This is a genomic window from Pseudomonas sp. PH1b (assembly GCF_000633395.1).
GTDB lineage: Bacteria > Pseudomonadota > Gammaproteobacteria > Pseudomonadales > Pseudomonadaceae > Aquipseudomonas.
In genome coordinates, this window is the sequence record NZ_AYMU01000007.1 from 113,201 (window position 1) to 168,575 (window position 55,375).

Annotated in this window: 61 protein-coding genes (2 of these 61 cut by a window edge); 51 read left to right on the forward strand and 10 right to left on the reverse strand. The window is 62.5% G+C overall.

Annotated features, from left to right (window positions below; translation table 11 throughout):
* From U873_RS0113085 to U873_RS0113140, 12 genes are all read left to right on the forward strand, one after another.
* Positions 1-986, forward strand: the final stretch of a protein-coding gene (locus U873_RS0113085; RefSeq protein WP_025128683.1) for a DNA internalization-related competence protein ComEC/Rec2. The gene continues 1,246 nt to the left of window position 1, outside the view; only the last 986 of its 2,232 coding nucleotides appear in the window; its start codon lies beyond the left edge, outside the window; it ends in the stop codon at positions 984-986.
* A gap of 102 nt (positions 987-1,088) precedes the next feature.
* Positions 1,089-1,724: a MotA/TolQ/ExbB proton channel family protein gene (locus tag U873_RS0113090; RefSeq protein WP_025128684.1), complete on the forward strand. Its 636-nt coding sequence runs from the start codon at positions 1,089-1,091 to the stop codon at positions 1,722-1,724.
* Complete coding sequence (locus tag U873_RS0113095) at positions 1,721-2,149, forward strand: biopolymer transporter ExbD (RefSeq protein WP_025128685.1); 429 nt, start codon at positions 1,721-1,723, stop codon at positions 2,147-2,149. The genes U873_RS0113090 and U873_RS0113095 overlap by 4 nt, the downstream gene beginning before the upstream one ends.
* Positions 2,149-3,159 carry a tetraacyldisaccharide 4'-kinase gene (gene lpxK / locus U873_RS0113100; protein ID WP_025128686.1) on the forward strand — a complete coding sequence of 337 codons (1,011 nt, stop codon included), beginning with the start codon at positions 2,149-2,151 and terminating at the stop codon, positions 3,157-3,159. The genes U873_RS0113095 and lpxK overlap by 1 nt, the downstream gene beginning before the upstream one ends.
* 23 nt (positions 3,160-3,182) lie before the next feature.
* The gene (locus U873_RS0113105; protein ID WP_025128687.1) at positions 3,183-3,368 is read left to right on the forward strand and encodes a Trm112 family protein; all 186 of its coding nucleotides are present in this window, start codon (positions 3,183-3,185) and stop codon (positions 3,366-3,368) included.
* A complete protein-coding gene (gene kdsB / locus U873_RS0113110; protein WP_025128688.1) occupies positions 3,365-4,129 on the forward strand; it encodes a 3-deoxy-manno-octulosonate cytidylyltransferase in 765 nt (254 codons plus the stop codon). Before U873_RS0113105 ends, kdsB begins: the two co-directional genes overlap by 4 nt.
* Positions 4,129-4,593, forward strand: coding sequence for a low molecular weight protein-tyrosine-phosphatase (locus U873_RS0113115; protein ID WP_025128689.1), 465 nt, complete (start codon positions 4,129-4,131; stop codon positions 4,591-4,593). The genes kdsB and U873_RS0113115 overlap by 1 nt, the downstream gene beginning before the upstream one ends.
* Positions 4,590-5,609, forward strand: a complete 1,020-nt coding sequence (gene murB / locus U873_RS0113120) for a UDP-N-acetylmuramate dehydrogenase (RefSeq protein WP_025128690.1) — start codon at positions 4,590-4,592, stop codon at positions 5,607-5,609. The genes U873_RS0113115 and murB overlap by 4 nt, the downstream gene beginning before the upstream one ends.
* Positions 5,610-5,866: 257 nt before the next feature.
* Positions 5,867-6,337: a (2Fe-2S)-binding protein gene (locus tag U873_RS0113125; protein ID WP_025128691.1), complete on the forward strand. Its 471-nt coding sequence runs from the start codon at positions 5,867-5,869 to the stop codon at positions 6,335-6,337.
* Positions 6,334-8,649, forward strand: a complete 2,316-nt coding sequence (locus U873_RS0113130; RefSeq protein WP_025128692.1) for a xanthine dehydrogenase family protein molybdopterin-binding subunit — start codon at positions 6,334-6,336, stop codon at positions 8,647-8,649. Before U873_RS0113125 ends, U873_RS0113130 begins: the two co-directional genes overlap by 4 nt.
* Positions 8,649-9,644, forward strand: coding sequence for an XdhC family protein (locus U873_RS0113135; protein WP_025128693.1), 996 nt, complete (start codon positions 8,649-8,651; stop codon positions 9,642-9,644). Before U873_RS0113130 ends, U873_RS0113135 begins: the two co-directional genes overlap by 1 nt.
* Positions 9,641-10,237, forward strand: coding sequence for an NTP transferase domain-containing protein (locus U873_RS0113140; RefSeq protein ID WP_025128694.1), 597 nt, complete (start codon positions 9,641-9,643; stop codon positions 10,235-10,237). The genes U873_RS0113135 and U873_RS0113140 overlap by 4 nt, the downstream gene beginning before the upstream one ends.
* Positions 10,238-10,302: 65 nt before the next feature.
* On the opposite strand, the gene rne is transcribed toward U873_RS0113140, so the two are convergent.
* A complete protein-coding gene (rne, locus tag U873_RS0113145) occupies positions 10,303-13,524 on the reverse strand; it encodes a ribonuclease E (protein ID WP_025128695.1) in 3,222 nt (1,073 codons plus the stop codon).
* A gap of 733 nt (positions 13,525-14,257) precedes the next feature.
* Between rne and rluC the strand changes: the two genes are divergently transcribed.
* The 3 genes from rluC to sppA are packed head-to-tail and all read left to right on the forward strand — an operon-like array spanning position 14,258 to position 16,877.
* A complete protein-coding gene (gene rluC, locus U873_RS0113150) occupies positions 14,258-15,214 on the forward strand; it encodes a 23S rRNA pseudouridine(955/2504/2580) synthase RluC (protein WP_025128696.1) in 957 nt (318 codons plus the stop codon).
* Entirely contained in the window at positions 15,204-15,866 is a 663-nt protein-coding gene (locus U873_RS0113155) for an HAD-IA family hydrolase (RefSeq protein WP_025128697.1), read from the forward strand. The genes rluC and U873_RS0113155 overlap by 11 nt, the downstream gene beginning before the upstream one ends.
* A gap of 21 nt (positions 15,867-15,887) precedes the next feature.
* Complete coding sequence (gene sppA / locus U873_RS0113160; RefSeq protein ID WP_025128698.1) at positions 15,888-16,877, forward strand: signal peptide peptidase SppA; 990 nt, start codon at positions 15,888-15,890, stop codon at positions 16,875-16,877.
* A gap of 53 nt (positions 16,878-16,930) precedes the next feature.
* Here sppA and U873_RS0113165 read toward each other — a convergent pair whose 3' ends face one another.
* Entirely contained in the window at positions 16,931-17,509 is a 579-nt protein-coding gene (locus U873_RS0113165; protein ID WP_025128699.1) for a nucleoside triphosphate pyrophosphatase, read from the reverse strand.
* Between the two features lie 105 nt (positions 17,510-17,614).
* Here U873_RS0113165 and U873_RS0113170 point away from each other — a divergent pair, with 105 nt between their 5' ends.
* From U873_RS0113170 to U873_RS0113260, 20 genes are all read left to right on the forward strand, one after another.
* Positions 17,615-18,142 carry a YceD family protein gene (locus tag U873_RS0113170; RefSeq protein ID WP_025128700.1) on the forward strand — a complete coding sequence of 176 codons (528 nt, stop codon included), beginning with the start codon at positions 17,615-17,617 and terminating at the stop codon, positions 18,140-18,142.
* Positions 18,143-18,155: 13 nt separating this feature from the next.
* Complete coding sequence (gene rpmF, locus U873_RS35205) at positions 18,156-18,338, forward strand: 50S ribosomal protein L32 (RefSeq protein WP_003179396.1); 183 nt, start codon at positions 18,156-18,158, stop codon at positions 18,336-18,338.
* Between the two features lie 3 nt (positions 18,339-18,341).
* Positions 18,342-19,352 (forward strand): phosphate acyltransferase PlsX, encoded by a 1,011-nt coding sequence (gene plsX, locus U873_RS0113175; RefSeq protein WP_081818658.1) that lies wholly within the window; start codon positions 18,342-18,344, stop codon positions 19,350-19,352.
* A gap of 126 nt (positions 19,353-19,478) precedes the next feature.
* On the forward strand, positions 19,479-20,417 hold the full coding sequence (gene fabD, locus U873_RS0113180; protein ID WP_025128702.1) for an ACP S-malonyltransferase: 939 nt from the start codon (positions 19,479-19,481) through the stop codon (positions 20,415-20,417).
* Between the two features lie 16 nt (positions 20,418-20,433).
* Positions 20,434-21,174: a 3-oxoacyl-ACP reductase FabG gene (gene fabG, locus U873_RS0113185; RefSeq protein WP_011060118.1), complete on the forward strand. Its 741-nt coding sequence runs from the start codon at positions 20,434-20,436 to the stop codon at positions 21,172-21,174.
* A 196-nt stretch (positions 21,175-21,370) separates the two neighbouring features.
* Positions 21,371-21,607: an acyl carrier protein gene (gene acpP, locus U873_RS0113190; protein ID WP_003175607.1), complete on the forward strand. Its 237-nt coding sequence runs from the start codon at positions 21,371-21,373 to the stop codon at positions 21,605-21,607.
* A 110-nt stretch (positions 21,608-21,717) separates the two neighbouring features.
* Positions 21,718-22,962, forward strand: a complete 1,245-nt coding sequence (gene fabF, locus U873_RS0113195; protein WP_025128703.1) for a beta-ketoacyl-ACP synthase II — start codon at positions 21,718-21,720, stop codon at positions 22,960-22,962.
* Positions 22,962-23,777 (forward strand): aminodeoxychorismate lyase, encoded by an 816-nt coding sequence (gene pabC / locus U873_RS0113200; RefSeq protein WP_025128704.1) that lies wholly within the window; start codon positions 22,962-22,964, stop codon positions 23,775-23,777. Before fabF ends, pabC begins: the two co-directional genes overlap by 1 nt.
* Positions 23,778-23,780: 3 nt before the next feature.
* On the forward strand, positions 23,781-24,980 hold the full coding sequence (gene mltG, locus U873_RS0113205; RefSeq protein ID WP_025128705.1) for an endolytic transglycosylase MltG: 1,200 nt from the start codon (positions 23,781-23,783) through the stop codon (positions 24,978-24,980).
* A gap of 19 nt (positions 24,981-24,999) precedes the next feature.
* Positions 25,000-25,632, forward strand: coding sequence for a dTMP kinase (gene tmk, locus U873_RS0113210; protein ID WP_025128706.1), 633 nt, complete (start codon positions 25,000-25,002; stop codon positions 25,630-25,632).
* On the forward strand, positions 25,625-26,611 hold the full coding sequence (locus tag U873_RS0113215; protein WP_025128707.1) for a DNA polymerase III subunit delta': 987 nt from the start codon (positions 25,625-25,627) through the stop codon (positions 26,609-26,611). The genes tmk and U873_RS0113215 overlap by 8 nt, the downstream gene beginning before the upstream one ends.
* A gap of 84 nt (positions 26,612-26,695) precedes the next feature.
* Positions 26,696-27,481, forward strand: coding sequence for a TatD family hydrolase (locus tag U873_RS0113220; RefSeq protein WP_025128708.1), 786 nt, complete (start codon positions 26,696-26,698; stop codon positions 27,479-27,481).
* A gap of 809 nt (positions 27,482-28,290) precedes the next feature.
* Complete coding sequence (locus tag U873_RS0113225; protein ID WP_011060125.1) at positions 28,291-28,929, forward strand: TetR/AcrR family transcriptional regulator; 639 nt, start codon at positions 28,291-28,293, stop codon at positions 28,927-28,929.
* 139 nt (positions 28,930-29,068) lie between these two features.
* Positions 29,069-30,037: a GTP 3',8-cyclase MoaA gene (locus tag U873_RS0113230; RefSeq protein WP_025128709.1), complete on the forward strand. Its 969-nt coding sequence runs from the start codon at positions 29,069-29,071 to the stop codon at positions 30,035-30,037.
* Positions 30,038-30,154: 117 nt separating this feature from the next.
* The gene (locus tag U873_RS0113235; RefSeq protein WP_025128710.1) at positions 30,155-30,757 is read left to right on the forward strand and encodes a DUF4823 domain-containing protein; all 603 of its coding nucleotides are present in this window, start codon (positions 30,155-30,157) and stop codon (positions 30,755-30,757) included.
* A gap of 18 nt (positions 30,758-30,775) precedes the next feature.
* On the forward strand, positions 30,776-31,339 hold the full coding sequence (locus U873_RS0113240; protein ID WP_025128711.1) for a DUF1285 domain-containing protein: 564 nt from the start codon (positions 30,776-30,778) through the stop codon (positions 31,337-31,339).
* A gap of 71 nt (positions 31,340-31,410) precedes the next feature.
* Positions 31,411-32,124: a GntR family transcriptional regulator gene (locus U873_RS0113245; RefSeq protein WP_025128712.1), complete on the forward strand. Its 714-nt coding sequence runs from the start codon at positions 31,411-31,413 to the stop codon at positions 32,122-32,124.
* Positions 32,121-33,128, forward strand: coding sequence for an ADP-ribosylglycohydrolase family protein (locus tag U873_RS0113250; protein WP_025128713.1), 1,008 nt, complete (start codon positions 32,121-32,123; stop codon positions 33,126-33,128). The genes U873_RS0113245 and U873_RS0113250 overlap by 4 nt, the downstream gene beginning before the upstream one ends.
* A 144-nt stretch (positions 33,129-33,272) precedes the next feature.
* A complete protein-coding gene (locus U873_RS0113255) occupies positions 33,273-34,739 on the forward strand; it encodes a cytosine permease (protein WP_025128714.1) in 1,467 nt (488 codons plus the stop codon).
* Positions 34,732-35,652, forward strand: a complete 921-nt coding sequence (locus tag U873_RS0113260) for a PfkB family carbohydrate kinase (protein WP_025128715.1) — start codon at positions 34,732-34,734, stop codon at positions 35,650-35,652. The genes U873_RS0113255 and U873_RS0113260 overlap by 8 nt, the downstream gene beginning before the upstream one ends.
* Before the next feature lie 28 nt (positions 35,653-35,680).
* Here the strand turns inward: U873_RS0113260 and U873_RS0113265 are convergent, their stop codons facing one another.
* The 4 genes from U873_RS0113265 to U873_RS0113280 form a co-directional block, all read right to left on the reverse strand.
* Positions 35,681-36,061, reverse strand: a complete 381-nt coding sequence (locus tag U873_RS0113265; RefSeq protein WP_025128716.1) for a Rho termination factor N-terminal domain-containing protein — start codon at positions 36,059-36,061, stop codon at positions 35,681-35,683.
* A 59-nt stretch (positions 36,062-36,120) separates the two neighbouring features.
* Complete coding sequence (locus U873_RS0113270) at positions 36,121-36,447, reverse strand: hypothetical protein (protein ID WP_025128717.1); 327 nt, start codon at positions 36,445-36,447, stop codon at positions 36,121-36,123.
* 83 nt (positions 36,448-36,530) lie between these two features.
* Positions 36,531-37,748, reverse strand: a complete 1,218-nt coding sequence (locus U873_RS0113275; protein ID WP_025128718.1) for an MFS transporter — start codon at positions 37,746-37,748, stop codon at positions 36,531-36,533.
* Between the two features lie 114 nt (positions 37,749-37,862).
* Positions 37,863-38,504: an HD domain-containing protein gene (locus U873_RS0113280; protein ID WP_025128719.1), complete on the reverse strand. Its 642-nt coding sequence runs from the start codon at positions 38,502-38,504 to the stop codon at positions 37,863-37,865.
* 219 nt (positions 38,505-38,723) lie between these two features.
* Between U873_RS0113280 and U873_RS0113285 the strand changes: the two genes are divergently transcribed.
* Positions 38,724-39,203 (forward strand): GNAT family N-acetyltransferase, encoded by a 480-nt coding sequence (locus U873_RS0113285; protein ID WP_025128720.1) that lies wholly within the window; start codon positions 38,724-38,726, stop codon positions 39,201-39,203.
* Between the two features lie 113 nt (positions 39,204-39,316).
* Here U873_RS0113285 and U873_RS0113290 read toward each other — a convergent pair whose 3' ends face one another.
* On the reverse strand, positions 39,317-40,369 hold the full coding sequence (locus tag U873_RS0113290) for an NAD(P)-dependent alcohol dehydrogenase (protein ID WP_025128721.1): 1,053 nt from the start codon (positions 40,367-40,369) through the stop codon (positions 39,317-39,319).
* 180 nt (positions 40,370-40,549) lie between these two features.
* Between U873_RS0113290 and U873_RS0113295 the strand changes: the two genes are divergently transcribed.
* A complete protein-coding gene (locus U873_RS0113295) occupies positions 40,550-41,440 on the forward strand; it encodes an AraC family transcriptional regulator (RefSeq protein WP_025128722.1) in 891 nt (296 codons plus the stop codon).
* Between the two features lie 169 nt (positions 41,441-41,609).
* On the opposite strand, the gene U873_RS0113300 is transcribed toward U873_RS0113295, so the two are convergent.
* Complete coding sequence (locus U873_RS0113300) at positions 41,610-43,274, reverse strand: electron transfer flavoprotein-ubiquinone oxidoreductase (RefSeq protein ID WP_025128723.1); 1,665 nt, start codon at positions 43,272-43,274, stop codon at positions 41,610-41,612.
* A 99-nt stretch (positions 43,275-43,373) separates the two neighbouring features.
* Between U873_RS0113300 and U873_RS36045 the strand changes: the two genes are divergently transcribed.
* The 12 genes from U873_RS36045 (at position 43,374) to U873_RS0113355 (ending at position 51,823) form a co-directional block, all read left to right on the forward strand.
* Positions 43,374-43,565: a hypothetical protein gene (locus U873_RS36045; protein WP_102863892.1), complete on the forward strand. Its 192-nt coding sequence runs from the start codon at positions 43,374-43,376 to the stop codon at positions 43,563-43,565.
* Between the two features lie 256 nt (positions 43,566-43,821).
* On the forward strand, positions 43,822-44,571 hold the full coding sequence (locus U873_RS0113305) for an electron transfer flavoprotein subunit beta/FixA family protein (protein ID WP_015634720.1): 750 nt from the start codon (positions 43,822-43,824) through the stop codon (positions 44,569-44,571).
* Position 44,572: 1 nt separating this feature from the next.
* Positions 44,573-45,502: an electron transfer flavoprotein subunit alpha/FixB family protein gene (locus U873_RS0113310; RefSeq protein WP_025128724.1), complete on the forward strand. Its 930-nt coding sequence runs from the start codon at positions 44,573-44,575 to the stop codon at positions 45,500-45,502.
* A gap of 81 nt (positions 45,503-45,583) precedes the next feature.
* Positions 45,584-46,408, forward strand: coding sequence for an ABC transporter substrate-binding protein (locus U873_RS0113315; protein ID WP_025128725.1), 825 nt, complete (start codon positions 45,584-45,586; stop codon positions 46,406-46,408).
* A gap of 9 nt (positions 46,409-46,417) precedes the next feature.
* Positions 46,418-46,774, forward strand: coding sequence for a DUF4398 domain-containing protein (locus U873_RS0113320; protein ID WP_025128726.1), 357 nt, complete (start codon positions 46,418-46,420; stop codon positions 46,772-46,774).
* Positions 46,771-47,583 (forward strand): OmpA family protein, encoded by an 813-nt coding sequence (locus U873_RS0113325; RefSeq protein ID WP_025128727.1) that lies wholly within the window; start codon positions 46,771-46,773, stop codon positions 47,581-47,583. Before U873_RS0113320 ends, U873_RS0113325 begins: the two co-directional genes overlap by 4 nt.
* A 205-nt stretch (positions 47,584-47,788) precedes the next feature.
* Positions 47,789-49,228: a PLP-dependent aminotransferase family protein gene (locus U873_RS0113330; RefSeq protein ID WP_025128728.1), complete on the forward strand. Its 1,440-nt coding sequence runs from the start codon at positions 47,789-47,791 to the stop codon at positions 49,226-49,228.
* A gap of 76 nt (positions 49,229-49,304) precedes the next feature.
* On the forward strand, positions 49,305-49,820 hold the full coding sequence (locus U873_RS0113335; RefSeq protein WP_025128729.1) for a hypothetical protein: 516 nt from the start codon (positions 49,305-49,307) through the stop codon (positions 49,818-49,820).
* Between the two features lie 169 nt (positions 49,821-49,989).
* Complete coding sequence (locus U873_RS35210; protein ID WP_081818659.1) at positions 49,990-50,244, forward strand: YkgJ family cysteine cluster protein; 255 nt, start codon at positions 49,990-49,992, stop codon at positions 50,242-50,244.
* Between the two features lie 49 nt (positions 50,245-50,293).
* Entirely contained in the window at positions 50,294-50,902 is a 609-nt protein-coding gene (locus U873_RS0113345) for an START domain-containing protein (protein WP_025128731.1), read from the forward strand.
* 133 nt (positions 50,903-51,035) lie between these two features.
* On the forward strand, positions 51,036-51,269 hold the full coding sequence (locus tag U873_RS0113350; RefSeq protein WP_025128732.1) for a hypothetical protein: 234 nt from the start codon (positions 51,036-51,038) through the stop codon (positions 51,267-51,269).
* A gap of 212 nt (positions 51,270-51,481) precedes the next feature.
* Positions 51,482-51,823, forward strand: coding sequence for a ribonuclease E inhibitor RraB (locus tag U873_RS0113355; RefSeq protein ID WP_025128733.1), 342 nt, complete (start codon positions 51,482-51,484; stop codon positions 51,821-51,823).
* 319 nt (positions 51,824-52,142) lie between these two features.
* Here the strand turns inward: U873_RS0113355 and U873_RS0113360 are convergent, their stop codons facing one another.
* Together U873_RS0113360 and U873_RS0113365 are read right to left on the reverse strand one after the other, a co-directional pair.
* Entirely contained in the window at positions 52,143-52,952 is an 810-nt protein-coding gene (locus U873_RS0113360; protein ID WP_025128734.1) for a cytochrome c, read from the reverse strand.
* On the reverse strand, positions 52,949-53,398 hold the full coding sequence (locus tag U873_RS0113365) for a rhodanese-like domain-containing protein (RefSeq protein WP_025128735.1): 450 nt from the start codon (positions 53,396-53,398) through the stop codon (positions 52,949-52,951). Before U873_RS0113365 ends, U873_RS0113360 begins: the two co-directional genes overlap by 4 nt.
* A gap of 599 nt (positions 53,399-53,997) precedes the next feature.
* On the opposite strand from U873_RS0113365, the gene U873_RS0113375 reads away from it, so the two are divergent.
* Entirely contained in the window at positions 53,998-55,203 is a 1,206-nt protein-coding gene (locus U873_RS0113375; RefSeq protein WP_025128736.1) for an acetyl-CoA C-acetyltransferase, read from the forward strand.
* A 25-nt stretch (positions 55,204-55,228) separates the two neighbouring features.
* A protein-coding gene (locus U873_RS0113380) for a 3-hydroxyacyl-CoA dehydrogenase NAD-binding domain-containing protein (protein ID WP_025128737.1) crosses the window boundary here: on the forward strand, positions 55,229-55,375 show its start. The gene runs 1,998 nt beyond the window's last position; the window shows 147 of its 2,145 coding nt (coding positions 1-147); the start codon lies at positions 55,229-55,231; its stop codon lies off the right edge, out of view.

Sequence of the window (55,375 nt, forward strand, 5' to 3'; positions counted from 1 at the left end):
TGTGGCTGGCCGGCGGGCTGCTGGATGGGCTGTTTCGCCTGCTCGGGCTGATCGCCGGGTTATGGCCGGCCTGGGTGGCGCCGGTGATTCCGCTCTGGGCGTGGTTCCTCAGCACCCTGGGGGCGCTGTTGTTGCTGTTGCCCAACGGGGTGCCGCTGCGAGTGCTGGGGTGGCCGCTGTTACTGCTGGCGGTCTGGCCACCCAAGGATCAGGTGCCCCATGCCGAGGTGGAGGTCTGGCAACTGGACGTGGGCCAGGGGTTGTCATTCATCTTGCGCACCCGTGATCACGCGATGCTGTATGACGCCGGCGCCCGAGTTGCCGATTTCGACCTGGGGGAGCGGGTGGTGCTGCCGACCCTGCACAAGCTCGGCATCAGGCGCCTGGACCTGATGCTGCTCAGCCATGCCGACAACGATCACGCCGGCGGTGCCCTGGCGGTCTGGCAGGGAATGCCGGTGGCCCTGGTGCGCAGTGGCGAACCCGAGGCGTTGCCCGCGGCCCTGCAATCCGCACCTTGCGAGTCCGGGTTGAGTTGGCAATGGAACGGCGTCAACTTCACCCAGTGGCAATGGGCGGCGACCCAGGACGGCAACCAGGCTTCGTGTGTGTTGCAGGTCGAGGCCGGTGGCGAGCGCCTGCTGCTCACCGGCGATATCGACGCCCATGCCGAGCGGGCTTTGCTCGACAGCCCGCTGGCGCTCCACACGCAGTGGCTGCAAGCGCCCCATCACGGCAGTCGCACCTCGTCGTCCATGGCCCTGTTGCAGGGGCTGGCCCCAACAGCGGTGCTGATTTCCCGAGGGCAGGGCAATACCTACGGCCATCCCCATCCGCTGGTGGTAGCACGTTACCAACGGTTGGGAGTGGCGATTTATGACAGTGCCGAGCAGGGCGCGCTGAAACTGCAGCTGGGTGCTTTCGAACCACCGCAAAGCCTGCGGGCGCAGCGGCGTTTCTGGCGCGAGTCGCCAGCAATGCGTTAAATAACCGTGAGTTATTAAAGCCTGGGAACATGCGACATCACGGTCTTCGGTGCGTCCAGCCCCTATGTTAGAGTGGCGCACTTTTTCGAGGGGACTGTCACTGTGTGGGAATTGGTCAAATCCGGCGGCTGGATGATGTTGCCGATCATTCTGAGTTCCATCGCGGCGGTGGGCATCATCGCCGAGCGTTTGTGGACCCTGCGGGCCAGTCGCGTCACCCCGCCCCATCTGCTGGGCCAGGTCTGGCGCTGGATCAAGGACAAGCAGCTGAACAAGGAAAAGCTCAAGGAGCTGCGCGCCGATTCGCCCCTGGGCGAAATTCTCGCCGCGGGCCTGGCCAATTCCAAGCACGGCCGCGAGATCATGAAGGAATGCATCGAAGAGGCCGCGGCCCGGGTCATTCATGAGCTGGAACGCTATCTCAACGCCCTGGGCACCATCGCCGCGATGGCTCCGTTGCTGGGGCTTCTGGGGACGGTACTGGGCATGATCGATATCTTCAGTTCGTTCATGGGCTCGGGCATGACCACCAATGCCGCCGTGCTTGCCGGTGGCATCTCCAAGGCCCTGATCACCACGGCCGCGGGCCTGATGGTGGGGATCCCCTCGGTGTTCTTCCACCGTTTCCTGCAACGCCGGGTCGATGAGCTGGTGGTGGGCATGGAACAGGAGGCGATCAAGCTGGTGGAAGTGATCCAGGGCGACCGTGATGTCGACCTGGCCGAGGGCAAAGCGTGAAATTCCGTCGCAAGCCCCGGGAAACCGTGGACATCAATCTCGCGTCACTGATCGACGTGGTGTTCATCCTGCTGCTGTTTTTCGTCGTGACCACCACCTTCACCCGGGAAACCCAGCTGCGGGTCGATCTGCCGGAAGCCGTCAGCGGCTCGCCGGCCGAAGACCAGCAGGTCAAGCAGCTGGACGTTGCCATCAGCGCCGACGGGGTGTTTTCGGTGAACAACCAGGTGTTGCCCAAGAACGACCTGGCGACCCTGATCGACGCCTTGCAGAAGGAGTCCGGGGGAGATACCAACCTGCCGTTGTCCATCAGTGCCGACGGCAAGACCCAACACCAAGCGGTGATCACTGCCATGGATGCGGCCGGCAAGCTCGGCTTCAGCCACCTGCGCATGACCACCGTCGAGGCGGCGCCGGCACCCTGATGGCACTTTCCGATCGTCTGCTCGCCGCCTGGTACCACGGCCACCCCGCGCTGAAACTGCTGCAGCCCCTGGAGTGGTTGTACCGCCGGGTGGTGGTGGGCAAGCGCCAGCGTTTCCTGGCCGGCGAAGGCGGGATCTACCAGCCTCCGGTGCCCTTGATCGTGGTGGGCAACATTACGGTCGGCGGTACGGGCAAGACTCCATTGATCCTCTGGCTGGTGGAGCACTGCCAGCGCCTCGGCCTGCGGGTCGGTGTGGTCAGCCGTGGCTACGGCGCCAAGCCGCCGCAATTGCCCTGGCGGGTGGGGCCCGAGGATGGCGCCGAAATCGCCGGTGACGAGCCGCTGCTGATTGTCCAGCGCTGTGGCGTGCCGCTGATGATCGATCCGGATCGTAGCCGCGCGGTGCAAGCCTTGCTGGCCAGTGAAGCGCTGGACCTGATTCTCTCCGATGACGGCCTGCAGCATTACCGCCTGGCTCGTGACCTGGAACTGGTGCTGATCGACGCCGCCCGCGGCCTGGGCAATCGCCGCTGCCTGCCGGCCGGCCCCCTGCGCGAGCCGCTGGAGCGCCTGCAAAGTGTCGATGCACTGCTCTACAACGGCGCCGTGGAAGATCGCACCGATGGTTTCGCCTTTCACCTCAAGCCCTCGGCGCTGGTCAATCTGCAAAGCGGCGAGCGCCGGCCGGTGAACCATTTCGCTGCGGGCCAGGCAGTGCACGCAGTGGCCGGTATTGGCAACCCTCAGCGTTTCTTCAACACCCTTGAAACGCTACACTGGCGGCCTGTCCCCCATGCATTTGCCGATCACGCCCAGTACAGTGCGCAAGCCTTGGCCTTCACCCCGCCATTGCCGCTGGTCATGACCGAGAAGGACGCGGTCAAATGCCGCGCCTTCGCAGCGGCCGACTGGTGGTACCTGGCGGTCGATGCGGTGCCATCGCCGGCCTTCATCGCCTGGTTCGATACCCAGTTGATGCGCCTGCTGCCTGATCGTCTGTTGCCTTAATCGCTTTTATCCAGGGAATTCTCATGGACACCAAACTGCTCGACATCCTTGCTTGCCCGATCTGCAAAGGTCCTCTCAAACTCAGTGCCGACAAGACCGAACTGATCAGCAAGGGTGCAGGCCTGGCCTACCCGATTCGCGACGGCATCCCGGTGATGCTGGAGAGCGAGGCGCGCACCCTGACCAGCGAAGAGCGCCTGGATAAATGACCTGCGCCTTTACTGTTGTCATTCCCGCGCGCTTTGCCTCCACCCGCTTGCCGGGCAAGCCGCTGCAACTGATCGCCGGCAAGCCGATGATCCAGTGGGTCTGGGAGCAGGCCTGCAAGAGCAGCGCCGAGCGGGTGGTGGTGGCCACCGATGACCAGCGCATCGTCGACGCCTGCCAGGGCTTTGGCGCCGAAGCGCTGCTGACCCGGGAGGACCACAACTCCGGCACCGACCGGCTGGCGGAAGTGGCTGCCAAGCTGGGCCTGGCCGCGGACGCGATCGTGGTCAACGTGCAAGGCGACGAGCCGTTGATTCCGCCGTCGGTGATCGACCAGGTGGCGGCCAATCTGGCGGCCCATACCGAAGCGCGCATGGCCACCCTGGCCGAGCCGATCGAGGATGCACAGACCCTGTTCAATCCGAACGTGGTCAAGGTGGTCAGCGACCTCAACGGCCTGGCGCTGACCTTCAGCCGTGCCACCTTGCCCTGGGCGCGGGATGCCTTCGCCAAGGACCGCGACCAGTTGCCGGCTGGCGTGCCTTATCGTCGGCACATCGGCATCTATGCCTATCGCGTCGGTTTCCTCCATGACTTTGTCAGCTGGGGGCCGTGCTGGCTGGAAAACACCGAATCCCTGGAGCAACTGCGTGCCCTGTGGCATGGCGTACGGATCCACGTTGCCGACGCCCTGGAAGCGCCGCCCACCGGCGTCGATACCGCCGAAGACCTCGAGCGCGTCCGGCGCCTGTTGGAGGCCTGATGCAGGTTCTGTTCGTTTGCCTGGGCAATATCTGCCGCTCGCCCACTGCCGAAGGCGTATTGCGCAGCAAGCTGCGTGAGGCCGGCCTGGACGACCAGGTGCAGGTGGCGTCCGCTGGCACCAGCGACTGGCATATCGGCAAGGCGCCGGACCAGCGCAGCCAGCGCGCAGCCTTGCAGCGAGGCTACGACCTCTCGGCACAACGGGCGCAGCAGGTCGGCAGCGCTGATTTTGCGCAATATGACCTGATCTTCGCCATGGACCAGAGCAACCTGCGCAACCTCAAGGCCTTGCAACCGGCCCGGGGCAAGGCTGAGCTGGACCTGTTCCTGCGCCGCTATGAGTCGGCGCTGGATGAAGTGCCGGACCCGTATTACGACGGCGAACAGGGCTTCGAGCAGGTGCTGGATCTGATCGAGCAGGCGTGTGACCGGTTGGTGGTCGAATTGAAGGGGCGGTTATGACCCTGCACATTCAATCCCAGGTTTCCCTCAAGCCGTTCAACAGCTTTGGTGTCGAGGTCAAGGCGCAGCTGTTCGCCCAGGCCCATAGCGATGATGAGGTGCGTGAGGCGCTGGCCTATTGCGCCGACCGGCAATTACCGCTGCTGGTGATTGGCGGTGGCAGCAACCTGCTGTTGACGGCGGATATCCAGGCGCTGGTGTTGCGCATGGCCAGCCGTGGCATTCGTCTGCTCAGCGATGACGGGCAGCGCGTGGTGGTGGAAGCCGAGGCCGGGGAAACCTGGCACCCCTTTGTCCAGTGGACCCTGGAGCAGGGGCTCTCGGGCCTGGAAAACCTCAGCCTGATCCCCGGTACCGTCGGCGCCGCGCCGATGCAGAACATCGGTGCCTACGGGGTGGAGATCAAGGACGTGTTCGCCGGCCTGACCGCCCTGGACCGGCAGACCGGCGAGCTGCGGGATTTCGATCTGGCGCAGTGCCAGTTCGCCTACCGCGACAGCCTGTTCAAGCACCAGGCCGGTCGCTGGCTGATCCTGCGGGTGCGCTTTGCCCTGAATCGCGTCGATCACTTGCACCTTGAGTACGGTCCGGTGCGTCAGCGTCTGAGCGAGCAGGGCATCGAGCAGCCGACTGCCAGCGATGTCAGTCGGGCAATCTGCAGCATCCGCAGCGAAAAACTCCCGGATCCGGCAGAGCTCGGCAATGCCGGCAGCTTCTTCAAGAACCCGGTGGTGTCGGCGCTGCTCGCAGCGCAGATCAAGGCGTCGCACCCGGGGGTGGTGGGTTATCCCCTGGCGGACGGGCAAGTGAAGCTGGCCGCTGGCTGGCTGATCGAGCAGGCAGGCTGGAAGGGCTTTCGCGAGGCGGATGCCGGGGTCCATCGCCTGCAATCCCTGGTGCTGGTCAACTACGGTGCCGCCACCGGCTTGCAGTTGCTCGCCCTGGCTCAGCGGATCCAGCGCGATATCTTCGAGCGCTTCGGTGTCGAGCTGGAGATGGAGCCCAATCTCTACTGACCCTGGGCTGCCTTGGCCGCAATCGTTAATGATGAAAAAAAAGCCTTGCCCGGCTGATGTTCGGGCAAGGCTTTTTTGTTAATTACGGCTTAACTTAGCAAGCTAAGAATGCAAGCTTTGCTGTTTTAAAAGGCCCGGTGAAGCCCTGTCTTCATAAGAGAGCCCGATTAGCCTGAGCCGATCTGCGTGCACCGCAGCCGCGGTATTGCGCGGCAGATGGCTCGACCCCCATCACCTCACAGAATGCGGGCGTGCCCATGATTACCCTGAAGCTCAACGGTCAAGATCATCAACTGGACGTCACCGAGGACATGCCGCTGTTGTGGGCGATCCGCGATGTGGCGGGCTACAACGGCACCAAGTTCGGCTGCGGCATGGGCCTGTGCGGCGCCTGTACCATTCACGTCGACGGCGACCCGGCGCGTAGTTGCATCACCCCGATCGGCTCGGTCCAGGGCAAGAACGTCAGCACCATCGACAACCTGCACACCGATCCGGTGGGGCAGGTGGTGCAGCAGGCCTGGCTGGACATCGCGGTGGCCCAGTGCGGTTACTGCCAGGGCGGGCAGATCATGTCCGCCACGGCCTTGTTGAAAGTCCACCCCAACCCCAGCGACGAGCAGATCGAAGAAGCGATGCTCGGCAATATCTGCCGCTGCGGTACCTATAACCGGATCAAGACCGCCATCCGCCAGGCGTCCAGCCACCTGCAGGAGGCCAAGGCATGAACCGCCTGCCAAGTGATTTTGCGTTGAGCAACCTGAGCCGCAGGGGCTTTCTCAAGGGCGTGGGCGCCACTGGCGCCCTGGTGCTGGCCGCAAGCTGGGGCTGGCAGGACGCGTTTGCCGAGGACAAGAAGTTCGGTGCCGACGGCATGCCCCACGGCTGGGTCGATGACCCCAAGGTGTATGTGAGCATCGCTGCCGATGGCAGCGTGACGGTGATCTGCAACCGCTCGGAGATGGGCCAGGGCGTGCGCACCAGCCTGAGCATGGTGGTGGCCGACGAGCTGGAGGCCGACTGGGCGCAGGTCAAGGTCAGGCAGGCGCCGGGGGACGAAGTGCGCTTTGGCAACCAGGACACTGATGGATCACGCAGCATGCGTCACTGGTACGAGCCCATGCGTCGTTGCGGCGCGGCTGCGCGGAGCATGTTGGAGCAGGCGGCCGCCGAGCAATGGAATGTGCCGCTGGCGGAGTGCCGGGCGCAGTTGCACAAGGTGGTCCACCAGCCCAGCGGGCGCGAACTGGGGTACGGCGCCTTGGCCGCGGCAGCAGCCGCCTTGGCGGTGCCGGCCCGGGACAGCCTGGGCCTGAAGCAGCCTGGAGAGTTTCGCTATATCGGCAAGGAGGCGACCCGGGCCATCGACGGCCAGGACATCGTCAACGGCCGTGCAGTGTATGGCGCCGATGTGCATTTTGACGGCATGCTCTACGCGGCGGTGGCGCGGCCAAGGGTCTATGGCGGCACCGTCAAGTCGGTGGATGACAGTGCGGCGTTGAAGGTGCCTGGGGTGATCAAGGTGATGCCCATCGACAGTCGACCCTTGCCGTCCGAGTTCCAGCCCCTGGGGGGCGTGGCGGTGGTGGCGAGCAATACCTGGGCGGCGATCAAGGGCCGCGATGCACTGAAGATCGAGTGGAACGATGGGGTCAATGGCGGCTACAACTCCGTCGAATACCGCAAGGAACTGGAAGCTGCGGCGCAAAAGCCGGGCAAGGTGGTGCGCAGTACCGGCAATCTCGACGAAGCCTTGAGTGGTGCCGATAGCAGCCTGGAGGCCACCTACTATTTGCCGCACCTGGCCCAGGCTCCCATGGAGCCCATGGTGGCCGTGGCGCGCTTCGAGAATGGGCGCTGCGAAGCCTGGGCACCGAGCCAGGCGCCCCAGGTCACCCGCGAGCGGATTGCCGAACGCCTGGGCATAGGGTTTGACCAGGTCACGGTGAACGTCACGCTGCTGGGTGGCGGCTTCGGTCGCAAATCCAAGCCGGACTTCATTCTCGAAGCGGCGATCCTGGCCAAGGCTTTCCCCGGCAAGGCGATGCGGGTGCAATGGACCCGGGAAGACGATATCCACAACTCCTACTTCCATACGGTGTCGGCGGAGTACCTCAAGGCCGGGCTGAACAAGGACGGCATGCCGGCGGCCTGGCTGCATCGCACGGTGGCGCCCAGCATCACCGCGCTGTTCGCTCCGGGGATGAGCCACGAGGGGGCCTTCGAGCTGGGCATGGGGTTCACCAACATGGCCTATGCCATTCCCAATGTGCGCCTGGAGAACCCCGAAGCCGCTGCCCATACCCGGGTTGGCTGGTATCGCTCGGTGTCGAACATTCCCCATGGCTTCGCGATCCAGAGTTTTGTCGACGAACTGGCCCACAAGGCCGGCCAGGACCCGCTGAAGTACCAGCTCAGGCTGCTGGGGCCGGATCGTCAGATCGATCCGCGAACCTTGAGCGAAGAGTGGAACTATGGCGAATCCCCCGAGCGCTACCCCATCGACACCGGACGCTTGCGCACGGTGCTGGAAACCGCGGCCAAGGCTGCCGGCTGGGGGCGCTCGCTGCCCAAGGGGCGCGGTCTGGGCCTGGCGGTGCACTACAGCTTCGTGACCTATGTGGCCGCGGCCATCGAGGTCGAGGTCAAGGAGGATGGCACGCTGATCGTGCACAAGGCCGATATCGCCGTGGATTGCGGGCCGCAGATCAACCCGGAGCGTATCCGCTCGCAGTTCGAGGGGGCTTGCGTCATGGGGTTGGGGAACGCGGTACTGGGGGAAATCAGCTTCAAGGATGGCAAGGTCCAGCAGGATAACTTCCATATGTATGAGGTGGCGCGGATGTCCCTGGCGCCCAAAGAGGTGCAGGTGCATCTGGTCACGCCAGTGGGCGATGTGCCGTTGGGCGGTGTCGGCGAGCCGGGTGTACCGCCGATTGCGCCGGCCTTGTGCAATGCGATCTTCGCTGCCACCGGCAAGCGCATCCGCAACTTGCCGGTGCGCTACCAGTTGCAAGGCTGGCAGCAGGCGGGAGCCTGATGGACGGCGTTGACCTGAATGTCCTGCGCAGCGTCCTGGAGTGGCGTCGCGCCGGGCGAGCCGTGGTGCTCTACAGCGTGGTCCAGACCTGGGGCAGTGCGCCCCGGCCGCCGGGGGCCATGCTGGCCCTGCGTGACGATGGCGTGTTGATCGGCTCGGTGTCCGGGGGCTGTATCGAGGACGATCTGATCGCTCGCCTGGGAGACGGACGCTTGTCCCCGGTGGGGCCACCGGTGCGAGTGGTGACCTATGGCGTCAGCCTGGAGGAGGCCGCGCGTTTTGGCCTGCCTTGTGGAGGAACCTTGCGCCTGACAGAGGAGCGGGTTGGCGATCCGGCCTGGATCGAGCAGTTGCTGGAGCGCTGTGAAGCGCACCAGATTGTCGCCAGGGAGTTGAACCTGAGTACTGGCGAGGTGCTGCTTCGGGCTGCGAGCAGGGCGGATGAGCTGGCCTTTGATGGGCTGGTCTTGCGGGCGATCTACGGGCCGCGCTGGCGCTTGCTGCTGATCGGCGCCGGGCAGTTGTCGCGGTATGTGGCGCAAATGGCCCGCCTGCTGGACTTCGAGGTGCTGGTCTGTGATCCGCGCCAGGAGTTCGTCCATGGTTGGGAGGATCAGGATGGGCGATTTGTCGCTGGCATGCCCGACGATGCGGTGTTGAGCATCGAACCTGACGAACGCACGGCGGTGGTCGCCCTGACCCATGATCCACGCCTGGATGACATGGCGCTGCTGACGGCGCTCGACTCCCGGGCGTTCTATGTCGGGGCCCTGGGATCCAGGGTCAACAGTCAGAAGCGTCGGGACAACCTGGCGCTGCTGGGCTTGTCGGCAGAGGCCATCGCGCGTTTGCATGGGCCTGTCGGCCTGTACATCGGCAGCCATACACCGGCAGAGATCGCCTTGTCGCTGATGGCGGAAATCGTCGCGATCAAGAATGGCATCGACTCGTTGCAGAGGGCGCCGTTGCCACGCATGAGCGAGGTGGCGACATGACCGCTTTGCCCTGCGCCATCATCCTGGCTGCGGGGCAGGGCAGTCGGTATCGGCAGGTGGCGGGGGCGGATCAGGACAAGTTGCTGGCCCCCTGCCAGGGGCGTGACGGGAAAATCCGCCCGGTGCTGGAGCAGGTGCTGGTGAACCTGCCGGATGAAGTGGTCGCTAGGGTGCTGGTGACTACCGGCGGTCGGCCGTGGGTGGCAGATCTGGCGCGGGCCTATGGGTGTCGGGTATTGCTGCTGGACTCCACCGGCATGGGGCATAGCCTGGCGGCGGCGGTGGCTGCCAGTGCCGATGCCAATGGCTGGCTGGTGCTGCTGGGGGATATGCCTTTTGTCTTGCCGGCTACCGCGATGCAAGTGGTAGCGGCGCTGACCGAGGAGAGTATCAGCGTACCCCGCCTGGGTGCCGCTCTTGGGCATCCGGTCGGCTTCGGTCGGGCCTATGGCACGGCGTTGCAAGGCTTGTCCGGTGACCGGGGCGCCAAGCCGCTGTTCGCCTCGGGCAAGGTGGTGGAGGTCGCAGTGACTGATCCTGGAGTGGTATGGGATGTGGACCTGCCGCAGGCGTTGCTCTATCAGGAGGAGTGAATGCCACGGGCATGAAAAAGCCCCGCCCGGTTACCCGGGCGGGGCTTTTTCATTGGCCGATTGAATCAGACGAGGGGTTTAGGCTCGTGCTGCTTTTCCTCGGTGTGCGCTACGTGCTCAACAGCTTGCTCGGCAGCGTCTGGTGTTTCCTCGACGGCAGGGGCAGATTGCTCTACCACGGTCTCGGCGACGGGTGCAGGTGCAGCTTCAACCACTTCGACAGGAGCTGGAGCGGCCTCTACGACCACCGGGGCTTCTACCGGTGCAGCTTCGGCAGCGACCACGGCTTCAGCCGGAGCAGCAGCGGCAGCCAGTTCGGCTTCCTTCTGCAGGCGCTCGGCTTCACGCTTGCGGCGACGCACTTCGCGTGGATCGTTTGGTGCACGACCGTTGCTGGTCAGGGCGCTGGCCGGGGCAGTCTCGACCACCGGAGCCGGTGTTTCGACCACTTCAGCTGCTGCAACCGGAGCCGGCTCTTCAACCTGGGCAGGCTGCTGGGCAACGACCGGCTGCTCGATCACTACAGGTTCAGCGACCGGGGCTGGGGTTTCCTGAGCAGGCTCAATGGCTTTCTCTTCAACCACCGGCGCCTGGACTGCAGGCTCGGCAACAGGCTGTTCGGCAACCACAGGCTGGGCTTCGACCACCACGGCAGGCTCGACAATCACTTCGACCGGTGCCGGCTCGGCAACCACAGGGGCAACCTCGACTGCTGGAGCTTCAGGAGCCGCTACGGGGGTCGTGGCTTCAACCACCGGTGCTTCTGGAGCTGCCTCTTCAACGGCGGCGGTAGCGCGCTCGGCTTGCTGATGGGCTTCGGCTTCAGCGCTGGCGCTGATGGCGGTGCTGGCAACGGCGGCGGTGACCGCCAGGCCGGCAACTAGATCGGCGCTGCTTGGCTCTTCGGTGTTTTCTTCGGAACCTTCGATCACGTTGCCGTCGGCATCACGCTGGCGCTCGCGGCGGTTGCTGCGACGGCGCTGGCCGCGGGAGCGACGACGTGGACGTTCGCCTTCGGCGTTGTCCTGGCCTTCTTCCTGCAGTTGCTCTTCGGTCGGCAGTACTTCTTCTTCACTGGCGGCAGCGGCTTGAGCCTGTTCGGCGCGCGGTTGACGCTCCTCGCGTGGCTGGCGCGGCTGGCGCTCTTCACGTGGTGGGCGGGCCGGGCGTTCTTCAGTCACGGCAACCGCAGCAGTCGCAGCGGCTGCAGCTGGGGCGGCGTCCAGTGGTTCACGCAGTTCGCGTACGCGCTCTTCACGTTCGCCGCGCGGCTTGCGATCTTCACGAGGAGCGCGTGGTTGACGCTCTTCGCGTGGCGCGCGTGGTGCGCGTTCTTCGCGGGCTACGCCTTGAACTTCTTCACGGGCTTCGCGAACTTCACGTGGCTGACGCTCTTCCCGTGGTGCGCGCTCTTCACGCGGGGCACGTTCTTCGCGTGGCTTGCGTTCTTCATCGCGGCGACCGTTACGGTTGCGGCTCTGTTGACGGCCATTGCGGCGTTCTTCGTTGCTGCGGGCCGGCTTCTCGGTTGCTGGCTTCTCGACCACGACCGGAGCGGCTGGCTCTTCCTTGGTTGCAAACAGGCTGACCAGGGACTTCACCAGGCCCTTGAACAGGCTAGGTTCGGCAATGACCGGCGCTGGAGCTGCTACAGGCGCAGGCGCTTCGCTCGGTACCGGCGCATTGGCGCGGGCCGGTGCGGTCTTCACTGCAGCTTCCTGGCGAACCAGGGTGCGGGTGGCGGCGGTTGGCTGAACTTCTTCGGCTTCGGCGGCAGCAGCGGCGATTTCGTAGCTGGACTGGTTGGTGTTGGCTTCCGGGCTGTCGTCACGCAGGCGCTGCACTTCGAAGTGCGGCGTTTCGAGGTGATCGTTCGGCAGGATGACGATGCGGGCACGGGTGCGCAGTTCGATCTTGGTGATCGAGTTGCGTTTTTCGTTGAGCAGGAAGGCAGCGACCGGAATCGGCACTTGGGCGCGAACTTCGGCGGTGCGGTCTTTCAGGGCTTCTTCTTCGATCAGGCGCAGGATCGCCAGGGACAGCGACTCGACGTCACGGATGATGCCGGTGCCGTTGCAGCGAGGGCAGACGATGCCGCTGCTTTCGCCCAGGGATGGACGCAGGCGCTGACGGGACATTTCCAGCAGGCCGAAGCGCGAGATGCGACCGATCTGTACACGGGCGCGGTCGGCTTCCAGGCATTCGCGGACTTTCTCTTCCACGGCGCGCTGGTTCTTGGCCGGGGTCATGTCGATGAAGTCGATGACGATCAGGCCGCCGATATCACGCAGGCGCAGTTGGCGAGCGATTTCTTCCGCTGCTTCCAGGTTGGTCTGCAGGGCGGTTTCTTCGATGTCGCTGCCTTTGGTGGCGCGGGCCGAGTTGATGTCGATGGACACCAGGGCTTCGGTCGGGTCGATGACGATGGAGCCGCCGGAAGGCAGTTCGACCACGCGCTGGAAGGCGGTCTCGATCTGGCTTTCGATCTGGAAGCGGTTGAACAGCGGCACGCTGTCTTCGTACAGCTTGATCTTGCTGGCGTACTGCGGCATCACCTGGCGGATGAAGGTCAGGGCTTCGTCCTGGGCTTCAACGCTGTCGATCAGCACTTCGCCGATGTCCTGGCGCAGGTAGTCGCGGATCGCGCGGATGATCACGTTGCTTTCCTGGTAGATCAGGAACGGCGCGGAGCGATCCAGGGACGCTTCCTTGATGGCGGTCCAGAGTTGCAGCAGGTAGTCGAGGTCCCACTGCATTTCTTCGCTGCTGCGGCCCAGGCCGGCAGTGCGCACGATCAGACCCATGTCGGCAGGAGCCACCAGGCCGTTCAGCGCTTCACGCAGTTCGTTGCGCTCTTCACCTTCGATGCGGCGCGAGATGCCACCGGCACGCGGGTTGTTCGGCATCAGTACCAGGTAACGACCGGCCAGGCTGATGAAGGTGGTCAGGGCGGCGCCCTTGTTGCCACGCTCTTCTTTCTCGACCTGAACGATGACTTCCTGGCCTTCGCTCAGGACGTCCTTGATGTTGACGCGGCCTTCGGGGGCTTTCTTGAAGTATTCGCGGGAGATTTCTTTGAGGGGCAGGAAGCCGTGGCGCTCAGAGCCGAAATCGACAAAGGCAGCCTCGAGGCTGGGTTCGATACGAGTGATTCGGCCCTTATAGATGTTGGCCTTCTTCTGCTCGCGGGCACCGGATTCGATATCCAGGTCGTAGAGGCGCTGGCCGTCTACCAGAGCAACACGCAACTCTTCGGGTTGAGTTGCGTTAATCAGCATTCTTTTCATGTAGTACCGTCGGTTTCCGGGCTGCCGGAAACGGCGTTCGGCACACACGACTTCTCACGGTCGGTGTCAGGTGCGTCCAGAGTGGTTGGCCACTCCAGTGTCTTAGCGAGGTTCGTCCAAGTAACTCAATTGACTCAAGTAGCCAAGAACGAAGTCGCGACTCACGCGTCCTGCTTGCTGTGGTGACTAACGCACCGCTTAAGCAAAAGTCTGTCAGGAGGAGGAATCAACCGGCGACTGTGGACGAGATGAAGCGTCTTGATAAAGCCTAATGCTACACAGTCCGACGGTTGTGCATCTCCACCCTACACGTATCCCTGATAATTCGGGTGCTGCCGCGCGCAGAATCCGCAGCGGGTTGGCATTTACCGTGAACTCCGAAAGGGGAGGTCACGCATCATGGCTAAAGGCGTTGTTTCCGCGGCTCTCATTCGGGATCTTCTGCCGCTGACTGCACTTTGTGAACTGGCCGTTAATCTCAACGTAACGGGCGAGTAAGTACTCTGCTCGCTACGGGTTTCAGGCCTCATGTCACCTGCGCTTGTTACAGCGTCAAAGTCATCCGTTATGTAACGAAAGCCTTGTAGGACGGCCTTGCGTCCTGATGAATTGCGTTGGTCAGGGCCGGCTGCTTGCCGCTGTTCCGCTGTCCAGCCGCTTTTGGCGGCGTTCGCGACTATAGCAGCAATCATTAAGTGCTTCAAATCCATAAAAAATTGTTATGATTCGCGCCATGACGACTACTGCCCCCTCGACCCCAGGCGTTCAATTGCTTGAGGTCTCGCCGGAATATGCCGGCCAACGTATTGACAACTTTCTTCTTGCTCGGCTCAAAGGCGTGCCCAAGACCTTGATTTATCGCATTTTGCGCAAAGGCGAAGTGCGAGTGAACAAGGGAAGGATCAAGCCCGAGTACAAGCTGCAGGCGGGCGATGTGGTGCGCGTGCCGCCGGTGCGCGTGCCGGAGCGCGACGAACCGGTACCGCTGGCCCAGGGCTTGCTGCAACGGCTGGAAGCCTCGATTGTCTTCGAAGACAAGGCCCTGATCGTGATCAACAAGCCTGCCGGCATCGCCGTGCATGGCGGCAGCGGCCTGAATTTTGGTGTGATCGAAGCCTTTCGTCAGTTGCGCCCGGACGCCAAGGAGCTGGAACTGGTTCATCGCCTCGATCGGGATACCTCCGGCCTGCTGATGATCGCCAAGAAGCGCAGCATGCTGCGCCACCTGCATGCTGCGCTGCGGGGGGATGGCGTGGACAAGCGCTACATGGCGCTGGTTCGCGGTCATTGGGCGACGGCGGTGAAGCAGGTGCGTGCACCGCTGCTCAAGAGCAACCTGCGTTCCGGCGAGCGCATGGTGGAGGTCAATGAAGAAGGCAAGGAGGCCTTGACGATGTTCAAGGTGCTGCGCCGCTTCGGTGATTTCGCCACCATGGTCGAGGCCAAGCCGGTGACTGGGCGTACTCACCAGATTCGCGTGCACACCCTGCACGCCGGGCACTGCATTGCCGGTGACAGCAAGTACGGCGATGACGATTTCACTCGCGAGATCCGTGAGCTGGGCGGCAAGCGCCTGTTTCTCCATGCCTATATGTTGACGGTGCCGCTGCCCGATGGCGGCGAGCTGAAATTGCAGGCCCCGGTGGATGAGATGTGGGCCAAGACCGTGGAGCGCCTGAGTGCACCCTGATTACAAACTGCTGATCTTCGACTGGGACGGCACTCTGGCAGATTCCATTGGTCGGATTGTCGAGTCAATGCACGCATCTGCAGATCGTTCCGGCTTTCCTCGCCGCGATGATTACGCCGTCAAGGGCATTATCGGTCTGGGATTGCCAGAGGCGATTCGCACCCTGTATCCGGAAATAGATGATGGGCAGTTAGTAGCCTTTCGTCAGCATTATGCGGATCACTACATTGCCCTCGAGGCTGAGCCTTCGCCTCTGTTCGCGGGTGTGGTGCAGTCTCTCGACGCCTTTCGGGATGAGGGTTATCAACTGGCCGTCGCCACCGGCAAGGCCCGGCGAGGGCTGGATCGAGTGTTGAAGGCCCATGGTTGGGAAGGGTATTTCGATATCACCCGAGCAGCCGACGAAACTGCCAGCAAGCCGCATCCGTTGATGCTGGAGGAAATCCTTGCTCATTGCGGGGTGGGGCCGCGGCAGGCTTTGATGGTTGGCGATTCGTCCTTTGATCTGTTGATGGCGCGCAATGCCGGAATGGATTCGGTGGCCGTGAGCTACGGAGCTCAGTCCATCGAGGCTTTGCAGGCATTCGAGCCGCGCTTGTCCATCGACCGTTTTCCACAATTGCACACCTGGTTGAGCCAGGGTGCCGATTAAGATTTTGCTGGGGTAACAGGCATGACCGACGAATGGAAGGCGCCGAGCAAGGCGGGCGCTGAAGGTGGTGATGATAAAAGCTGGAAACTTCTGGAGAAGACGCTGCTGGCCGGTGTCCAGGAACAGCGTCGTTCGCGGCGCTGGGGCATTTTCTTCAAGCTGTTGACCTTTGTTTACCTGTTCGCGGCGCTGGCGTTGTTCACGCCGCTGATGACCATGGAAAAGAACGCCACTCGTGGCGGTAGCTACACCGCAGTGATCGATGTCACGGGGGTGATTGCCGACAAGGAGTCGGCCAGCGCTGACAATATTGTCGGCAGCCTGCGTACTGCGTTCGATGATTCCAAGGTCAAGGGCATTGTTCTGCGTATCAACAGTCCTGGCGGCAGTCCGGTGCAGTCCGGCTACGTCTATGACGAGATCCGTCGTCTGCGGGCTTTGCACAAGGACACCAAGGTCTACGCGGTGATCTCGGATCTCGGGGCTTCGGGCGCTTACTACATCGCCAGCGCTGCTGACGAGATCTACGCCGACAAGGCGAGCCTGGTGGGCTCCATTGGTGTGACGGCGGCCGGCTACGGCTTTGTCGGCACCATGGAGAAGCTGGGGGTTGAGCGTCGTACCTATACCTCCGGCGAGCACAAGTCGTTCCTCGATCCGTTCCAACCGCAAAAGCCTGAAGAGACCCAGTTCTGGCAGGGCGTGCTGGACACCACTCATCGCCAGTTCATTGCCAGCGTCAAGCAGGGCCGTGGCGATCGCCTGAAGGACAAGGAGCATCCGGAGCTGTTCTCCGGCCTGGTGTGGTCGGGCGAGCAGGCGCTGCAATTGGGGTTGATCGATGGCCTGGGCAATACCAGTTCGGTGGCGCGGGATGTGATTGGCGAGAAAGAGGTGGTGGACTTTACCGTCCAGGAATCGCCATTTGATCGCTTCTCGAAGAAGCTCGGTGCCAGCGTGGCTGAGCAGATTGCCATGTGGATGGGCTTTCAGGGCCCAACCTTGCGCTGATCGGGCGTTGCTCAATAAAAAGCCGGCTTGAGTGCCGGCTTTTTTATGGCGGCTCAGGGCGTCTCTACGCCTTCGGCCAGCAGCATGTCCACGAGGCGGATCAGTGGCAAGCCGATAAGGCTGGTGGCATCGCTGCCGGCGGTACTCTGGAACAGGCTGACCCCCAGGCCTTCGGCCTTGAAGCTGCCGGCGCAATCATAGGGCTGCTCGGCGTGCAGGTAGCGTTCGATGCGGGCGCTGTCCAGGGTGCGCATGTTGACCGTAAACGGGACGCAGTCGACCTGGCAGTGGCCGGTCTGGCTGTTGAGCAGGGCCAGGCCGGTGAGGAAGGTCACGCTGGCGCCGCTGGCGTCCAGCAGTTGCTGGCGGGCCTTGTCGAAGGTATGGGGTTTGCCGATGATGCGCTCGCCAAGCACCGCGACCTGGTCGGAGCCGATGATCAGGTGTGCGGGATGGCTGCTTGCCAGGGCGCGGGCCTTTTCCTCGGCCAGGCGTTTCACCAGGGCCGTGGCAGATTCTCCGGGACGATGGCTTTCGTCGATGTCAGGAGAGCTGCAGGTGAAGGGCAGGCGCAGGCGGGACAGCAATTCTCGGCGGTAGGCCGAGCTTGAGGCGAGTAATAAAGGCAGCATGTGCGTCTCCTGAGGCAGGCCGGGAATTCTAGCGAGGCTTGCAAGTGACGGACAGGGCTGAATTTCCTTTGACATGGCCGGGGGCATCCCTATAATGCTGCGCCTATGTTGAATGACCCGATTCCACCTCACGTTGACCCGCGCAAATTGGCTGACCGTGGCACCACCCTTCAAGGTGAACTGCTGCTGGCCGATTTGGAGAGACTCTGCGACCCGCTTTCCGACAATGTCGGTACGGTGCAGGCTAAATTCATTTTCGAGCGTGACGAACGTAAAGCTGTAGTTATCCACAGCTCCATCGACGTCGAAGTCAAAATGGTTTGCCAGCGTTGTCTTGAGCTGGTCACCCTGCCGATCCACAGCGAGTGCAGTTACGCCGTGGTGAAGGAGGGTGCGAATACCCAGTCGTTGCCGAAAGGTTATGACGTGCTGGAACTGGGCGAAGATCCTTTGGATCTGCAGGCGTTGGTCGAGGAAGAGCTTTTGCTTGCCTTGCCCATCGTGCCTGCTCATCATCCGGAAGAATGCCAGCAGCCGGCGGGGCTCGATGAGCCCGAACCGAGCGAGGACGAGGTAACGCGGTCCAACCCGTTCAGTGTATTGGCGCAGTTAAAGCGTGACCCAAACGTTTAGGAGTTAATCAATTATGGCTGTTCAGCAGAACAAAAAATCCCGCTCTGCCCGTGACATGCGTCGCTCCCACGACGCCCTCGAGGCTAGCACCCTGTCCGTAGAAAAGACCACTGGTGAAGTTCACCTGCGTCACCACGTATCGCCAGAAGGCGTATACCGTGGTCGTAAAGTGATCGACAAGGGCGCTGACGAGTAATCCTTGTCCGCTCAAGTCATCGCGATTGACGCAATGGGCGGGGACTTCGGTCCCCGCAGCATTGTTCAGGCGAGTATTGCTTGCCTGTCTGCTACCCCCTCGCTGCACCTGACCCTGGTGGGTCAACCCTCCCTTCTTGAAGATTTGATTTGCGCCCATTCGGCCGTGGATCGCGCGCGCCTGACGATTACCCCTGCAAACGAGGTGATCACCATGGACGAAAAGCCTTCTCAGGCCCTGCGTGGCAAGCCTGATTCCTCGATGCGGGTGGCCCTCGAGCTGCTGCGCGATGACAAGGTCCAGGCCTGTGTCAGTGCCGGCAATACCGGGGCGCTGATGGCGCTGTCGCGTTATGTGTTGAAAACCCTGCCTGGTATCGATCGTCCGGCGATGGTGGCTGCCATTCCCACTCAGCGTGGTTATTGCCAGTTGCTGGATCTGGGGGCCAACGTCGATTGCAGTGCCGAACACCTGTTGCAGTTTGCAATCATGGGCTCGGTTGCGGCGCAGGCCCTGGGCATCGTCCGGCCGCGAGTGGCGCTGTTGAATATCGGTACCGAAGACATCAAGGGCAACCAGCAGGTCAAGCTGGCGGCCAGTCTGCTGCAGCAGGCCCGGGGGTTGAATTACATCGGTTTTATCGAGGGTGACGGGCTTTATCGTGGCGAGGCGGATGTGGTGGTGTGCGACGGGTTCGTCGGCAACATCCTGCTCAAGTCCAGCGAAGGGTTGGCGACCATGATCGCCGCCCGTATCGAGGCACTGTTCAAGCAAAACCTGTTGACCCGGACTGTGGGGGCGCTGGCCTTGCCGTTGATGCGACGGCTGCAGGCAGACCTGGCGCCGGCGCGGCACAACGGTGCGAGCTTCCTGGGGTTGCAGGGGATTGTGGTTAAAAGCCACGGTTCGGCAGGGGTTCAGGGCTTCCAGAGTGCCATTCAGCGGGCGCTGATCGAAATTCAGGAAGACTTGCCGCGACGCCTGCATGGGCAACTTGAAGACTTGTTGCCGTAGGCGTTTTTCCTGTGGAGTGCTTAAATGTGACCGCTCAGTTCAATTGGCCATCCAACTGTCAGTTTCTTGCGTCCACCGTGGTGTGACGTCAATTCTCCGACGACAAGATCATTAGGGGCTTGTTACATGTCTGCATCCCTCGCATTCGTCTTTCCAGGGCAGGGCTCGCAGTCCCTCGGCATGTTGGCCGAGTTGGGCGCGCAGTACCCCCTGGTTCTCGATACGTTCAAAGAAGCCTCCGATGCTCTGGGCTACGACCTCTGGGCTCTGACCCAGGAAGGTCCTGCAGAGCTGCTCAATCAAACCGACAAGACCCAGCCGGCCATCCTCACCGCCTCCATCGCCCTGTGGCGGGTATGGCTGGCCGAAGGTGGCGCGCGCCCGGCTTTCGTCGCCGGTCACAGCCTGGGTGAATACAGTGCCCTGGTCGCCGCTGGCAGCCTGACCCTGGGTGAGGCGGTCAAGCTGGTCGAGCGTCGTGGCCAGTTGATGCAGGAAGCCGTGCCGGCGGGGCAGGGCGGCATGGCTGCAATTCTCGGCCTGGAAGATGCCGATGTGGTCGCCGCCTGTGCTGAAGCCGCGCAGGGTGAGGTGGTCAGCGCCGTGAACTACAACTCCCCTGGCCAGGTGGTGATCGCTGGTGCCAAGGCTGCCGTGGATCGTGCCATCGAGGGCTGCAAGGCGCGGGGCGCCAAGCGCGCCATGCCGCTGCCGGTCAGCGTGCCGTCCCACTGCGAGCTGATGCGCCCGGCTGCCGAGCGTTTCGCCGAGTCGATCGCTGCAATCAACTGGCAGGCGCCGCAAATTCCGCTGGTGCAGAACGTCAGCGCCGCTGTTGCCGCCGACCTGGACACCCTCAAGCGTGATCTGCTGGAGCAACTGTACAAGCCGGTGCGTTGGGTCGAGTCGGTCCAGACTCTGGCGGCCAATGGCGCCACCGAGCTGGTTGAGTGCGGTCCGGGCAAGGTCCTGGCCGGTCTCAACAAGCGCTGCGCCGAAGGTGTGTCGACCTCTAACCTGAATACCCCAGATGCTTTCGCTGCCGCCCGCGCAGCGCTGGCCTGAATTAGGAGAAGCTTGCATGAGTCTGCAAGGTAAAGTTGCACTGGTAACCGGCGCCAGCCGTGGTATCGGCCAGGCCATCGCCCTGGAGTTGGGGCGCATGGGCGCCACCGTGGTGGGTACCGCCACCTCCGCTTCGGGTGCCGAGCGCATTGCTGCCACCCTCAAGGAAAATGGCATCCAGGGCACCGGCCTTGAGTTGAACGTTACCAGTGACGAATCCGTGGCTGCAGTCCTGGCCAGCATCACTGAGCAGTTCGGTGCGCCGGCGATCCTGGTGAACAATGCCGGTATCACCCGCGACAACCTGATGATGCGCATGAAAGATGACGAGTGGTACGACGTGGTCGATACCAACTTGAACAGCCTGTATCGCCTGTCCAAGGGCGTTCTGCGTGGCATGACCAAGGCTCGTTGGGGTCGAATTATCAGTATTGGCTCGGTAGTGGGTGCCATGGGCAACGCAGGCCAAGTAAACTACGCCGCCGCCAAGGCCGGTCTGGAAGGTTTCAGTCGTGCCCTGGCGCGTGAAGTCGGTTCTCGGTCGATCACTGTGAACTCGGTGGCTCCAGGTTTTATCGATACCGATATGACCCGTGAACTGCCGGAAGCGCAGCGTGAAGCCCTGCTGACACAAATTCCGCTGGGTCGTCTGGGGCAAGCTCAAGAGATCGCGCAAGTGGTCGCTTTTCTGGCGTCGGACGGTGCGGCCTACGTTACCGGGGCTACAATCCCGGTCAACGGCGGGATGTACATGTAAGTCAAATGTGACGGATTGCTTCAAAAAAATGTCATACGAGCTGTCTAAAATCCGTTATAAAGCTGCAATCTATTTATAGGCAGATGGCCAAAGGGTTTGAGGAGCGAAGCTTTCAGTTGAAAAGCTGAAAAGCCTTTCTATACACTTACCCACTGGCCAGCTGCCTGAATTTGTCCATTAGGAGTGAAAACAAGGTATGAGCACCATCGAAGAGCGCGTCAAGAAAATCGTTGCTGAGCAACTGGGCGTTAAAGAAGAAGAAGTTGTTAACACCGCTTCCTTCGTTGAAGACCTGGGTGCCGACTCCCTTGACACCGTTGAGCTGGTGATGGCTCTGGAAGAGGAATTCGAGACCGAAATCCCTGACGAAGAAGCTGAAAAGATCACTACCGTTCAAGCAGCTATCGACTACGTTACCAGCCACCAGGCTTAATCGTTTGTAGTCGTCTTTTGCTGTCATGGAAAAACCGCACTGCCGTTACGGCGTGCGGTTTTTTCTTTAGGCCTGATACAAAGTGTCGTCATTAGAAAAAGGAGAGTGCTGTGTCGCGTAGACGCGTCGTAGTCACCGGTATGGGTATGTTGTCGCCACTGGGTACGGATGTGCCAAGCAGCTGGCAGGGCATTCTGGCTGGCCAAAGTGGCATCGGTCTGATCGAACACACCGACCTTTCTGCCTATTCCACCCGTTTTGGCGGCTCGGTAAAGGGCTTCAATGTCGAGGAATACCTGTCGGTCAAAGAGGCCCGCAAACTCGACCTGTTCATTCAATACGGCTTGGCGGCCGGTTTCCAGGCGGTGCGCAATGCCGGGCTGGAAGTCACCGATGCCAACCGTGAGCGCATCGGCGTGGCCATGGGTTCGGGTATTGGCGGTTTGACCAATATCGAGGAAACCAGCCGCATCCTGCATGATTCCGGCCCACGGCGGATTTCTCCGTTCTTCGTGCCTGGCTCGATCATCAATATGATTTCCGGCTTCCTGTCCATCCACCTGGGTGCCCAGGGGCCGAACTACGCTATTTCCACGGCCTGCACCACCGGCACCCACTGCATCGGCATGGCCGCGCGCAACATCGCCTACGGCGAAGCCGACGTGATGATCGCCGGCGGTGCTGAAATGGCTGCCTGTGGCCTGGGCATGGGCGGCTTCGGCGCGTCCCGTGCGCTGTCGACCCGCAATGACGAGCCGACCCGCGCCAGCCGTCCATGGGACAAGGGCCGTGATGGCTTCGTGCTGTCCGACGGTGCCGGTGCCCTGGTCCTCGAAGAGCTGGAGCACGCCAAGGCGCGTGGTGCCACCATCTACGCTGAACTGATCGGCTTCGGCATGAGCGGCGACGCCTATCACATGACGTCGCCTCCCGCCGACGGTGCCGGTGCGGCGCGCTGCATCGCCAATGCCCTGCGCGACGCCCAGCTCAATGTCGACCAGGTGCAGTACATCAACGCCCATGGCACTTCGACCCCAGCCGGTGACCTGGCCGAGGCCGAGGCGATCAAGAGCGTGTTCGGCGATCACGCCTACAAGCTGGCGGTCAGCTCCACCAAGTCCATGACCGGCCACCTGTTGGGGGCCGCCGGGGCGATCGAGGCGATCTTCAGCGTGCTGGCAATCAACAGCCAGGCCGCGCCGCCCACCATCAACCTGGATGAGCCGGATGAAGGCTGCGATCTCGATTTCGTGCCGCACACCGCGCGCAGCATGGACATCGACGTAGTGCTGTCCAACTCCTTCGGTTTTGGTGGCACCAATGGCTCCCTGGTGTTCCGCCGGTTCGCCGAGTGATGCACAGCTGGGTCGACGGTCAGCCGGCTGACGCACTGTCGCTCAAGGACCGCGGCCTGGCTTACGGTGATGGTCTGTTCGAGACCATTGCCGTCAAATCCGGGCGCCCGCAGCTGCTGGAGCGGCATCTGCAGCGTCTGGCCGAAGGATGTCGGCGCCTGGCCCTGACGGCGGATCAAGCCCTGATCCGCAGTGAGCTGCAGGCCTATGCGGCGGCTTTGGGGGAGGGGGTGCTCAAGCTGATCCTGACCCGAGGCGACAGCCAGCGCGGCTATGCCGCCGATCCTGCAAGCGCTGCACGGCGGATTCTCCAGGGCTCCGCATTGCCGGTGTATCCCCTGGCCCATGCCGAGCAAGGCGTTCGTCTGTTTGCCTGTACCACGCGCCTGGCCGAGCAGCCGCTGCTGGCCGGCCTCAAGCACCTCAATCGTCTGGAACAGGTTCTGGCTCGTGCCGAGTGGCGTGATGCCGAGCATGCCGAAGGCTTGATGCGAGATACCTCTGGGCGAGTTATCGAAGGCGTGTTCAGCAACCTGTTCCTGGTCAGCCAGGGGCGGCTGCTGACGGCTGACCTGAGTCGCTGCGGCGTGGCCGGGGTGATGCGCGCTGAAATATTGTTTCAGGCCGAGTCATTGGGCATCCCCGCGCAAGTCGCGGATATCAGTCTCGATCAGCTGCAACAGGCTGATGAAGTCTTTGTCTGCAACAGTGTCTATGGCGTCTGGCCAGTGCTCGACTGTGCCGGGATGAGCTGGTCGGCGGGTGCGCTCACCCGTAAACTGCAGGGCATTACCCGCGCACTACTGGATGCTTGATTCGTGAGACGTAAATTACTGCTCCTGCTGGAAACCGGACTGGTCCTGGCAGGACTGCTGTTGGGTGCGAGTGCCTGGAAACTGCACTCGGCCCTGGAACAACCGCTGAACCTGAGCCAGGAACAGTTGCTCGATGTTCCCGCCGGCTCGACGCCCACCGGCACCTTCAATCGTCTGCAAGCCGAGGGTGTGCTCGATGATGCCTTCTGGCTGCGCCTGTACTGGCGCTTCAATCTGGCGGGCCAGCCTCTGCACAGCGGCGAGTACCGCATGACCCCGGGCATGACCGCCGAAGGCCTGATCGGCCTCTGGCAGCGCGGTGAGGTGGTGCAGTACAGCCTGACCCTGGTAGAAGGCTGGAACTTTCGCCAGGTACGCAGCGCCCTGGCCAAGAGCGAAAAACTGCAGCAGACCCTGACGGGGCTCAGCGACAGCCAGGTGATGGAAAAGCTTGGGCATCCTGGGGTTTTCCCTGAAGGGCGTTTCTTCCCTGACACCTATCGTTTCGTTCGGGGCATGACCGACGCCGAGCTTCTGGAAAAAGCCTACGACCGCCTGGACGATGTGCTGGCCAAGGAGTGGAGCAAGCGTGCCGAGGATGCGCCTTACAGCGATCCTTATCAGGCGCTGATCATGGCCTCGCTGGTGGAGAAGGAAACCGGCGTACCCCAGGAGCGCGGGCAGATCGCAGGGGTGTTCGTGCGGCGCATGCAGATTGGCATGCTGCTGCAGACCGATCCTACGGTGATCTACGGCCTCGGTGAGCGTTACACCGGCAAGTTGACCCGGGCTCATCTCAAGGAAGCCACGCCCTATAACACCTACGTGATTGCCGGCCTGCCGCCGACGCCGATCGCCATGGTCGGACGCGAGGCGATCCACGCCGCCCTCAACCCGGTGCCCGGCAAGAGCCTGTATTTTGTCGCACGGGGCGACGGCAGCCATGTGTTCTCCGATGACCTGGATGCCCACAACAGCGCGGTGCGCGAGTTTCAGCTCAAGCGTCGCGCCGACTACCGTTCCAGCCCGGCCCCAGCCGCCACGCCAGCGGCTCCCGAAGCTGCAAGTCCGGTGCCGGCGCCGCCTGCAGCCCCTGGTCCGGAGACGGCTCCGGCAAGCGCTCCGCAAGCTGCGCCCGAGCCGGCTGCGGCTCCGGCTGCTGCCGAGCCTGTGCCCGAGCCCGCGGCGAAAAGCCCGCAATGACATTGATTAAGGACTGCCCGTGACTGGCTTGTTTATTACCCTGGAAGGCCCGGAAGGCGCGGGCAAAAGCACCAATCGCGAGTACCTCGCCGAGCGCCTGCGCGCTGCGGGGATCGAGGTGCTGCTGACCCGCGAACCCGGTGGCACGCCGCTGGCCGAGCGGATTCGCGAAGTGCTGCTGACCCCGGTGGAAGAGGTCATGAATGCCGATACCGAGCTGTTGCTGGTGTTCGCCGCGCGTGCCCAGCACCTGGCAACGGTGATTCGCCCGGCCCTGGAGCGCGGTGCGGTGGTGCTGTGCGACCGCTTCACCGATTCCACCTACGCCTACCAGGGCGCGGGCCGCGGCCTGAGCCTTGCGCGCATTGCTGCGCTGGAGGATTTCGTCCAGGGCGAGTTGCGTCCGGACCTGACCCTGGTCTTCGACCTGCCGGTGGATGTCGGCCTGGCGCGAGCCAGTGCCCGTGGCCGGCTGGATCGCTTCGAGCAGGAAGGCCAGGTCTTCTTCCAGAAGGTTCGCGAAGCCTTCCTGGCCCGAGCTGCAGCGGCGCCGCAGCGTTATGTGCTGGTGGATGCGGCGCAGCCCCTGGCCCAGGTCCAGCAGTCCCTGGACGCCTTGTTGCCGCAGTTGCTGGAGCGCGCCCGTGGCTGAAGTCTTCCCCTGGCAGGACAGCCTCTGGCAGCAATTGGCGGGGCGTACCCAGCATGCCCATGCCTACCTGTTGCATGGCCCGGCGGGTATCGGCAAGCGGGCCCTGGCCGAGCGGCTGATGGCGCGCTTGCTGTGCCAGCGCCCGGAAGGCCTGGACGCCTGTGGTCAATGCAAGTCCTGCCTGTTGCTGCAGGCCGGCAGCCACCCGGACAACTACGTGCTGGAGCCGGAGGAAGCGGACAAGGCGATCAAGGTCGACCAGGTCCGCGAACTGGTGAGCTTCGTGGTCCAGACCGCCCAGTTGGGCGGGCGCAAGGTGGTGCTGATCGAGCCGGTGGAATCGATGAACATCAACGCCGCCAACGCCTTGCTCAAGAGCCTCGAAGAGCCTTCCGGCAACACTGTGCTGTTGCTGGTAAGCCACCAGCCCAGCCGGTTGTTGCCCACCATCAAGAGCCGTTGCGTGCAGCAGGCCTGCCCGCTGCCCAGCGAGGCCATGAGCCTTGAGTGGCTGGCCCAGGCCCTGCCTGATTGCTCCGAGGAGGAGCGGGTGGAGCTCTTGACCCTGGCTGCCGGTTCGCCGCTGGCAGCGGTCAGCCTGCAGGCCCAGGGGGTTCGCGAGCAGCGCGCGCAAGTGGTGGAAGGGGTGAAGAAGCTGCTGAAACAGCAGCAGTCGCCCACGCAACTGGCCGAATCCTGGAGTGCCATTCCCTTGTTGCTGCTGTTCGACTGGTTCTGCGACTGGTCGAACCTGGTGCTGCGCTATCAACTGACCGAGGATGAGCAGGGGCTGGGCCTGCAAGACATGCGCAAGGTGCTGCAATACCTGGCGCAGAAGTCCGCCCAGGCCAAGGTGCTGAACATCCAGGACTGGATCCTGGCCCAGCGCCAGAAGGTCCTGAGCAAGGCCAACCTCAACCGCGTGCTGTTGCTGGAAGCCTTGCTGGTGCAGTGGGCGGCCCTGCCTACCCAGAATTGACCCGCAGCGCCTAGACTCAGCGTTGTTTCCGCCCGGGCGCCAAAGTCCGGGCCCTTCATTGATCGGATGTAGTTGTAGCCTCCTATGCTCGTAGATTCCCATTGCCACCTTGATCGCCTCGACCTCGCCGCTCATGACGGCTCCCTGGATGCCGCGCTGACTGCCGCCCGCCAACGGGGGGTAGGGCACTTCCTGTGCATTGGTGTCAGCGCCGACAACGCGGCGGACGTCAAGGCCCTGGCCGAGCGCTATGACGATGTCGACTGCTCGGTGGGCGTGCATCCGCTGGATGTGCAGCCCGGCGCAGCGCCGGCCCTGGACTGGCTGCTGGATGAACTGAACCACCCTCGGGTAGTGGCCATTGGCGAGACTGGCCTGGACTATCACTACGAGCCGGAAGCCGCCGAGCTGCAGCAGGAATCCTTCCGCCTGCACCTGCAGGCCGCCCAGCAGACCGGCAAACCGGTGGTGGTGCACACCCGTGGCGCCCGCGCCGACACCCTGGCACTGCTGCGCGAGGCGGCATTGCCCAATGCCGGTGTGCTGCATTGCTTCACCGAAGACTGGGAAATGGCCAAGGCGGCCCTGGACCTGGGTTTCTATATTTCCCTCTCGGGGATCGTCACCTTCCGCAATGCCGATGCCCTGCGGGACGTGGCCCGACAGGTGCCGGCCGACCGGCTGCTGGTGGAGACCGATTCGCCTTACCTGGCGCCGATCCCCTATCGCGGCAAGCCCAACCTGCCGCAGTACGTGCGCGAGGTGGCGGAGTTCCTGGCGATGCTGCGGGGCGAAAGCTATGAAGCCTTTGCCCAGCAGACCACGGCCAACTTCAAGCGCCTGTTCCCCTTGGCGCGGGTCAAGGGCTGAGCCTGGGGCGCAGGGTGCACTGGCGCTGAATTGCAGGCAAAAAAAACCCGGGTTCTGGGGGGTGAATCCGGGTTAAGACCATTAGGAGTAAAACTAAGGCACGCGGTCCTTCGGTACCTTGATCGGCGTTTCACTTGGGGGAGATGTCCCGCCGACAGTTGAAGTATTGATCACTATTGCATTCAGTCCAGTTGCCCCTGCTCGTTTTTTAAACAAATTTGGAATACGCGCGCTTCGCTTGAGTTCTCATTTTCGTTGCCTGTATCGCCGTTTTCGACGCGATCGGCGAATATCACCTGATTTTTAGCTGATAAGACTAAAGATAGCCGCGTTTTCCTGAAAGTTTTCTACGCAGCCTGTTGCAGTTTGCTGTATCGGCCAGGCGGGCAGTTATCAACGCCATCGATACTTTCGGATTATTCTTCCGCTCTTATAGGGTTTCTCTGATGCTGTGCGCCGGCAGTTGCGTTGGCCCGCTGAGCGACGAATCAGCCGGGTAATGGTGGTATTGCGACTTGTCGAGGTCTTTGCGTCGCACGCAGGGCGTAGGGCGATCCAGGGTGCTGGTTGCAGGAAAAACCAGACTTTGCGGTCTGATCCGGAGCTTGGCGGCTGTAGAAGTTTTTTATTTGAACCCTGGCCCGGCCCCGTATTCACGGGATTTCCCTGGCTTTTGGCGCCTGTCCGGACGGTTCTGTCGGGGCAGCTTTTGCACCAGAAACACCTGCAACGATGGATGATCCGTGCATTTTGGCGCAAGTTAGGCATAATACGCGGCTTCGATTTTGACCCCGAACAGACCTTTTCTTATGCAGAAAGAACCTCGTAAGGTCCGTGAGTTTCGTCGCCGCGAGCAAGAAATTCTCGATACCGCGCTCAAGCTGTTCCTCGAACAAGGTGAAGACAGTGTCACCGTCGAGATGATTGCTGATGCCGTGGGTATCGGCAAAGGGACCATCTACAAGCACTTCAAGTCCAAGGCGGAGATCTACCTGCGTCTGATGCTCGACTACGAGCGTGACCTGAACGAGCTGCTGCACTCTGCCGACGTCGACAAGGACAAGGAGGCCCTGTCCCGGGCCTACTTCGAATTCCGCATGCGCGATCCGCAGCGCTACCGACTGTTTGATCGCCTGGAAGAGAAGGTGGTCAAGGGCAATCAGGTACCGGAGATGGTCGAGGAACTGCACAAGATCCGCGCTTCCAACTTCGAACGCCTGACCCTGCTGATCAAGGGCCGCATCAGCGAAGGCAAGCTGGAAGACGTTCCGCCTTATTTCCACTACTGCGCATCCTGGGCGCTGGTGCACGGCGCAGTGGCGCTGTACCACTCGCCGTTCTGGAGCAATGTGCTGGAGGATCAGGAAGGTTTCTTCCAGTTCCTGATGGACATCGGCGTGCGCATGGGCAACAAGCGCAAGCGCGACCCCGACACCTCGAACAGCTGAGGCATTCAGCCGTTGCCAGATGCCCTCGGGAAACTGTATGGCGCAGTGTCCGAGGCATATACTCAGGCATGGGACTTGCCAAAACCTGATTTTTGAGTCAGGTTTTGCCCGGTTCTCCCTTCCTACGCCGGAGTCATCCATGATCGTTGATCGCCAAGGCAGACGCTTTCGCAACTTGCGGATCAGCCTGACGTCTGCCTGCAACTATGCCTGTACCTACTGCGTGCCTGACGGCAAGCGGCTGGTGGCTGCCCAGGACGAGTTGTCGGCCGGTGCGATGGCCCGTGGCGTGGCGTACCTGATGGAAGCAGCCGGCATCGAGCGCTTGCGCATCACCGGCGGGGAGCCTCTGGTCAGCCCCAAGCTGGAAACCTTCATGGGGGCGGTGGGGCAACTGGGGCTGGAAGACATCAGCCTGACCACCAACGGCCAGCTCCTGGCGCGCAAGCTGCCGCTGCTGGTGGATGCGGGGATCCGTCGGATCAACGTTTCGCTCGATACCCTGGATGCCCTGGCCTTTCGCAGCATCGCCCGTGGCGGCGACCTGGCCACAGTGCTGGACGGCATGCAGCAGGCGCGGGCGGCGGGGCTGAAGATCAAGGTCAACATGGTGCCGTTGCGCGGACAGAACCTGGACCAGGTCATGCCGCTGCTCGATTACTGCCTGGACCAGGGTTACGAGCTGCGCTTCATCGAGTTGATGCGCATGGGCCACCTGGCCAGTGACGGCAATGCCTTCCTGCAGCAGTTTGTCAGCCTGCAAAACCTGCTGGATCTGATCGGCCAGCGATATGAGTACCTGCAGGCCGATGCGCCGATGGACGCTACCGCCGTGCGCTACGAGATTCCCGGTCGCGGCCATTTCGGTGTGATTGCCAATGAAAGCGTGCCGTTTTGCCGGACCTGCTCGCGCTTGCGGCTGTCCTCCACCGGCTGGCTGCATGGCTGCCTGTCATCGAGCAATCGCCACTATGTTGGCGATCTGCTGGACAAGCCGCGTCATCAAGCCTTGCCGGCGCTGCAGCGGTTGCTGGTCAAGGCGCTGGGTGACAAACAGGAGGTGGCATTCTCGGGCGGGGCCACGGTGATGAAGATCATTGGTGGCTAAGTCGGTTCTTTGCGGCACAAGATAGGCGCGCGGTGCCTTCCAGGGGCTCGAGCTGGCGCGGAAGCTGCATCTCGTGGCCATTCGCCGGTTTTCCGTCACCGGATTTTGGAGGGTAGGATGCGTAGCCTGGTTTTGCTGCTGGCCTTTTTGGCGCTCGGCGGCTGCATGAATGTCAGTGATATGGGCGAAGGGGTCCGCTATCACTTGAGTGACGCGGGGGTGCTCGATCACAGCGATACCCGCCGTACCAGCTCATTCCGTATTCAGCCTGATTCGTTCATTTTCATCGCCCAGGGACCCTTCGCACCGCCTGGCAGCGCTTATCCGCGGCCCAATGTGGTGGCCGAGGAAGCCTTCAACGGCTTTATCGAATATTTCCCCATGGTGCGTCGGGCCCGGGCTGCCGAAGGCTTGAACGAAGCCATGGCTGAGGCGCGGGAAGTGGGAGCGCATTACCTGCTTTATGCGCGTTTTGCCAAGGCTGACGATCGTATCGGCAACTCCGATGAGTGGCTGGACCAGGAGGCAGTGGATCGCCTGGGGGTCGATACCAGTACGATCCAGCTGATGCTGATCGAGACCAGTACCCAGTACCTGATCGATTCGGCACGTATTCGCAGTCGTGGCGGTTTACTGACGTTCCACGACAACAAGCCACAGGATCTGCTTGGCCCACCCTTGCAACAATACGCTCGCGGTTTGCTGGGTTTGAGTGATTGAGTCATTGAGGAAAATGCTATGAGTGGTCCAGGCAAGGCCAATGACCTGTTGGCGCAGATTCCCAAGGCCGAGAAGGGCTTGCCGCCGGTCCACTTGTGGAACCCCGATTTCTGCGGCGATATCGACATGCGCATTGCCCGCGACGGCACCTGGTACTACCTGGGCACGCCGATTGGTCGCAAGCCCATGGTCAAGCTGTTCTCCACCATTCTGCGCCGTGATGGCGACGACTACTTCCTCGTCACGCCCGTGGAGAAGGTGGGGATCAAGGTCGATGACGCTCCCTTCGTCGCGGTGACCCTCGAGGTTGAGGGGCAGGGCGAAAGCCAGGTGCTGCGCTTTAGCACCAATGTCGATGAGCAGGTGCAGGCGGCTGAGCAGCACCCGCTGCGAGTACTGATCGACCCTGTGACTCAGGAGCCGGCGCCGTACATCCTGGTTCGGCACAATCTTGAGGCGCTGGTCCATCGCAATGTCTTCTACCAACTGGTGGAGCTGGCACAGGTTCGTGTCATCAATGGCCAGAATTGGCTTGGGGTCTGGAGCTGCGGAGTGTTCTTCCCTATAGGGCTTGAGCCCTGAACAGGGATTTCAGACTGTTGTAGGACGATATTTCTTGCTCTCGATCCGACGTTTCATGTATCAAACCGGACATGATTAAACATGTCCGATTCGATAAAAAAACAAGGGTGGTCGACGAGTTGATCCGGCGTATTGAAAGCGGTCTCATGGAAGACGGCTTCCAGCTTCCGGGCGAGCATCAGTTGGCCGAGGAATTCGGTGTCAGCCGCGGCACCTTGCGTGAGGCCCTGGCCGAGCTCAAGCGACGCAACTACATCGCCACACAAAGCGGGGTCGGCTCCATCGTCACCTTTGACGGGGTCGCCCTGGACCAGCATCACGGCTGGGCCCAGGCCCTCGCCGACAGCGGCGCCCTGGTCAATACCGAGGTGCTGCGCCTGGAGGCGATCTGCCGCCCGGACCTCAAGCATCGCCTGGGGACCGATCAATTCATTGCCCTGGATCGTCGTCGTCGCAGTACCGATGGCCGGGTACTGTCCCTTGAGCGCTCGCTGATCCCAGCCTCCGGCGAGTTGGAAGGCCTGCCTCGGGTCGGCCTGATCGATGATTCCCTGACCATTACCCTGGCTGCCTATGGCTACATCGGCGAGCGTGGCGATCAGTGGATCGGCGCCGAGCCGTTGAGCGTGGACGATGCACAATTGCTCGGCCGTGCTCCAGGCGAGGTATTCCTCAAGGCACTGCGGACCACCTACGACCGCCAGGGCCGCTTCATGGAGCAGGTGGAGAGCCTGTTGGATCCTCAGCATTTTCGCATGCACCTGCAATTTGGAGAGTCGCGGTGAGCTCACTGCAACGCGCACTTGGGGCCTTCTATGGGCTGGCCTTGGGCGACGCCCTGGGCATGCCGACCCAATCCCTGAGCCGTGAGCAGATCCGCCAGCGTTTCGGTGTCATCCACACTCTGGAGGATGCTGGCCCGGATCAGCCGATCGCCGCCAACATGCCTGCGGGTTCGATCACCGACGATACCGAGCAGGCGATCCTGGTGGGCCAGTTGCTGGTTCGGGGCGAGGGGCGCATTGCCCCGGCGGCGTTGGCCCAGAGCCTGATCGAATGGGAAGCGGCGATGCGTGCCAAAGGCTCGCTGGACTTGCTTGGCCCTTCCACCAAGCACGCCATTGAATTGATTCTCGCCGGCCATTCGGTGGATGACGCCGGCCGCTACGGCACCACCAACGGCGCGGCGATGCGCATCACGCCAGTGGGGATTGCGGCCGATGTCACTCAGGCTGATGGTTTTATCCAGGCGGTGGTCGAAGCCTGCCAGGTGACCCATAACACCAGCCTGGGGATTGCCAGCGCAGCGGCGGTCGCGGCGGTGGTTTCAGCCGGAATCAACGGTGCTGCCTTGAGCGAGGCGCTGTCTTTGGGAGGGCAGATCGCCCGACAGGCGCAGGCCCGCGGGCACTGGGTTGCGGGTGCCAATATCGCCACGCGCCTGGAGTGGGCCTGTTCCTTGAGCGCCGGCGATGACAAGGCGCAGTTCATGCAGATGCTCTATGAGCTGATCGGTACGTCGGTGGCCTCCCAGGAATCAGTGGTGGCGAGCTTCGCCCTGGCCGGGCAAGTGGCTCTCGGGCACCTGGAAGCGTTCGAGGCGCTGTGTATGGCCGCCAGCCTGGGTGGCGACACCGACACCATTGCGGCCATTCTCGGCGCCATGCTCGGAGCCTGCCTGGGGTTGCCGGCCTGGCCCGCTGAATTGATCGCCCAGGTGCAGCAGGTCAATGCTCTGGATCTGCAACCTCTGGTACAACAGCTGCTGGCCTTGCGCCAGGTCGCCTGATCCGATCATCGCTCGGCGATAAAACATTCGATCGGCTTTGCCGCCGATTGCTATGGAAAGCGTGACCACGGCCAGGGATGCCGGGATGTTCAGCGACTTCCGAAATTGCCTAAAACCATAACAACGGCAACAGGAGCCTTATTCATGAGTTCATCGACGGTCGGGCCGGGCGCCGGGCAATTGGAAACCCGGGGGATCGAGCCGGTGCCCGAGGCTGAGTGCGACGGGCACCCGCTGCAACTGTTCTGGGTCTGGTTCGCGGCCAATATCAGCATCCTCGGCTTGCCCCTGGGAGCTACCCTGGTGGCCTTTCATGGCCTGTCGATCTGGCAGGTGCTGCTGGTGGCGATACTCGGCTCGATGGGCTCATTCGCCGTGGTCGGGTTGATTTCGGTGGCCGGCCGGCGAGGGCGGGCCCCGAGCCTGACCCTGTCCCGGGCGATCTTCGGTGTGCGCGGCAACATCGGCCCGACCCTGGTGTCGATGCTTTCCCGCGTAGGCTGGGAAACCGTCAACACCACCACCGCCGCCTTTGTCCTGTTGTCCTTGAGTTCGATCCTGTTCGATACCCAGGCGTCGGCCAGGGACACACCCCTGCTGACCCTGCTGTTCATCGGTCTCATCGTCCTGATGACCCTGAGCGTGTCCGGCCTGGGCCACGCCACCTTGCTGGTGATCCAGAAGTGGGCCACCTATGGATTCGGTGCGCTGAACCTGCTGGTCGGCGGATTTCTCTGCGCCACCGTCGATTGGACTGCGGTGTTCAATGCCACGCCCGCGCCGATGAGCGCCATGCTCATCGGCATCGGTACCATGGCCGCCGGCACCGGGATCGGCTGGGCCAGCTCCGGGGCGGACATGTCGCGCTATCAGCGGCGCTCGGTTACCGCCGGACGGCTGGTGGCCTCGGCAGCCTTTGGTGCCGGTATTCCGCTGGTGCTGCTGATCACCCTGGGCGGGCTGTTGTCAGTGGGTAATGATCAGTTGGCCTCGGCAGTGGATCCGATCATCGCGATCCGCAACATGCTGCCGAACTGGATGGCCGTGCCGTACCTGATCGCCGCGTTTGGCGGCCTGCTGCTCTCCAACAACCTGTCGGTGTATTCCGCCGGCCTCACCGCACTGACCCTGGGCCTCAGGGTCAAGCGGGTCTATGCGGTGCTGGTGGACATCGTGGCGATCTTCATCGGCTCGATCTATTTCATGCTGATCGCCGACAGTTTCTACGGTCCCTTCATCAGCTTCATTTCGCTGTTGGCGGTGCCGATCACTGCCTGGGTCGGGATTTTCGTGGTGGACCTGATCCACCGTCATTACTACAGCGCCGATGACTTGCTCGATGTCAGCCCGAGCAGCGCCTATTGGTACCGGGGCGGCATCGAGTGGCGCGCCTTTGGCGCCTGGGTGCTGGCCATCGTCCTGGGCTTCTGCTTCACCAGCATTGGTACCACCGCCGCAGACGCCTGGTTCACCGGGCCGCTGGCCAACTCCTGGCTGGGCGAGAATGGCCTGGGCTGGATCGTCACCTTCCTGGTAGCCGGGGGCGGCTACGGCCTGCTGGGGGGCGCCCGGGATCGGCGCGGGGCCTTTATCGAGAATGCCAATGCCTAGATTGCTGCACAGCGGCCAGGTGATCGTCGATCTGGTGATGGCGGTGGATCGTCTGCCGGCGTCAGGCGGCGATGTGCTGGCCGATTCGGCGAGCTTCGAGGTCGGCGGTGGCTTCAATGTCATGGCCGCTGCGGCGCGCAACGGCTTGCCGGTGGTCTACCTCGGCCGTCACGGCCAGGGTCGATTCGGCGACCTGGCGCGCCAGGCGATGCAGGCCGAAGGCATTCGGATGAGCCTGGAATGCAGCCCCGGGGCTGATACCGGTTTGTGCGTGGCCCTGACCGAATCTTCTGCCGAGCGTACGTTCATTTCCCACATCGGCGCCGAGGGCGAATTGTCGGCCGAGGATTTGGCACACGTCACCGTGGCCCCGGGGGACTACCTGTATGTCAGTGGCTACAGCCTGCTGCAGGCGAGCAAGGCCCAGGCCCTGGTGGACTGGCTGCTGACGCTGCCGCGAGAGTTGCCGCTGATGTTCGATCCGGGACCGCTGGCGGCCTCGGCGGACTCCCCGCTGATGGCAGCCTTGCTGCCGCGGATCGATATCTGGAGCAGCAACCGGGCAGAAGCGCTGCAGTTCACCTCGGCCTCAGAGATCGGCGCCGCATTGCAGCAGCTTGGCTCCTGGCTGTCGCCCAGTGCCTTGCTGGTCTTGCGTGACGCCGCTCGGGGCTGCTGGGTCAGTCAGCGCGGGCAGGCGGTTCAGGTCCCGGGGTTCAAGGTCGAGGCGCTGGACAGCAACGGCGCTGGCGACACCCACGCCGGGGTTTTTGTCGCAGCCCTGGCGGCAGGCCATGAGCCCCTGGCAGCGGCGCGCCGGGCCAACGCCGCCGCTGCTCTGGCGGTCACCCGCCGCGGCCCGGCCACGGCGCCGGGTAGCGCTGAAGTAGAGGCCATGCTGCTCGCTCAGTGAAGAGCGGCTTGCCCTTGGCTCCGACGCTTCAACCGGCTTTGCGCAAGGCTTCGATCAATTCCTGCTTGCGCATGCTGGAGCGCCCCGGAATGTTCTTCGCCCGGGCCTCTTTGAGCAGGCTTTGCTTGCTTTGGGTGCCGAGGGACGCAGCGCTGTTGCGGGCGTGGCCCTGGCGCGTGGCCACGGCGCGGCGGGCTGACTCACTGCGAGCCCGAGCCTTGTCTGCCTGGCTCTTGTCCTTGCCCGAGCCGCCGGCGCGCTCGCCCCCTCCGGACTGCTTGTTGACCGTGGCCCAGGCCCGCGCTTCGGCCTGCTCCGGGGGCAGGCCACGTTCCTCGTAGCTGGCTTCGATGGCCGCCGCCTTGCGCCGCTGGGCGAGGGTGTATTTGGCTTTGCTTCCTCGAGTCATGGCATCTCTCCTCAAGGCCCCGCCAGGCGGGGCGTGCTGGATTGAACCGGCGCCGGGCGCTACTGGCTGCTGCCTTCGGAGCCTGAGCCGCCGCTGGTGGTTTTCGAACCGGTGCCGGTCTTGCTGTTGTCCGGGCTGCTCGAATCCAGGGTGCCGGCCCCGCCCTGGCGGCCGTTGTCGTTGCCCTGGATCCGCGGGTCGGTGCCGGTGGCGGGTGGCAGCGAACCTTCGTCCATGGCCGGTGGGTTGAGGTTGATTTTCGGTGTGCCCTGGGTCGCGGGGGATTTTGGACCTTCCACCGGGTTGGTCGGGCCGGTGGCGCCCGCCAGGGCGGCGGTGGACAGCAGCCCGGCCAGTGCGAGGGCAGAGAGTTGGACCTTGATCATGGTGTCGCCTCCATTCGTTAGCGTCGTACCTGATATTGGTCCGCCCTGGTTGGCGATTGGTGCCTGAGAAGCGATGAACGGTGTCAGCTGCCGTGGGCGATCCGTGGCTGGCGCAAGCGACGCCAGCCCAGGCGCCCGAGGCTGATCAGCCAGTTCAGCAAGGCGATGCCCAGCACGGTGAATAGCAGGGTCTGGATGCCGGATTCGACGATGATCCGTCCGGCCAGCAAGGGAAAACCGAACACCCCGATAAAGTAGGACAGGCTGAACAGCAGCAATGATTGAGAGGTGCTGGCGCTGGGCGCCTCGTTGGCGGCCAGGCCGTTGATCACCGAATAGGTCAGGCCATAGCCAACCCCCAGCACTGCCGCGGCCAGCAGGTAGCTGGCGCTGCTGTCGACGGCAAACAGGAACAGCAGGATCGATACCACCATCAGCCCCGACAGCAGGCAGGAGGCACGGTAGGGGTCGCGCTTGACCACAAAGCCGGCGATCAGCATCCGGCTGGCGATGGCGGCGCTCATGAAGCCGAGAAAGAACAGCGAGTAATCAACCCCGCGGGAAGGCCCGTAGCTGGTCTGGAAACTCGACAGGCCGCCGAACACGCAGCCCCCCAGGCCCACCATCAGAATCGGGAACACAGCCCTGGAGGACAGCACGCGAACCGTGCCGTCCCAGGTGATGCGCGCCGCCGCCGTGCCCAGGTGACTGGCGCGCTGATGCAGGTGGGCACCCAGTCGCCAGAAGATCAACACCCCCAGCAGACTGGCCGCTGCGGCAATGAAAAAGGCGCTGGTCAATGGATACCCCAGGGCGCTGGCCAGGCGCCCCAGCAGCGGGCCGGAGCCGATGCCGGTCATCATGCTGCCCGACAGCAGGGCGAAGTAACGAGCGCGGTGTGCCGGCTCCACCAGCATGGCCACGAGGATGGGCCCCAAGGTGTAGAACACCCCCCAACCCAGGCCCAGGGTCAGGCCGAAGACCAGCAGGCCGGGGCCGAATCCCGGAGTCAGGGCAAAGCCCAGGCTGGCCAGTGCCAGCAGGCAGCCGAACAGCGCCACTGAGCGCGCGGCGCCGAGCCAGTCTGCAAGGTGCCCGGAACCGATCACGGCAACGAAGGTACTGAGCATCGCTGCGGAAATCACGCTGCCGGCGTCATGTTCATTGCCGCCCCGGCCGCTGATCAGCAATGACAGGAGAAAGGTCGAGCCATAGGACAGCGACAGCAGGTAGCTGCCCAGGCAGAACAGGCCGAAGAGTGGGCCTGAAACCCTGGATTCCTGCGTATTGCCCGCGGACATGAAAGCGCCTCTTTATGCTTGGAGTTATGCCGGGCTTTCTAGCATGGTACCGCCGGGTGTTTGTTGTCTTCCTGCAGGCCTCAGGGTTAGCCGGCAGCGGAGTAAGCGTTGCTGCTACTGGCCGATCTCCTCCAGCAACTCCTGTCGAAAGCGCTGCAGGCGCTCATGGCGGACCTGGGCCAGGCGGATGCCGGCGGCGGTGTTAAAACCTTCGGCGAGGTGCAGCAACTTGGTCTGGAAGTGGTCCAGGGTGAAGTGCGCGTCGTCGAGTTCGCGCTGCTCGGCGCATGGGTCGTTGGGGTCGTAGAGAGCCCGCCCCAGGCGTCCCGCGACATAGAAGGTGCGGGCCACACCCAGGGCGCCCAGGGCATCGAGCCGGTCGGCGTCCTGGAGAATCCTGGCTTCCAGGGACGTGGGCGCAATGGCGGCCGAAAAGCTGTGGGCGGCGATGGCGTGGGCCACGGCGTCGATCTCGCAGCTGGACCAGCCAAGTTCGGAGAGCACACCGCGAGCCTTGTCCGCCGAGAGTTGCGAGGCCCGGGGGCGCAGCGGCGAACTTTTTTCCACGGCCACGCAATCGTGGAGCAGGGTGGCGGCCAGCAGTACCTTGAGGTCGCCGCCTTCTTCCCCTGCAATGCGCCGCACATTGTTCCAGACCCGTTGCAGGTGGGACAGGTCATGGGCGCCGTCATCGCCAGGCTCGAGGGCATGTGGCAGCAGGGTGGTCGCCAGGGTATGCAGAGGTGCGAAGGTCATTGAAGGGCCTGAGGTGTCCAGTTCGATGCCACTGTAGCCGTTGTCGTGGCTGGCGATAAGGCGTGCAGGGGCTGCAAGGCTGTGGAAGTGTCGTTGATCGCCGCCAGTGGAATGGGGCTTGGCGAGTCGCAACGGTCAGCCCGGTGCATGCAAATGCCCGTGCATGTTTTTCTCCTGTCGTTCTAATATGGCCGCCTGATTCCGCCATGAGAACCGTCGATGTCCGTCGAAATCCGTCCCGCGCTGCCTAGCGATGCCCCGCAGATTCTTGCGTTCATCACCGAACTCGCCGACTACGAGCGGGCCCGCCACGAGGTGCTCGCCAGTGTTGCCGACATCGAACGCAGCCTGTTCAGCGAAGGCGCCACGGCCCACGGCCTGATTTGCCTGCGTGACGGTGTGCCGATCGGCTTTGCGGTATTTTTCTTCAGTTATTCCACCTGGTTGGGCAGCAACTGCCTGTACCTGGAGGATCTCTACATCACCCCGGAACAGCGCGGTGGCGGGGCGGGCAAGCAACTGCTGCGGCACTTGGCGCAGATTGCCTGTGACAACGATTGCGGACGCTTCGAATGGAGCGTGCTGGAGTGGAATGAACCGGCGATCCAGTTCTACAAGTCCCTGGGCGCCCAGCCTCAGGAGGAGTGGGTCAAGTACCGCATGGACGGCGAAGTGCTGCGGGCTTTCGCCCGCGGCTGACGACAACTCCATGAGTTGACGTCGGCTGGCCCATGCAGGAGCCGGCTTGCCGGCGAGGGCGTACGCCGTGGAGCGCCTCCCCGCGACAAGCCGGGCCGTCATGGCATCGAGGGTCAGGCCTTCAAGGTCGCCATGTCGATCACGAAGCGATACTTCACATCCCCTTTGATCATGCGCTCATAGGCCTGGTTGATCTGGCGAATATCGAGCATTTCGATATCGCAGGTGATGCCGTGTTCGGCGCAGAAATCCAGCACTTCCTGGGTCTCGGCAATGCCGCCGATCAGCGAGCCGGCCAGCACCCGGCGGCTCATCACCAGCTTGGCGGCATGCAGCGCCGGGTCTACCGGTTCGATCAGGCCCACCAGGATATGCACGCCGTCGAAACGCAAGGTGTCGAGGTAGGGATTGAGGTCGTGGGGCACCGGGATGGTGTCCAGCAGGAAGTTGAAATGCCCGGCTACCGACTGCATCTGCGCCGCATCGGTGGACACGATCACGTGGTCAGCACCCTGGCGGCGGGCCTCTTCGGCCTTGCTCGCGGAGCGGGTGAACAGGGTCACTTCGGCGCCCAGGGCCTTGGCGAACTTGATGCCCATGTGGCCCAGGCCGCCCATGCCGAGAATCCCTACCTTGTCACCGGCCTTGACTCCGTAGTGCTTGAGTGGCGAGTAGGTGGTGATGCCGGCGCAGAGGATCGGCGCGGCGCTGGCCAGGTCGAGTTTCTCCGGGATGCGCACCACGAAGTGCTCGCTGACCACGATGCTGTCGGAGTAGCCGCCCATGGTGTTGCTGCCATCGACCCGGTCCGGGGTGGCGTAGGTCATGGTCGGGCCTTGTAGGCAATACTGCTCCAGGTCCGCGGCGCAGGCTTCGCAGTGGCGGCAGGAGTCGACCATGCAACCGACGCCCACCAGGTCGCCGACCTTGTGCTTGCTGACGTTGGCACCGACGGCGGTGACCTTGCCGACGATCTCGTGGCCCGGCATCAGCGGGTACACGGCGATCCCCCATTCGTTGCGGGCCTGGTGGATGTCGGAGTGGCAGACGCCGCAGTAGAGGATCTCGATGGCGACGTCGTCCGCACGTGGACTGCGGCGCTGGAAGCTCATGGGGGCGAGGGGAGTGGTGGCCGACTGGGCGGCATAACCGATGGCGGTGTACATGGTGGACCTCGCAAAAACACTGACGATTGAGGCGGGGCATTTTCTGCGTCGGGCCTCGGGGCAACCATGGTGATTCCTCGGCATGTCATGCCTATTCCTCCGGCATTGGCGGTTTTCACGCGGCATTGGCGTGCAGACCTGCGATGATGTTTTCATCCCTTTTTTCGTGAAGTTTTCTGCATGCTGCTGACCCGTCATCTGGACGCCAACGCCACCCTGGTCTCGCTGATCCAGCCCCTTGCCAGTCGCGAGGGCTTCGTTGCTACCGCCTTGCCCGGGGTCAAGGTGCTGCGGGCCAGCTGCGATGTGGCGCGGGGTCCGCAGATCTACGAGCCGAGCCTGATGATCATTGCCCAGGGCAGCAAGCTGGCCTACCTGGGCACGCGGACCCTGGAATACGGCGCCGGGCATTACCTGATCCAGGCCCTGTCGGTGCCCTTCGAGTGCGAAACCTTCGCCTTGCCGGATGCGCCACTGCTGGGGGTTTCCATCGCCATCGACCGGGCAGTGCTGAGCGAGCTGGTGCTGGCCATGGGCGTCAGCGAGGGCCGGGCGGCCTCGGCGCAGACCCTGGAGTCGATGACTTCGGCGGTGCTCGACGACGCCATGCGTGGCTGCGTGGAACGCCTGCTGCGCTGCCTGCACGATCCTCTGGAGTGCAAGGTCATGGGCCCTTCACGGGTGCGCGAGTTGCTCTTTGCCGCTTTGCGTGGGCCCCAGGCCGATGCGCTGCGGGCGCTGGTGGAGCAGCAGGGGCAGTTCGCCCGGGTTGCGGCCTCGCTCAACCACCTGCACGAGCACTACACCGAGCCGTTGAACGTCGAGACCCTGGCCCGCTGCGCCAACATGAGCACTTCGACCTTCCACGAGCATTTCAAGCGCAGCACCCTGCTGTCGCCGGTGCAGTATCTGAAGCGCCTGCGCCTGCTCAAGGCCCAGCAGCTGCTGCTGGGAGAGGGGCTGGGCGTGGCCCAGGTGGCGCATCGCGTGGGTTACCAGAGCACCTCGCAGTTCAGTCGTGAGTACAAGCGCTACTTCGAGCGTAATCCCGGGGAAGAGCGCGCAGCCTGAAAACACCGCGCCCCTTGTAGGAGCTGGCTTGCCAGCGAAGGCGCTCTTGGGCCGGAGCAAGGTTTGGGGGGGGCTTCGCCGGCAAGCCGGCTCTTACAGGTTGTGGTGTCGCCGAATCCCGGGCATGAAAAAGGCCCCCATAAAGGGGGCCTTCTTATATCGCAGCGGCTTACATGTTCGGGTAAGTCGGGCCGCCAGCGCCTTCCGGGGTGACCCAGGTGATGTTCTGGGCCGGGTCCTTGATGTCGCAGGTCTTGCAGTGCACGCAGTTCTGGGCGTTGATCTGGAAGCGCTTCTCGCCATCTTCCTGGGTGATCACTTCATACACGCCGGCCGGGCAGTAGCGCTGGGCCGGCTCGTCGTACAGCGGCAGGTTGCGGCCGAGCGGGATGCTCGGGTCGGTCAGCTTCAGGTGGCACGGCTGTTCTTCTTCGTGGTTGGTACCGGAGATGAACACCGAGCTCAGTTTGTCGAAGCTGAGTTTGCCGTCGGGTTTCGGGTAGTCGATCTTCACGCAGTCCTTGGCCAGCTTCAGGCAGGCGTAGTCCGGCTTGGTGTCGTGCAGGGTGAAGGGCAGCTTGCCGCCGAAGATGTTCTGGTCCATCCAGTTGAAGCCGGCGCCGATGATCGGGCCGAACTTGTGCATGGCCGGGCCGAAGTTGCGGCTGGCGAACAGTTCTTCGTACAGCCAGCTGGACTTGAACGAGTCGACGTAGCTCTTGAGCTCGTCGGCGCCTTCGGAACCGGCGAACAGCGAGTCGGCCACGGCATCGGCGGCGAGCATGCCGGACTTCATGGCGGTGTGGCTGCCCTTGATCTTGGCGAAGTTCAGGGTGCCCAGGTCGCAGCCGATCAGTGCGCCGCCCTTGAATACCATCTTCGGCAGCGAGTTCAGGCCGCCCTTGCAGATGGCCCGGGCGCCGTAGCTGATGCGCTTGCCGCCTTCCAGGTACTGCTTGAGCACCGGGTGATGCTTGAGTCGCTGGAACTCGTCGAACGGCGACAGGTAGGTGTTGGCGTAGGACAGGTCGACGATCAGGCCCACCACCACCTGGTTGTTTTCCAGGTGATAGAGGAAGGAGCCGCCGGTGTTCTCGTTGCTCATGATGTCCAGCGGCCAGCCGGCGGTGTGTACCACCAGGCCTGGCTGGTGCTTGGCCGGATCGATTTCCCAGATTTCCTTGAGGCCGATGCCGTAGTGCTGGGCGTCGGCGTCGCTGTCCAGGTTGAACTGCTTGATCAGCTGCTTGCCGATATGGCCACGGCAGCCTTCGGCGAACAGGGTGTATTTACCGCGCAGTTCCATGCCAGGGGTATAGAGGCCGTCCTTTGGATGGCCTTCACGGTCGACACCCAGGTCACCGGTGATGATCCCGCGGACCACGCCGTTTTCGTCGATCAGGGCTTCCTGGGCGGCGAAGCCCGGGTAGATCTCCACGCCCAGGTTCTCGGCCTGCTGGGCCAGCCAGCGGCACAGGTTGCCCAGGGAAATGATGTAGTTGCCTTCGTTGTGCATGGTCTTGGGCACAAAGAAGTCTGGAACCTTGGTGGCGGCTTCACCGCTGCGCAGGACATAGATGTCGTCGCGGGTGACCGGGGTGTTGAGCGGGGCGCCCAGCTCTTTCCAGTCCGGGAACAGCTCGTTCAGGGCCCGTGGTTCGAACACGGCACCGGAAAGGATGTGAGCACCGACTTCGGAGCCTTTTTCAACCACGCAGACGCTGATTTCCTTGCCGGCTTCAGCGGCCTTCTGCTTAAGGCGGCAAGCGGCGGACAAGCCTGCGGGGCCGGCACCGACGATGACCACGTCGAATTCCATGTATTCGCGTTCCACTAGGCTATCTCCTACTCAAGGCTCAACGGTTTTTTCTAATTGGAGGTTTGGCGTTGCATCCGCGCTTTCTCCCATCACACAGGGGGGGAGGAGGTGAGGATGGCCGACCTTTCTCTCTGGGCGGCGCATTATATCTACACCACTCTCAGCGTCCAATACAAACGTTTGTTTGAATTTGCCGCAGCCCAGATAAATCAAAGAAGCGCGGCTTATAAACGGCTATTTTGCCGTATTGACCGGAAAAGGCGTTCCGGTCAAGATACGGTCGGTTTTGCGCTCGCCGTAGGCTGACTGTTGGTTTCAAGAGCACCTCTAAAGACAGGGCAAAGGCAGTAAAGGTGACGCGCCGCGCAGCTTGAATCTGCGCAGTTTACACGCCGCGATAATGAATGACCCGTCGGTCACCACTGACGAGCGGTCATCACCCCGTGAGCAAGGTCAACCTTTGTGCGCCAGCGTTTTTGGAGGTGCCCTTGTGCCGATGAGCATCAACCGCCAGGTTCTCGCCTAGGCGACTTTCTTTTCACCGGAGAGTAACGAGGAATCCATGAAGGTTCTTGTAGCTGTCAAACGAGTGGTCGACTATAACGTCAAGGTTCGCGTCAAAGCGGACAACTCCGGCGTCGACCTCGCCAACGTCAAGATGTCGATGAACCCTTTCTGCGAAATCGCAGTGGAAGAAGCCGTACGCCTGAAAGAGAAAGGTGTAGCGACTGAAATCGTCGTCGTCTCCATCGGTCCTGCTACTGCTCAAGAGCAACTGCGTACCGCCCTGGCACTGGGTGCCGATCGCGCGATCCTCGTCGAGTCCGCTGAAGAGTTGAACTCCCTGGCCGTGGCCAAGCTGCTCAAGGCCGTGGTCGACAAGGAACAGCCTCAGCTGGTGATCCTCGGCAAACAGGCCATCGATAGCGACAACAACCAGACCGGCCAGATGCTGGCGGCCCTGAGCGGTTACGCTCAAGGCACCTTCGCCTCCAAGGTTGAAGTGTCCGGCGACAAGGTCAATGTCACCCGTGAAATCGACGGCGGCCTGCAGACCGTTGCGCTGAACCTGCCAGCCATCGTCACCACCGACCTGCGTTTGAACGAGCCGCGCTACGCGTCTTTGCCAAACATCATGAAAGCCAAGAAGAAGCCGCTTGAAACGCTGACTCCTGATGCTTTGGGCGTTTCCACCGCCTCCACCAACAAGACCCTGAAAGTCGAAGCGCCGGCTGCACGCAGCGCGGGTATCAAGGTCAAGTCGGTGGCTGAACTGGTCGAGAAACTGAAAAACGAAGCGAAGGTAATCTGACATGACTATCTTGGTAATCGCCGAACACGATAACAAGGCGCTGGCTCCGGCCACCCTGAACACCGTTGCTGCTGCTGCCAAAATCGGTGGTGACGTGCATGTACTGGTAGCCGGCCAGGGCGTTGGCGCTGTGGCTGAAGCTGCGGCCAAGATCGCTGGCGTGGCTAAAGTGCTGGTGGCCGACAACGCCGCCTACGCTCACCAACTGCCGGAAAACGTTGCGCCGCTGGTGGCCGAACTGGGTGCTGGCTACAGCCACATCCTGGCTGCCGCTACTTCCAACGGCAAAAACATCCTGCCGCGGGTTGCCGCTCAGCTGGACGTCGACCAGATCTCCGAGATCATCTCGGTAGAAAGCGCTGATACCTTCAAGCGTCCGATCTATGCCGGTAACGCCATCGCTACCGTGCAGTCCTCGGCTGCCGTGAAAGTCATCACCGTGCGTGCCACCGGCTTCGACGCCGTTGCCGCTGAAGGTGGTTCGGCCGCGGTTGAAGCCGTCGGCGCCGCTCACGATGCCGGCAAGTCGAGCTTCGTTGGCGAAGAGCTGGCCAAGTCCGACCGTCCTGAACTGACCGCTGCCAAGATCGTCGTTTCCGGCGGCCGTGGCATGCAGAACGGCGACAACTTCAAGCACCTGTACGCCCTGGCCGACAAGCTCGGCGCTGCTGTCGGCGCTTCCCGCGCTGCGGTGGACGCAGGCTTCGTACCGAACGACATGCAGGTCGGCCAGACCGGCAAGATCGTTGCGCCACAGCTGTACATCGCCGTCGGTATCTCCGGCGCGATCCAGCATTTGGCCGGCATGAAAGACTCCAAGGTGATCGTTGCGATCAACAAGGACGAAGAAGCTCCGATCTTCCAGGTGGCCGATTACGGCCTGGTGGCGGACTTGTTCGAAGCCGTACCTGAGCTGGAGAAGCTGGTCTAATCCGGCGGCTTCACTTATAAAGAGCCCGGCCCCTTGGCCGGGCTTTTTTTATGTGTTTTTTTTGCTGGGGAGAATTTCGCCATGGATCTGCGCCGCATGAGTGGCTGGTCAGCGCTGTTGGGCCTGACGTTGTTGCCATCGCTGTCGATGGCTGCAGGCAAGTGCGAACGCCTGGTGGTCACCGGTAGCCCGGATGCACCGCCGTACCTGTGGCGCGACCCGCAAAATCCCAAGCACCTGATCGGGGCCAGCGCCGATCTGTTGCAGCAGGTGGCGGGAGAGCTGGGGCTCAAGGTCGAATTGCTGTATGCCGGCAAGCGTTCCGAGGCCCTGGATGAAGTGCGCAGCGGGCGCATGGATCTGTTGGCCGACGCGCCCCTGACCTTGAACGAGTTGGAGTCCCTGGACTACATCCATCCGGCCCTGGTGCAGAATGACTACCTGGTATGGACCCGCAAGGACTCGACCCTCAGCTATAACCAGCCGGCGGATCTTGCCGGCCATCCCGGCGCGGTATCGGAAAAGGCCCGGCTGACCCAGCCTTTCCAGGCCATGGCCAAGGCGCACCTGCAACTCAAGCCTCTGCCGAACCTGACCCAGGTGTTCCAGACCTTGCTCCTGGGGGAAGTGGACTACGTTCTGGCGCCGCGTTACGCGGGCATGGCCATGGCCCAGTCCTTGGGGATGGCGGCGGATCTGACGTCCTTTCCCCAGCCGGTCGACAAACCGGGGCTGTTTCTCGCGCTGTCCCACAACTCCGCCTGCAATGACCCATGGTTGCGCGGACAGTTGGCCAAAAAGATGACAGAATTGCCCGCGTCCGGTCTGACGGAGGCCTTGCTGCAGCGCAATCTGGAGCGCTGGAAGGCTCAGATGCAGCAACCCGTCAGCAGCCCAAAACCGTAGGAATATCGTGTGACTATTCGACCTATTTTCGCTGCCCTGGCCGTTCTGGCCCTGGCGGGTTGTGCAACCGATCCCGCACCCAACGAACAGATGCGCCTCACGGCCCAGGCGCTGGAACAAGCCAAGGCCGTGGGAGCTTCTGTCGACGACGTGCCTGAGTTGAAACTGGCCGAAGACAAGTACTCCCGGGCCCAGGGCAATATGCAGGATGAGTCCTACAAGAAGGCACGGATGCGTGCCGAGCAGGCGGAGCTGGATGCGCGCCTGGCGGAGGCAAAAGTCTTGACCCAGAAGAGCCAGGAACAGGTGAACGTGCTCAATACCCGTATCACGCGTCTGCGCAAACAGCTGGGAGACGCCCAATGAAACTGATCAAGCCTCTGTTCGCCAGCGCTGTACTGCTGGCCGGCGCCAGTCTCGTTGGCTGTGCCGGCCAGCACAGCGAAGAAGCCCTGCAACAGGCCGGCAATGACTTCCAGAAGGTCAAGGAGGACTCCAATGTGCTGCGTATCGCGCCCAAGGACGTGATCCGTGCCGGTGAGTCTCTGGCCCGTGCCGATCGCCTGTCCAGCTATTGGGGCAGCGGTGGCGACGTGGAGCATTACGCCTACTTGAGCAGTCGTTACAGTGCAATTGCCCGTGAGCACACGGAGCTGGCGCTGAACCAGGAGCAGGCGGCCAAGCTCGAACTGGAGCGTCAGCGCCTGCAACTGGCCTTGCGCGAGGCCAAGTTGCTCAGCGTGCAGCAGCAGGGCAAGTGGCTGGAGGAGCAGATCATCAGCCTGGCGACAACCCAGACTGATCGCGGTCTGGTCATGACCCTGGGGGACGTGCTGTTCGATACCGGCGAGGCGGAGCTGAAGAGTTCGGCCAATCGCACGGTGCTCAAGGTGGTGCAGTTTCTCCAGCTCAACCCCAAGCGCGTGGTGCGCATTGAGGGTTACACCGACAACACCGGCGAAAAGCAGAGCAATCTGCAGTTGTCCCGCGATCGGGCGCAGTCGGTGGCGGATGTGCTGGTGGACCTGGGCATCGACGAGAAGCGGATCCAGGTCGAGGGCTATGGCGACGACTATCCGGTAGAGGCCAATGCCTCCGAGCGGGGGCGGGCACAGAACCGTCGGGTCGAGATCGTCTTCTCCGATGAAAAGGGCCAGCTCGGCGCTGCTCGCTGAAACCCAGCGGATGCCCTGAAAAAACCCGACGCCTGCCAGGCGCCGGGTTTTTTCATGTCTGTCTCAAGGTTCACAAAAACCCTACAGTTCTGCTTTTCACTGCCCGGTGTCCTCGACTATTGTAGAAACTGTCCCAGTACACTTCTAAACTGTGCCGGTATTGTTTCACACAAGAATAAAACGCCGTGAAATCGAGTGCTGCGCCATGACCAATCTCTTGCTCTATCAACGTATCGCTCAGCAGCTGGCTGAGGATATTCGCCGTGGTGTCTACCAGCCGGGGGAGCGTGTACCGTCGGTGCGCAAGATGAGCTCGCAGCTCAACGTCAGCCACGCCACGGTGCTTCAGGCCTACGCCAACCTGGAAGACCAGGGGCTGATCCGTGCGCGCCCGCAGTCGGGCTACTACGTGCACCAGACGCCGGCGCTGACGGCGCCCACGCCGGATATCGCCCGAGTCGAGCGTCCGGGCCTGGTCACCCGCAGCAGCATCATTCATCAGGTGCTGGTGGAGTCTCGTCGCGAAGGAGTCTTTCCCTTGGGGGCCGCAGTGCCCAGCGTCGACTACCTGCCGGTACGGGCGCTGCACCAGCAGTTGGCCAAGGTCACCCGTTTCCACAGTCCCCGGGCGTTCAGCTACATGTTCAGCCCGGGGTTCGAGCCGCTGCGGCGGCAGGTGGCGATCCGCATGCGCGATGCCGGCGTCGTGGTCGACCCCTCGGAAGTAGTGATTACCCATGGCTGTGTCGATGCCCTGCAGATGTCGCTGCGGGTCCTGACGCGGCCGGGCGACCTGATCGCCGCAGAGTCGCCGACCTATTACGGCCTGCTGCAACTGGCAGACCTGCTGGGGCTCAAGGTCATCGAGATTCCCAGCGATCCCTCCACGGGGATGAGCCTCGAAGCGTTGCAGCTGGCAGCCAACCAATGGTCGATCAAGGCCCTGGTATTGACCACGCGCCTGAGCAATCCCCTGGGCGGCACCATGCCGGAGGAGCGGCAGAAGCAACTGCTGCGCCTGGCCTCGGACTTCGATATCCAGGTGGTCGAGGACGATATCTACGGCGAGCTGATGTTCGAGGTGGGGCGAACCAAGGCCCTCAAGGCCTATGACCGGCTGGACCGGGTGATCTACTGCTCGAGCTTTTCCAAGACCCTGTCACCGGGGGTGCGCATCGGCTGGATGATTGCTGGCAAGTTCCAGCAGGAGATCCAGCGATTGCAGACATTCAGCACCCATTCGGCCTGCAGCGTGACCCAGATGGGGGTCGCGGCCTATCTGGAGAATGGCGGTTATGACCGGCATTTACGCTACATCCGCCAGGAATATCGCAAGAACCTGAGCGCCTTCCAGCTGGCGGTACAGCAGTACTTCCCGGAGGGCACGCAAATCACCCGGCCCAATGGCGGCTTCATCCTGTGGGTCAGCCTGCCGGGCCGGGTCAACACCCAGGAATTGCACGTGCGTGCACTGCAGCAGGGCATCAGCGTTGCACCGGGGCTGATCTTCAGTAATACCGAGCAGTTCAACCACTGCGTACGCCTGAACTGCGGAACGCCCTGGAACCGTGAGGCCGAGCGGGCCTTGATGACTCTGGGGATGCTGGCCAGTCAGTTGTGCCAGGAAGCGGCCGGCGGATTCTAAACAATGTGGCCCCATGCTTGTCATGGGGCCTGCAACAAGCGAGCATAGGGCACCTTTTGTCGATCTACCTGCCTTTATGAAAGCCTTTTTCCCTACCTTCTGGTTATGTGCCTGCCTGTTGGGAGTTGCCGCTGTCACGCCTGCCCAGGCTGCCTCGGCTGCGGATAAACCGGCCGCCGGTACGTCGCACCCGAGCCCATCGAGCACCGCCAAGAAAGCTCCTGCAAGCAAGGCTTCCGCAAGCAAGACCAAGAGCAAGGCCCCGGCCAACGCCGCCAAGGCCAAGCCTGCAAACAAGAAGCCCCCTGCCAAGTCCAAGTGGGCCTATCAAGACATCAAGACCCCCTTGACCAGCCCCAAGCTGGACTTGAGCCTGCCGCCGGAAATGGTCAAGCACCTGCAGCCCGTGGGCAGCGTTCCCTTGCCCAAGCGCGAGCCGTTGCTGCCGCCGATGTTTGGCGAGAAGCCCAAGGAAGACAGTCCGTTCCAGCTCAACGGCCGTCTGCTCAGCAATGAAATGCAATTGCAGCTGCGCAACGAGGAGCGTCGGGATATCGAAGGCGCCGCCCTGGATTTCGAGTTCAAGCAATAAAAACTTCTGCCTGCCTGTGACCGGGTTGACCGACACTTTGTCGGAGACTGATCAGTCACGCACAGTTGCGGGGAAAATCCGTTCTTTGAGTAATTTTAAACGGCTGTTTTAGCGGTTACTCTTGGCGGGCGTCATTTAACACTTTGCTTGTCGCAAGGAGCTTTTCGTCATGAACTGCCGTGAGGGTTGTGGCGCCTGCTGCATCGCCCCTTCCATCAGCACCCCGATCCCCGGAATGCCTCAGGGCAAGCCGGCCGGAGAACGTTGCCTGCATCTTTCTGTCGAACATCTGTGTGGCCTGTTCGGCATGCCAGAGCGGCCGGCTGTTTGCGGGGCGTTTCAGGCGGATCTTGAGGTGTGTGGCGAAAGCCGTGAAGAAGCCATCCGGCTGATCGGGTGGTGGGAGCAAGTGACAGCGGCCTAGGCTCAAAGTGTTCTCAATGAACGGAACTTCAACAATAAGGAATAAGACAATGGGTTCGCTGCATCGAATGGCTGTGCTCTGTGGTTTAACCGTGCTGTTGTCGGCAACGGCCCACGCCGAAGACTGGCAAACGGCCAAGGACGAAGACGGCATCAAGATCTCCCTGAGTGAAGTGGCCGGCTCCAAATACAAGGCCTATCGTGGTGTGACCACCATGAAGACCTCCATCGCCAAGCTCCGTGCGCTGCAGGAAGACGTGGCCGGCGCCTGTTCCTGGATCCACGAGTGCAAGACCCAGAAGCTGCTCAAGCACGAAGGTGATCAAAGCTGGACCTACACCCAGTTCAACACCCCGTGGCCGGTCACCGCCCGTGACTCGGTGCTGCACATCACCACCAGCGAAGCGGCTGATGGCAGCCTGACCCGCAAGCTCGAAGGCGTGCCGACCTACATCCCCGAAGAGAAAGGCTTCGTACGCGTGGCTCAGGTCGAGGGTTACTGGAAGTTCGTCCCCAAAGGCGCTGACCAGGTCGAGGTGACTTACCAGGTGCACACCGAGCCGGGGGGCAGCGTACCGTCCTGGCTGGCCAACAAGTTTGTGGTCGATGCGCCCTTCAACACCCTGAAGGCGCTCAAGGCCCGTGCCGAAAAGCCGTGAGCGGTCGAAGCTTCTGCTGATTCACTCAGGCCGCCTTCGGGCGGCCTTTTCATGAGCGTGCGGTGGAACGTTTGCCCAGGGGCCAGGGTCGAGATGCTGTAGGCCCACTCATGGGGCTATCGAGGAGGCACTGATGCAAAAGTGGCAAGTCACTTTCGTGGATGATCATGGTGTCCAGTCCGTCGAGCATTTCGATTGCGACCAGCAACCGACGATGGAGCGTGCTGCGCAACTGGTACGGGCCAAGCTGTTGCCAGTGAGTGCCGAACTGGATCTCAATGATCTGGACGGGCGCACCGAGGCACCGACCCTCAAGAGCCTGAAAGAGCAGAACAGTATTCAGATTCTCAGCATCATGCCGATCTAGAGGGGGTAGAGACCGCTCCTGCAGCAAATTCTGGCGGCGTCCAGAGGTTGACGCTAATCTGCAAACGAGATCAGCGAACTCTTCGCTAGGCTCTGGTCTTGTCAGCTCCATGCTTGTTTCCCGACGACCCTCCCCGGGTCGTGATACCGGTCACTTTGTCGGTGGGTCGGGAAGCACGGAAAGTCTATCCATCGGTTTGAGGAGGACGTTTCATGAGCACAGCCGTTCAAGAAGACATCAGCAGCAGTGTGCTGCGCCGCATGAAAGAAGGCGGTTTTGACTTTTCACGATTCCATCCCATCGAGTTCTACGCCATTTTCCCGGATGAGGAGCGGGCGCGCAGGGCGGCAGGACATTTTCGCGGTGAATCCTTGAATGCCCAGATCAGCGTGCGTGACGATGGCGCCTGGTACCTGGAGTTGAGCAAGGTGATGTACGCCACCTATGGCGGCATCGGGGATTTTGAACAGGACTTCGAGGCGGTGGTCGAGCCCCTGGGCGGCATCATTGAAGGCTGGGGCGTGAAGCAGGAGGTTCGCGGGCGCCTGGTATGACCCGCGTTTAGCGCTGCAAGACTGACAATTGGCTGGCCCGCGGGCCGGCCAATTGCATTTTCGGGGGCTGCAAAAGGTAAAAAAAAGCCACCCGCGAGGGTGGCTAAAAGGGAAGACCGGCCAGGAGAGGAGGTTGCTCGGGGCAGCCCGAGCACGGTGGTCATCAATCTCATCAAGGTTGCAGCAGGGGCTTCATCAGGCTGGATGAAGTGTGTGTCGATGGACGGATTATCTGCGTGGGTAGCCCGGCCGTGAAATCAACTCTGACTATGCAGCTGATAGCCAGAGTTGCTGGTGCGCCAGAGCGCAGGGGGGGAGGTCATTGCGGCAGTTGCTTGCGCCCGGCCATGTGCTTGAGATAACCCAGCAAGAGTTCCAGCTCCGTGTCCGGCAGGACGCTGCTGCTGAACCCCGGCATTTTTGCCTGGGGCCAGCGCCTCAAGCTTTGCGGGTCGCGGATATAGCGCTTGAGGAAGGCCCCCGTGAAGTACTCGGTGGGGCTGTAGGGAATGTTCAGGTCCGGGCCGAACTGCGAATCGCCGGCCCCGTTGAGCCGGTGGCAGGCCAGGCAGTTCTTCTGGAACAGGGCAAAACCCTGGTTGAGCGGATCATTCGCGGCCAGCTGCGGGTCCGGGGCCAGGGCCGGGAAGCGCTCGGCTACCGGGGCCAGGCGCTGAATGCGGGCAACCTGGAATGGCCACTGTTCGGGGCTGATGTGGCCGGCCGCTGGATCGCTCCAGACCAGATAGAACGGCCCGGCGCTGGGCTTGTCCGCCGCCAGCGCCGGCCAGGGCTTGGCCGGGTCCTCGATGGCCAGCCAGGCCTGGGCGCCCTGGCGGTTGAGCAACGGCCCTGCGCTGAGCTCCGCGGCAAAGCCATCCAGGGCCACGGCCTGCAGGTGATCCGCGGCCTTCAGGCCCTTGAGCAGGAGCGCCATGGGCACGGCCCGGTACTGCATATCGCGCTTGTAGGACACATCGTCCTTGATGGTGATGTTCTGGGCGTCCGGATGCTTGAGCAGCTCTTCGGTCTGCCAGGTGTGGCTGCCGGAGCCCAGGTCGATCAGCAGTTGCGCAGCGTGCAACGAGGTGCTCAACAGCAGGGTCGAGCAGAGCAGGAGAGCTTTCAATTGATGGCCGTCGGGTCGTCGTCAGTGGGTTCATCGCCGGGAAGTACATCGTCGGGTCGCGACACATGGTCGAACAGGGCGTCCCGGAGTTCTTCGTAGTTGCCGCCGTTCACGATACCGAAATAACCGTGCTTGACCAGGGTGTCTTCGGCTTCCAGGGCATGCTGGTTGGTATCGCTGTAGATCACTACCGTGGCGTTGGGGTCCAGCACCACCTTGCGCAGCTGGTAGGCCAGGCCCTCAGCGCTGATGCCCGTGCCGTCCTCCAGTTCGAGATTGACCTGCAGCGAGTTGTGGACGTTGCCGGCGGCAAAGTCGCTTTCGCTGCGCAGGTCGAGGATCAGGGCGCCGTCATTGATTTCGTCCACCGCGCGATTGACGTCAATGATCCCGGCATGAGCGTCGAAAGCGCTCAAGAGTGTGGCAAGTGCAATCCAATGGCGCATGAGTCTTCCCCGTCGTGTTCCTCAGGAAGACTGGCACACAAGTCCGTGCCCCGGTAGGAACCGGGGACAATTTTCTGACTCGTTGAACGAACAGCCACGGATCAGCCGATCACTTTGGTGAGATTCGGCAAGATCAGCAGCAGTGTGGTTGCAAAGAGAATGAGCCCCGCCTGACGTACTTTCGAATGTTTGAACATGGCTGAATGCCTTTTGTTGTTATTCCTGAGCATCAATGCATGCCGATCGGTGCATTTCACTATGAGCCGGCAATGTGTCCCTTTTCTTACCTGTCCCAGCGCAAAATCCGTCTGAGACTTCCTACAGCTTCTACCTTAGGGGCCTTGAATCCCCTGGCTTAGATCCAATTCATATGAAGTTGTAGCCAGTGGTCATGAAAAAGCTATAAATCTGCCTCTGCAGCGGATGGCCGCCCTTTGGCTAGACAGTTCGCGACCCTTCATCGGCGGATCCCTTAGCTGCCTACCGTTCGTCTGAGCGTGAGCGTCAAGGCGGCTGAGCGCATCGGTCATTGAATCCGTGGCTGTCGCGCCTAAGGTGGGAGCTCGACATTTTCCCCTGCACAGCGGTTCGAGGACGTCATGACCCAAGCTTTGATATTCGATGCGTTACGCACGCCCCGTGGCAAAGGCAAGGCCGATGGCGCCCTGCACAGCGTGAAACCGGTGAACCTGGCTGCGGGCCTGCTGCGGGCCCTGCAACAGCGCTGCGAACTCGACACCAGCCAGGTGGACGATGTGGTCCTGGGCTGTGTGACACCCATTGGTGATCAGGGCGCGGACATTGCCAAGACTGCGGTGCAGGCGGCGGACTGGGACGTCAGCGTGGCCGGGGTGCAGATCAACCGTTTCTGCGCATCGGGTCTCGAGGCGGTCAACCTCGGGGCGATGAAGGTGCGCTCGGGGTTCGAGGAACTGGTGGTGGTCGGCGGCGTCGAGTCCATGTCGCGAGTGCCCATGGGCAGCGACGGCGGAGCCTGGGTCCTGGACCCGGAGACCAACCTGCACAGCCATTTCACCCCGCAGGGAATTGGTGCGGACCTGATCGCGACACTGGAAGGCTTTTCCCGCCAGGACGTCGATCGGTTCGCCCTGCAATCCCAGCAGAAGGCCGCTCGGGCCCGTGCCGAGGGTGCTTTCAGCAAGTCCCTGGTGCCGGTGCAGGACCAGAACGGCATCGTGCTGCTGGCCCATGACGAGTTCATTCGCGCCGACTCGACCCTGGAGGGCCTGGGCAGCCTCAAGCCGAGTTTCGAGATGATGGGGCAGATGGGTTTCGACGCCACGGCGTTGCGGGTCTACAGCCATGTTGAACGCATCAACCATGTGCACACTCCGGGCAACAGTTCGGGCATCGTCGACGGCGCTGCGCTGATGCTGATCGGCTCCGAGACCAAGGGGCGCGAACTGGGGCTCACGCCGCGGGCGCGGATTGTCGCCACGGCGGTCACCAGCACCGACCCGACCATCATGCTCACCGGCCCTGCGCCGGCCACCCGCAAGGCCCTGGCCAAGGCCGGGTTGCGGGTCGAGGACATCGACCTGTTCGAGGTCAACGAAGCCTTTGCTTCGGTGGTACTCAAGTTCATCAAGGACATGGCCATCGATCCGGCCAAGGTCAACGTCAATGGTGGCTCCATCGCCATGGGCCACCCCCTGGGCGCCACCGGGTGCGCAATCCTCGGCACCTTGCTCGACGAACTGGAGGCCCGGCGCCAGCGCTACGGCCTGGCCACGCTCTGTGTCGGCGGCGGCATGGGCATCGCCACCATCATCGAACGGCTCTGAGCCCCGACTTCAAGGAATCCCTTTCATGACCGATGCCATCCGTTACGAAAAAGGCCAGGACCAGATCGTGGTCCTGACCATCGATATGCCGGGCCAGAGCGCCAACACCATGAATGCCGTGTACCGCGATGCCATGGCGGGGGCCGTGGCCCGACTGCAGGCCGAGCAGGCA

Coding starts and splice junctions, on each gene's coding strand:
- lpxK (WP_025128686.1), top strand. CDS start 2,149: ATGGCACTTTCCGATCGTCTGCTCGCCGCCTGGTACCACGGCCACCCC.
- U873_RS0113105 (WP_025128687.1), top strand. CDS start 3,183: ATGGACACCAAACTGCTCGACATCCTTGCTTGCCCGATCTGCAAAGGT.
- kdsB (WP_025128688.1), top strand. CDS start 3,365: ATGACCTGCGCCTTTACTGTTGTCATTCCCGCGCGCTTTGCCTCCACC.
- U873_RS0113115 (WP_025128689.1), top strand. CDS start 4,129: ATGCAGGTTCTGTTCGTTTGCCTGGGCAATATCTGCCGCTCGCCCACT.
- murB (WP_025128690.1), top strand. CDS start 4,590: ATGACCCTGCACATTCAATCCCAGGTTTCCCTCAAGCCGTTCAACAGC.
- U873_RS0113125 (WP_025128691.1), top strand. CDS start 5,867: ATGATTACCCTGAAGCTCAACGGTCAAGATCATCAACTGGACGTCACC.
- U873_RS0113130 (WP_025128692.1), top strand. CDS start 6,334: ATGAACCGCCTGCCAAGTGATTTTGCGTTGAGCAACCTGAGCCGCAGG.
- U873_RS0113135 (WP_025128693.1), top strand. CDS start 8,649: ATGGACGGCGTTGACCTGAATGTCCTGCGCAGCGTCCTGGAGTGGCGT.
- U873_RS0113140 (WP_025128694.1), top strand. CDS start 9,641: ATGACCGCTTTGCCCTGCGCCATCATCCTGGCTGCGGGGCAGGGCAGT.
- rne (WP_025128695.1), bottom strand. CDS start 13,524: ATGAAAAGAATGCTGATTAACGCAACTCAACCCGAAGAGTTGCGTGTT.
- rluC (WP_025128696.1), top strand. CDS start 14,258: ATGACGACTACTGCCCCCTCGACCCCAGGCGTTCAATTGCTTGAGGTC.
- sppA (WP_025128698.1), top strand. CDS start 15,888: ATGACCGACGAATGGAAGGCGCCGAGCAAGGCGGGCGCTGAAGGTGGT.
- U873_RS0113165 (WP_025128699.1), bottom strand. CDS start 17,509: ATGCTGCCTTTATTACTCGCCTCAAGCTCGGCCTACCGCCGAGAATTG.
- U873_RS0113170 (WP_025128700.1), top strand. CDS start 17,615: ATGTTGAATGACCCGATTCCACCTCACGTTGACCCGCGCAAATTGGCT.
- rpmF (WP_003179396.1), top strand. CDS start 18,156: ATGGCTGTTCAGCAGAACAAAAAATCCCGCTCTGCCCGTGACATGCGT.
- fabD (WP_025128702.1), top strand. CDS start 19,479: ATGTCTGCATCCCTCGCATTCGTCTTTCCAGGGCAGGGCTCGCAGTCC.
- fabG (WP_011060118.1), top strand. CDS start 20,434: ATGAGTCTGCAAGGTAAAGTTGCACTGGTAACCGGCGCCAGCCGTGGT.
- acpP (WP_003175607.1), top strand. CDS start 21,371: ATGAGCACCATCGAAGAGCGCGTCAAGAAAATCGTTGCTGAGCAACTG.
- pabC (WP_025128704.1), top strand. CDS start 22,962: ATGCACAGCTGGGTCGACGGTCAGCCGGCTGACGCACTGTCGCTCAAG.
- U873_RS0113220 (WP_025128708.1), top strand. CDS start 26,696: ATGCTCGTAGATTCCCATTGCCACCTTGATCGCCTCGACCTCGCCGCT.
- U873_RS0113225 (WP_011060125.1), top strand. CDS start 28,291: ATGCAGAAAGAACCTCGTAAGGTCCGTGAGTTTCGTCGCCGCGAGCAA.
- U873_RS0113230 (WP_025128709.1), top strand. CDS start 29,069: ATGATCGTTGATCGCCAAGGCAGACGCTTTCGCAACTTGCGGATCAGC.
- U873_RS0113235 (WP_025128710.1), top strand. CDS start 30,155: ATGCGTAGCCTGGTTTTGCTGCTGGCCTTTTTGGCGCTCGGCGGCTGC.
- U873_RS0113240 (WP_025128711.1), top strand. CDS start 30,776: ATGAGTGGTCCAGGCAAGGCCAATGACCTGTTGGCGCAGATTCCCAAG.
- U873_RS0113245 (WP_025128712.1), top strand. CDS start 31,411: ATGATTAAACATGTCCGATTCGATAAAAAAACAAGGGTGGTCGACGAG.
- U873_RS0113255 (WP_025128714.1), top strand. CDS start 33,273: ATGAGTTCATCGACGGTCGGGCCGGGCGCCGGGCAATTGGAAACCCGG.
- U873_RS0113260 (WP_025128715.1), top strand. CDS start 34,732: ATGCCTAGATTGCTGCACAGCGGCCAGGTGATCGTCGATCTGGTGATG.
- U873_RS0113265 (WP_025128716.1), bottom strand. CDS start 36,061: ATGACTCGAGGAAGCAAAGCCAAATACACCCTCGCCCAGCGGCGCAAG.
- U873_RS0113270 (WP_025128717.1), bottom strand. CDS start 36,447: ATGATCAAGGTCCAACTCTCTGCCCTCGCACTGGCCGGGCTGCTGTCC.
- U873_RS0113275 (WP_025128718.1), bottom strand. CDS start 37,748: ATGTCCGCGGGCAATACGCAGGAATCCAGGGTTTCAGGCCCACTCTTC.
- U873_RS0113280 (WP_025128719.1), bottom strand. CDS start 38,504: ATGACCTTCGCACCTCTGCATACCCTGGCGACCACCCTGCTGCCACAT.
- U873_RS0113285 (WP_025128720.1), top strand. CDS start 38,724: ATGTCCGTCGAAATCCGTCCCGCGCTGCCTAGCGATGCCCCGCAGATT.
- U873_RS0113290 (WP_025128721.1), bottom strand. CDS start 40,369: ATGTACACCGCCATCGGTTATGCCGCCCAGTCGGCCACCACTCCCCTC.
- U873_RS0113295 (WP_025128722.1), top strand. CDS start 40,550: ATGCTGCTGACCCGTCATCTGGACGCCAACGCCACCCTGGTCTCGCTG.
- U873_RS36045 (WP_102863892.1), top strand. CDS start 43,374: ATGGCCGACCTTTCTCTCTGGGCGGCGCATTATATCTACACCACTCTC.
- U873_RS0113305 (WP_015634720.1), top strand. CDS start 43,822: ATGAAGGTTCTTGTAGCTGTCAAACGAGTGGTCGACTATAACGTCAAG.
- U873_RS0113310 (WP_025128724.1), top strand. CDS start 44,573: ATGACTATCTTGGTAATCGCCGAACACGATAACAAGGCGCTGGCTCCG.
- U873_RS0113315 (WP_025128725.1), top strand. CDS start 45,584: ATGGATCTGCGCCGCATGAGTGGCTGGTCAGCGCTGTTGGGCCTGACG.
- U873_RS0113325 (WP_025128727.1), top strand. CDS start 46,771: ATGAAACTGATCAAGCCTCTGTTCGCCAGCGCTGTACTGCTGGCCGGC.
- U873_RS0113330 (WP_025128728.1), top strand. CDS start 47,789: ATGACCAATCTCTTGCTCTATCAACGTATCGCTCAGCAGCTGGCTGAG.
- U873_RS0113335 (WP_025128729.1), top strand. CDS start 49,305: ATGAAAGCCTTTTTCCCTACCTTCTGGTTATGTGCCTGCCTGTTGGGA.
- U873_RS35210 (WP_081818659.1), top strand. CDS start 49,990: ATGAACTGCCGTGAGGGTTGTGGCGCCTGCTGCATCGCCCCTTCCATC.
- U873_RS0113345 (WP_025128731.1), top strand. CDS start 50,294: ATGGGTTCGCTGCATCGAATGGCTGTGCTCTGTGGTTTAACCGTGCTG.
- U873_RS0113350 (WP_025128732.1), top strand. CDS start 51,036: ATGCAAAAGTGGCAAGTCACTTTCGTGGATGATCATGGTGTCCAGTCC.
- U873_RS0113355 (WP_025128733.1), top strand. CDS start 51,482: ATGAGCACAGCCGTTCAAGAAGACATCAGCAGCAGTGTGCTGCGCCGC.
- U873_RS0113365 (WP_025128735.1), bottom strand. CDS start 53,398: ATGCGCCATTGGATTGCACTTGCCACACTCTTGAGCGCTTTCGACGCT.
- U873_RS0113375 (WP_025128736.1), top strand. CDS start 53,998: ATGACCCAAGCTTTGATATTCGATGCGTTACGCACGCCCCGTGGCAAA.